This window comes from Microbacterium sp. CIAB417 (assembly GCF_022788845.1).
The window spans coordinates 1,135,980-1,190,910 of sequence record NZ_JAHZUT010000002.1 but is presented as its reverse complement, the minus strand read 5'-3'; the positions used below and the strand labels follow the sequence as shown (position 1 = coordinate 1,190,910).

Sequence of the window (54,931 nt, the reverse complement as noted above, 5' to 3'; positions counted from 1 at the left end):
CGGCACACCGCGCTTGACGAGCCATTCGGCCACATCCGTCGCGAGCGAGAATCCCTGAGGTGCGAGCTGCGCCATCCGGTCGGTGTCGAAACGCGCGGTGGCGACCATGCCGGCGAACGCCGGAAGCACGAGCTCGAGGGTGGCGACCGAGTCGAAGACCGGCTCCTTGTCCTCCTGCAGATCGCGGTTGTACGCCAAGGGCAGCGCCTTGAGGGTCGCGAGCAGACCCGAGAGGTTGCCGATAAGACGACCCGATTTGCCGCGCGCGAGCTCCGCGATGTCGGGGTTCTTCTTCTGCGGCATGATGCTCGAGCCCGTCGAGAAGCCGTCGTCGAGTCGCACGAAGGCGAACTCACGCGTGTTCCAGACGATGATCTCCTCTGCGAAGCGGGAGAGATCGACACCGATCATGGCCGCGATGAAGGCGAACTCGGCCACCACGTCGCGCGAGCTGGTGCCGTCGATCGAGTTCTCCGCCGGGCGGTCGAGCCCGAGGTGCTCCGCGACCAGCTGCGGGTCGAGGCCCAGCGTGGAGCCCGCGAGCGCACCGCCCCCGTACGGGGACACACGCGCGCGAACGCCCCAGTCCCGAAGCCGCTCGAGATCGCGCACGAGCGGCCAGGCGTGCGCCTGGAGATGGTGAGCGAGCAGCACGGGCTGGGCGTGTTGCAGGTGCGTGCGCCCGGGCATGGCCGCATCCGCGTGCGCCTCGGCCTGGGAGACGATCGCGTCGATCAGCCGGATGAGATCGCGGGCGATGACGGCGGCGTGATCGAGCAGGTACAGGCGCACGAGGGTGGCGATCTGGTCGTTGCGGCTGCGACCGGCGCGCAGCTTGCCGCCGAGCTCGGGGCCGACCTCGGCGATCAGGGCCTGCTCGAGGGCACCGTGGACGTCCTCATCGCCCTCGGCGGGCAGCAGTCGACCATCGGCAACGGCCGCGGCGAGCGCGTCCAGTCCCTCGTGCATGCGTCGCGCCTCGTCGGCGTCGAGGTACCCTGCAGCCGTCAAGGCCGCGGCATGCGCGTGCGAGCCGGCGAGGTCGTAGGGCGCGAGGACCCAGTCGAAGTGCGTGGATCGGCTGAGCGCTGCGAGCTCGGGCGAGGGGCCGGAAGCGAAGCGGCCTCCCCACAGGGAACCGCGATGAGTGGCGTCGTGGGGGGCGTCGTTCACCCGACCAGCCTACCGAGCACGCTCGTCGGCCGTGCGCACGCTGCGGCGCGCGACCGCGGCGAACAACCGTTCCAGGGGTCCCCGCCCCATCGTCAGCGCCCATGCGGTGCACCCGGCCACGACGGCGATCGTCAGCGGCCAGAACGGCTCGAGCTCGCGGAACTCCCCCAGCGCTCCGGTATCGCCGAGTGCGACCAGAGCCCACACTGCCCAGATGAGCAGCTGGGCCGTGTACGCCGTCAACGGCATGGCCCCCGTCGCGCGCAGCGGCAGCAGCACCCACGTCACTGGAGTGCGGGCGATCAGCAGGCATCCGCCCAGGACCGCGACCGCGGTCGCCGCGCCGCCGACCACCTCGGGCAGGCCGCCCGAGTGGGGGTACGTGCTCAGCGCGACGCTCCAGTAGTCGGACGAAGCGGCCGCGGGCTCGGCGAGGCCACCCGCTCCGTAGGCGAACAGTGCGGTCCCGAACCCCATCACGACGAGGATCGCCGCGATCCGCGCATCGCGCAGGTCGGTGCGCCCGAGCGCGAGACCGAGCACGAGGAATCCGATCCACAGCGGGAACGGGTACGCCCAGCCGATCACGAGCGCGATGCTCTCGCCCCCCGGGGTGTCCCAGAACGGCAGCAGCCCGAGCGCCGCCTGGATGAACGGCATGACCACCAGCAGCGCCGCCGCGACCGGGAACAGGGTCCCCGCGCCGAGTCGCAGGAGCGGCAGGGTGAGCAGGAACAGCACGGCGTAGGCGGGAAGGATCACATAGACGGGCACGCCCGTGAGGATCAGAAGGATGCCGAGTACCCAGATGAGTCCCGCGCGCACGAGCAGACGGCCGCGCGCCACGCGCAACCGCTCCCCCGACACGGGAGTCGTTCCACCCGTCGTCAGGGCGATCGAGACCCCCGCGAGGACGGCGAACAGGATCGACGATCGTCCGTTGACGATATCGAGCCACGTCTGCGGGCACGTCAGATCGAACGGCTCCTCGATCGTCAGCAGGTGGGCGGCGAGCATCCCGATGACGGCGAGACCGCGGGCGAGATCGATTCCGCCGAGCCGGTCAGCTCCGTTCAGCCGCGCCAGCGCCCGCCTCATCCCGCGGGTCCGATCAGCTCTGGCGCAGCAGCCAGACCAGCAGGGCCTTCTGGGCGTGCAGCCGGTTCTCGGCTTCGTCCCACACCACGCTCTGCGGTCCGTCGATCACGGCGGCGTCCACCTCGTAGCCGCGATCGGCGGGGAGGCAGTGGATGAAGATCGCGCCGGGATCGGCGAGTGCCATCGTCTCCTCGGTCACCTTGTAGGCGCCGAGGTCGCGAAGGCGGGCGAGCTTCTCCTCCTCCTTGCCCATCGACACCCAGGTGTCGGTCACGATGATGTCGGCACCGGCCGCGGCCTCCAGCGGGTCCGTGAGCAGAGTGAGCGATCCTCCGGTCTCCGCGGCGCGACGATCGGCGTCGGCGACGATGTCCTCGCGGGGCGCATAGGACTCCGGAGATGCGACGCGCACGTGCATCCCGGCGGTGACGCCCGCAAGCGCGTACGAGTGCGCCATGTTCGAGCGGCCGTCGCCGAAGAACGCGAGGGTCAGTCCCTTGAGCTCGCCCTTGTGCTCGCGGATCGTGAGCAGATCGGCGAGAAGCTGGCAGGGGTGGAAGTCGTCGCTCAGCGCATTCACGACGGGCACGCGGGTGCCGCGCGCCATCTCCTCGAGCCCCGCCTGTGCGTAGGTGCGCCAGACGATCGCCGCCACCTGGCGCTCGAGCACGCGCGCCGTGTCGGAGGGCGTCTCCTTGCCGCCGAGCTGGCTGTTGGCGGTCGAGATGATCAACGGCGACCCGCCCAGGTCGGCGATCCCGACGGCGAACGAGACCCGCGTGCGCGTGGAGGACTTGTCGAAGATCACCGCAACGGTCTGGGGACCGGCGAGCGGCTTCGCCGCCCAGCGGTCCGCCTTCAGCTCCAGAGCCAGATCGAGGATCTCCGCCTGCTCGGCGCTGGTCAGGTCGTCGTCGCGCAGCAGATGACGGGTCATGCGTGGGCCTCCGTGTCGGGCGATGCGCTCTCCAGCAGCAGCGCGTCGGCGACCGTTGCCAGCGCGGCGGAGAAGAGCCGGGTGAACTCGTCGATCTCGACATCGCCGATCGTGAGCGGCGGCGCGATACGGATCGTCTGATCATTGGGCGCGTTGACGACGAGCCCGTGCTGCTGGGCCGCGGCGACGACCGCCGGCGCGACGGGATGCGTAAGCGCCACACCGAGGAGCAGTCCCTGACCGCGCACGCCCTCGATGATGTCGGAGTCGATCCCGGCGATCGCCTCGCGCAGCTGCGCGCCGCGCACAGCCGCGGCCTCGACCAGGCCCGCGCGCTCGATCTCCTCGAGCACGGCGCCGGCGACGGCGGTGCCCAGGGCGTTTCCGCCGAAGGTGGAGCCGTGGGTCCCGGGGTAGAACAGGTCGCTCGCGGCACCGAAGGTGATCAACGCGCCGATCGGGAATCCGCCGCCGATGCCCTTGGCGACCGTGATCGCGTCGGGGGTGATGCCGGCGTGCTGGAAGCCGAACCACGCACCGGTGCGACCGGCGCCGGTCTGGATCTCGTCGACGATGAGCAGGGCACCGTGACGCTCGGTGATCTCCCGCGCGGCCTCGAGGTAGCCCTTCGGCAGCGGCAGGACGCCCGCCTCGCCCTTGATGGGCTCGACGAACAGGGCGGCCACGCGCTCGTCCATCGCCGCCTCCAGCGCCTCGATCGTCGAATCCAGGAACTCGACGCCGGGCACCATCGGCAGGAACGGCTCCTGCATGGCGGGCTTCCCCGTGAGCGCGAGGGTGCCCATCGTGCGGCCGTGGAACGCGCCGTTGAGCGCCAGGATGCGGGGACGATCCGTGCCGCCGTGGAGGCGAGCGAGCTTGAACGCCGCCTCATTGGCCTCGGCACCGGAGTTGCCGAAGTACACCCGTCCCGTCTCGCCCGCACCGGACAGGCGCTTCAGGCGCGCCGCGAGAGCGAGCTGCGGCGGCGTCGCGAAGTAGTTCGACACGTGCGCGAGACGCGCCGCCTGCGAGGCGACCGCGTCGACGAACACCGGGTGGGCGTGCCCGAGGGCATCGACGGCGATACCGGCGAGGAAGTCGAGATAGCGTCGGCCGTTCTCGTCCCAGAGGTACGCACCCTCACCGCGGACGAAGAGCGCCATACGGTCGCCGACGTTGCGGACGAGGTCACGTCCGGCGTCGTCCTGCCACGCGGTCACAGTCTGTTCGGCCATCACGCCACCACCTCGGTTCCGATGCCTTTCTGAGTGAAGAGTTCGACGAGCACCGAGTGCGGCACCCGACCGTCGATGATCGCCGCGGTCGGGACGCCGCCCGTGACCGCGTCGAGGCACGCCTGCATCTTCGGGATCATCCCCGACTCCAGGCGCGGGAGCATCTCGCGCAGCTCCGCCGCCGTCAGGTGCGAGACGAGGGAGTCACGGTTCGGCCAATCCGCATACAAGCCCGGCACGTCCGTCAGCACGACGAGCTTCACCGCGCCGAGAGCCACCGCGAGCGCCGCCGCGGCCGCATCCGCGTTCACGTTGAGCGAGTGCCCGACGTGGTCGAGATCGGGTGCGATCGAGGACACGACCGGGATGCGGCCCGCCTCGAGCTGGTCGATGATCGGCTGCGGGTCGACCGAGACGACATCGCCCACCCGACCGAGGTCGTGCTCGACGCCGTCGACGACGACACCGCGACGGCGCCCGCCGAACAGGCCCGCATCCTCACCGGAGAGTCCCGTCGCGACAGGTCCGTGCGCATTGATCTTGGCGACCAGCTGCGGGTTGATCTGTCCGGTCAGCACCATGCGCACGACCGTGATCGCCTCGGTCGAGGTGACGCGGTATCCGCCCTTGAACTCGCTCGGGATCGCGAGCCGGTCGAGCATGTTGGAGATCTGCGGGCCGCCGCCGTGCACGACGACGGGCTTGACGCCGACGTAGCGGAGGTAGGCGATGTCGGCGGCGAAGGCATCCTGCAGCTCGTCGGAGACCATCGCGTTGCCGCCGTACTTCACGACGACGATCTGCTCGCGGTAGCGCTTGAGCCACGGCAGAGACTCGATGAGCGTCTCCGCCTTGGCGCTCGCGGCCGCGGGGTCGGTGTCTTGCAGATCGATACCTGTCATGAGGAGTAGGCGCTGTTCTCGTGGACGTAGTCGTGCGTGAGGTCGTTGGTGCGGATCGTCGCCTCGACATCGCCGACCTTCAGGTCGACGACGAGGTCGGTCGCGCGCGGGGTCAGATCGACCTGCTCGCGGGGCGCGTCGGGGCCGCCGGCGGAGCAGACGCGGACGCCGTTCATCCAGACATCGACGTCGTAGGGGTCGAAGGCGGCCTGCGTGGTGCCGATGGCGGCCAGCACCCTTCCCCAGTTCGGATCGTTGCCGAAGATCGCCGCCTTGAACAGGTTGTTGCGGGCGATGGAGCGCCCCACTTCCACCGCGTCCTCCTCGGATGCGGCGTGCACGACGCGGATCGTGATGTCATGGCTCGCGCCCTCGGCGTCGCCCTGCAGCTGACGCGCCAGATCGTCGCACAGGGCCACGAGCCCCGCGCGGAAGGCTGCGGTGTCCGGCTCGACGCCGCTCGCCCCGCTGACCAGCAGACTCACCTGATCGTTGGTCGACATGCAGCCGTCGGAGTCGAGGCGGTCGAAGCTCACGTGGGTGGCGGCGCGCAGGTGCGCATCGGCGTCGGATGCGGTCAGCACCGCGTCCGTCGTGATGACCACGAGCATCGTGGCAAGACCCGGCGCGAGCATGCCCGCGCCCTTCGCGATGCCGCCGATCGTCCAGCCGTCGCCGGCGTACACGCTCGTCTTCGCGACGGAGTCGGTCGTCATGATCGCATGCGCCGCATCCAGACCGCCGTCGGCGGACAGCGCGGCGACACCGGCTTCGACGCCCTGCAGCACCTTCGCGCGGAACGTCTCGTCGCCCGTTCCGATCAGACCGGTCGAGCACACGAGGATGTCGCCGGGCGCGACACCGAGCAGCTCCGCCGCCCTCTCGGCGGTCTGGTGGGTGGTCTGGAACCCGAAGGATCCGGTGAAGCAGTTCGCGCCGCCGGAGTTGAGCACCACGGCCTCGACGATGCCGTCGGTGATCACCTGCTCCGACCACAGGATGGGGTTGGCCTTGGCCCGGTTGGAGGTGAAGACGGCGGCGCCGACCTTGAGCGGTCCGCGGTTGACGACCACGGCCACATCGGATTTGCCGGTCGACTTCAGGCCGACGGCGACACCGGCGGCCTCGAATCCTGCGGGGGCGGTGACGGTCACGGCGCGACTCCGTTCACGGTGAGCGCGCGGTGTTCGGGAAGACCGAGCGCGATGTTCATGGACTGCACGGCGGCGCCCGCCGTGCCCTTGACGAGATTGTCGACGGCGGCGACGACGACGACGCGGTTCGCCGCGCGGTCGATGGCGAGGCCGAGGAGCGCCGTGTTGGCACCGAGCACATCCGCAGTGCGCGGGAACGTGCCCTCCGGCAGCAGCTGCACGAAGGTCTCGTCTCCGTACGCCGCCTCCCAGGCATCCCGGATCTCCGTGTCGCTGACGCCGGGGGCGATGGGGGCGGTGGAGGTGGCCAGGATCCCGCGCGACATCGGGACGATGACGGGCGTGAACGAGATGCGCACGTCGCCCCGGGCGCCGGCGCCGACGAGCGCCTGCTGGATCTCCGGGATGTGGCGGTGCGTGCCGCCTACGGCATAGGGGTTCGCCGTGCCGAGGATCTCGCTCGCGAGCAGGTTCGGCTTGAGGCTCTTGCCGGCGCCGGAGGGACCGACGGCGAGGACGCTCACGATGTCGCCGGGATCGATGACGCCGGCCGCAACACCCGGAGCGAGGCTCAGCGAGACGGTGGACGCGTTGCATCCGGGAGCGGCGATCCGTGAGGCCCCGACGAGCCGCTCACGCTGCTTCACGCCGTCAACGAGCAGTTCCGGCACCCCGTAGGTCCACGGCTCGTGGAAGTCGCCGCCGTAGAAGGCCGCCCATGCGTCGGCGGAGGTGAGCCGGTGATCGGCCCCGGCGTCGATGACCAGCGGCACATCGGCGAGCGCGTCGGTGTACTGGCCGGACTGGCCGTGCGGCAGCGCGAGCACGACGATGTCGTGGCCGGCGAGCACGTCAGGAGTGGTCGGCTGGAGCTCGAGGTGCGCGAGCGAGCGCAGGTGCGGCTGCTGCGAGATCAGCGGCGTTCCGGCATTCGAATGCGCGGTGACCGTGCGGATCTCGACGTCGGGGTGCGCGGAGAGGATGCGGAGTATCTCGCCTCCTGCATAGCCGGACGCGCCGGATACGGCGACCGAATAGGGCATGGGTTCCACCTTAGAGTCTGGGAGCTGTGCGCTCGCGCGCACCGGCGGCATCGGCGACGCCCGCGCACCCGGACCGGTGCGGCACGCATCGCCTAGATTCGGCGGTCTCCCAGACGTCGGCGCACGACCACGCGCTGTGCGCTGTGGATGCGGGCCGAAGACATGCGCCGACGATAGCGGCGCGCGCACCGCATCCGCAAATCGGCTCGCGTCGGATGCACCCGCCAGACTGGGGCGATGCTGCAGACCATCGCCGTCTCCGGATACCGCTCGCTCCGCGACGTCGTCGTGCCGCTGGGCGGGCTGACGGTCGTCACCGGCGCGAACGGCACGGGTAAATCCAACCTCTACCGGGCGCTGCGGCTGCTCGCGGGCGCCGCCACCGGTGGCATGGTCGAGGCCGTCGCCCGGGAGGGCGGGCTGTCGTCGCTGCTGTGGGCGGGCCCCGAGCACGGCGGCGGCCAGGGCACCGTGCGGCGCAATCCCGTCGCCGTGCGGTTGGGCTTCGCCTCGGACGAGCTCGGGTATCTCGTGGATCTGGGGCTCCCACAGACCGACGGCCGGAGCCTCTTCTCGCGCGACCCGGAGATCAAGCGCGAGCAGGTGTTCGCCGGCGCGGTCGCGAAGCCCTCGACCCTGCTCATCGATCGCCGACGGAGCGCGACACGCGTGCGCGAGGATGCATGGATCGCGCTGGATCAGTCGCTGGCTCCGTTCGAGAGCATTCTCGTCGACCTCGCCGACGGCGACACCGGGCCGGAGCTGCTGGCGCTTCGGCGCACCCTGGCGGGCTGGCGCTTCTACGATCACTTCCGCGTCGATGCGGAGGCCCCCGCTCGTTCGCCGCAAGTGGGCACGCGCACCCGGGCCCTCTCCCACGGCGGGGAGAACGTCGCGGCCCTCTGGGCGAGCGTGCGCGAAGCGGGTGCCGGCGACGCCCTCGACGCGGAGGTCGGGCGCGCCTTCCCGGGGATGCGCGTGCAGATCGACGCGGAGGACGGACGATTGAGGATGCGGCTGAGCCAGCCCGGTCTGCTGCGCGCGCTCGACGTCGCGGAGGTCAGCGACGGCATCCTGCGCTATCTGCTGCTGTGCGCGGCGCTCCTGCCGGCAGAGCCGGGACCGCTCATCGTGCTCAACGAGCCGGAGGCGAGTCTGCACGATAGCCTCCTGGATCCCCTGGCACAGCTCATCGTTTCCGCGTCCCGGCGCACCCAGGTGATCGTGGTCACCCACGCGGCCGCGCTGGCTCGCCGACTCGAGGATGCCGGCGCCCTCGCGCATCGGCTGGCGCGCACCGGGGACGGCACGATCGTCGAGGGGCAGGGCTTCCTCGACGTGCCCGCGTGGAACTGGGGCAGCCGCTGAGCGGAGGCGGCACGGACCGGACGGACGGCGCTCAGTCGCGCAGGACGGCTCCGAACCGCTCGGCGGCGATCGCCACGCCCGCGAGCTTCGCGTCGGTCGCCTCCGCCGACGTCAGCGTGCGATCCTCGGCACGGAAGCGCAGCGCGAACGTCAGGCTCTTCGATCCCTGATCCACGCCCTGACCGCGGTAGTCGTCCACGAGCCGCGCCGACTCGAGGAGGGCACCGGCGCCGTCGACGAGCGCGGCGCGCACGTCCGCGGCCGCGACGTCGGCGGGGACCACGAGTGACACGTCCTGCGTCGCCGCGGGATACCCCGACAGCGATGCCGCGACGACGCGCGAACCGGCGATCTCGACGAGGAGGTCGAGGTCCAGTTCGGCGACCGTGATGCGACCCGGCAGATCGGCGGCCTCGGAGACGGCGGGCAGCAGCTCTCCCACGTAACCGACGGCGGTGCCTGCGACCGAGACGATGCCGGTGCGACCCGGATGCAGGGCAGCGCGCTGGCCCTGCGAGATCGTCACCTCCACACCGGCCGCGGCCGCGATCACGCGCACCGCGTCGAGCGCCTCCGTCAGGCCCGCGGCCTCCGCGGCGCGCCCCGGCTGCTTGGGAGCGACGGCTCCCGCCACGAGGACGGCCACGTGGCGGCGCTGCGGCGGGATCGAGCCGTCCAGCTGGGCGAGCGTCGCCGCATCCGGGCGCACCGCCAGCGGTGGGACGAACGAGGTGCCGTACGCGACACCCGGCTCTGGGAGGAAGACGGACCCGGCCTCGAACAGGCTCAGATCCACGAGTCCGCGGGAGACGTTGCGGTGCGCGACCTGGAGCAGGCCCGGCACCAGTGAGCGGCGCAGATACGCCGCCTGGGAGTCGAGCGCGTTGGCGAGTTTGATGCTCGGCACCGGCGTCCCGTCGGCGCTGCCGTGGAGGTCATTCTGCTCGCGCGCGACGAACGGGAAGGAGGGCGTCTCCACGTACCCGGCCGCGGCGAGCGCGTTAGAAACGCGGCGCCGACCCTGCTGGGCCGCGGTCCAACCGCGCCCCGAGGGGGCGACCGGCAGGACCGAGGGGATGCGGTCGTAGCCCTCGATGCGGGCGACCTCCTCCGCGAGCGTCCACGCGTCCGTCAGGTCGGGACGCCACGTGGGCGCATCGACGAACCATGCCGAGCCGGTGTCATGCACCGTGGCACCGATCAGCTCGAGTGCGGCGACGATCTGCGCGCGTGTGTAGTCGACGCCGATCAGACCCGGCACGAAGTCGTACTCGAGCGCGATCGCCTCTCGCTCCAGCTCCGCCCCGAGCGCGGCACCGGTCGCGTCGGCGGTGCCGCCGGCGTACTGCACCATGAGCTCGACCACACGCTGCGCGGCAGCGTAGGGCACCGCGGGGTCGACGCCGCGCTCGAAACGGCGTGACGCCTCCGACGGCAGCTTGTGGCGCCGGGCGGTGCGGGCGATCGAGACCTGGTCGAAGATCGCCGCCTCGATCAGGACATTCGTGGTGGCATCGCTCATCTCGGTGGCGGCGCCGCCCATGACGCCGGCGAGGCCGATGGGACCCGAGTCGTCGGTGATCAGCAGGTCCTCGGCATCGAGCGTGCGGACGGTCCCGTCGAGGGTCTCCAGCTTCTCCCCCGCCCGGGCCCGGCGGACGGTGATCCCGCCGGTCAGTTTGTCGAGGTCGTAGCCGTGGATCGGGTTGCCGAGTTCGAGCATGACGTAGTTCGTGATGTCGATCAGGATGCCGAGCGAGCGGATGCCGGCGAGCGTCAGCCGCGTGATCATCCACGGCGGGGTGGGGCGGGAGGCGTCGACGCCGCGCACGACGCGGGCGACGAACTCCGTGACGCCGGCACGCCCGCGGATCGGGTTCTCGTCGTTCACGGCGAGCGGGAAGCCCGTTCCCGGCTCGTCGATCGGCCGATCGGCGGGATCGCGGAACGCGGCACCGGTGGCGTGCGAGTACTCGCGCGCCGCGCCGCGGATCGACAGCGCGTAGCCGCGATCCGGGGTCACGTTGATGTCGACGGCGATGTCGTCCAGACCCAGCAACGCGATCGCATCGGTTCCGACGGGCGCGTCGATGCCGAGTTCAACGAGGCGGAGGATGCCCGAGTGCTCGCTGCCGAGCCCCAGTTCCTTCGCGGAGGCGATCATGCCGTCGGACACGTGACCGTAGGTCTTTCGCGCCGCGATCGGGAAGGGTCCGGGAAGAACCGCGCCGGGCAGGGTCACGACGACCTTGTCGCCCGGGAAGAAGTTGTGCGCCCCGCAGACGATGCCATGGATGTCGGCCCCGCCGTCGGCCGCCGTCTCGCCCTCGGGCGCGACCCGCACCTGGCACCAGCGGATCGTCTTGCCGTTGGACTGCGGCTCCTCCTCGAAGGAGAGCACCTCGCCCACGACGATCGGCCCCTGCAGCTCGAAGCGGTGGATGTCCTCCTCTTCGAAACCGACCCGCACGAAGGCGGCCAGGACGTCTTCGGGAGATGCCTGGGCGGGAACCTCGACGAACTCACGCAACCACGACAGCGGAACGCGCATCACACCACCATCCCGAACTGCTCGCTGAATCGCACATCACCCTCGGCCATGTCCCGCATGTCCTGCACGTCGCTGCGGAACATCAGGGTGCGTTCGATACCCATGCCGAAGGCGAACCCGGAGTACTCCTGCGGGTCGATGCCCGCGGCGCGCAGGACGTTGGGGTTAACCATGCCGCAGCCGCCCCACTCGATCCATCGGGCACCGCCCTTGAAGGTGGGGTGCCAGAGATCGAGCTCGGCGCTGGGCTCGGTGAACGGGAAGTAGTTGGCGCGGAAGCGCGTCTTCGCCTCCGGTCCGAACAGCTGGCGCGCGACGTGGTCGAGAGTGCCCTTCAGGTGCGCCATGGTGATGCCCTTGTCGATGACGAGTCCTTCGAACTGGCTGAAGACCGGGAGGTGTGTGGCGTCGAACTCGTCGGTGCGGTAGACCCGGCCGGGGCACACGACGTAGATCGGAAGCTCGCGCTCGAGCATCGAACGCACCTGCACGGGGCTCGTGTGGGTACGCATGACGAGGTGGCGATCGACGGGGTCGACGAAGAACGTGTCCTGCATCTGGCGCGCCGGGTGATCGACGTCGAAGTTGAGCGCGTCGAAGTTGAACCACTCGTGCTCGAGCTCCGGCCCTTCCGCGATCTCCCAGCCCATTCCGACGAAGATGTCGCCGATCTGCTCCTGCAGGAGGGTCAGCGGATGCCGCGCGCCGACGCGCGTGCGGACCGGGATCGCCGTGATGTCGACGCGCTCGGCTTCCAGGCGCGCCGCCGTCTCGGCCGTCTCGATCTCCGCCTCGCGGGCGGCGAGCGCCTGATTCACGCGGCCTCGGGCCTGACCGACGAGCTTGCCGAACTCGGCCTTGCGCTCGTTCGGGACGTCGCGCAGGCGGGCGTTGAGTCGCGCGAGCGGCGAGCCCTCTCCGGCGTGGGCACTGCGCGCGGCCTTCAGGGCGGCCGAGTCGGCAGCTGCCGCGATGGCGGCCAGGGCCTCGTCGACCGCGGCGCTCACCGCATCGGGCGTGATCTCGTTCTGGGGTGCGTCGGACACGGTGATCGAGTCTACCGGCGCGCTGGCGGCTCCGAAGCGGCGGCGAGATCCGCCCCGGCGGTGATGAGCGCGAGCGCCGCGGCGAAGGGGTCCGGTCGCCGGCTCGTCACGTCGTCTGGCGTGAGCGCGGCGGCGCGCGCGGCGACTCCGAAGGCGTCTGCGGCGGTGCGCTGCTGCTCATGGAAGGTGTACCCGACGACGAAGTGCGTGACGGCATCGGCCACGATCTGCGGCGCGTGCCCGGCATCCGGGTAGCGCTCGGCGAGCACGAGGTGCAGGGGCGAGTCCACGAGGCCGAGCGCAAGAGAGCTGGACACGACCTCGGCGCCGTCGCGGTGCGCGAGCAGCCGGTCGTGGAGGCGCTCCCCCAGCATCCGGGCCGCCTCACCCAGACCCCCTGCCGCGGTGAGCGCGGCATCAGCGGCTACGGGGGCGAGGATGCGGGCGCTGAGGGCGGCGAGCAGTTCCTGCTTGCTCTCGACGTGCCAGTACAGCGCGCTGGGCTGCACGCCGAGCTCGTCCGCGAGCCGACGCATCGACAGATCCGGCAGCCCCACGCGATCGAGCAACGCGAGGGCCGCATCCACGACATCCGTCTTCGAGCGACGAGGCGCGCGGGAGGAGTTTGAGCCGTCGGCCACCATGCGGGTACTGTACCTGAACAGTGTTCACATGAACGCCGTTCAGGAGGATCCATGACCGCGCTCGTCCCCTCGGTGCGCCGCCGGCTCGACGCCACCGACATCGCCAGAGCCGGCGTCTTCGCCGCCGTCATCGCCGCGCTCGGCGTACCCGGCGCGTTCACCGTCTTCGGCGCGGTGCCCATCACCGCCCAGACGCTCGGGGTCATGCTCGCCGGCGCGATCCTCGGCCCCACCGTCGGGGCGCTCTCGGTCACCGCGGTGCTGGCACTGGTCGCCGCCGGCCTCCCGCTCCTCGCGGGCGGGCGTGGGGGGATCGGGGTCTTCTTCGGGCCCACGGGCGGCTATCTGCTCGGGTGGCTGGTCGGGGTCGTGGTGATCGGTCTGATCGTGCACGCCGCCGGACGCCGGCCGGTCTGGTGGCGCACTTTCCTCGGCACCTTGGTGGGCGGCGTGCTCGTCGTCTACGCCGTCGGCATCCCGGTGCAAGCCCTCGTGCTGCGCATCGGGCTCGGCGAAGCGGCACTGTCGAGCCTCGCGTTCCTGCCGGGCGATCTCCTCAAGGTCGTCGCGACGACCCTGATCGTCGGCACTCTCGTGCGCGGGTATCCACGGGCCTTCCGGCGCCAGTGGCGCGCTCGCCCGACCGCCGCCGCGTGAGCACCCTCGTCGTTCCGGTCGAGGCGCGCGATGCGCTCGCGCGCATCGACCAGCTGAGACGGTCGGGGCGCGTTCCGCTGGTGCTCGATGACCGCTGGCCGCCGGAGGTGCGCGCCGGCGTCCTTTCGCTCCTCGCCCGCACGCGGCCGCCCGCCGGCACCCAGTGGGCGGCTCTCACCTCCGGCAGCTCGGCCGCTCCCCGTGTCGTGGTGCGCACGCACACATCCTGGGCGGACTCCTTCCCGGTCGTGGCTCGACTCCTGGGCACACTTCCCGGAGACGTCGTGCTGCTGCCCGCGCCGCCGAGCTCGTCCCTGACGCTCTTCTCCCTGGCCCACGCGCTGGCCGGCGGCCCCGCACCCGAACTCTCCACCCGCAGCTCCCGGGCGAGCCTGTTCCACGGCACCCCGACCCACTTCACCGCGGTGCTCGCCTCGGGCGGCGCACCGATGCTGCGCGCTGCGCTCGTCGGAGGGATGACGCTGCCCGCCGACGTCCGCACCGAAGCAGAGTCCCGCGGCATCCGCGTCGTGGAGTACTACGGGGCGGCCGAGCTGTCGTTCGTGGCCTTTGACGACGACGGGCACGGCCTGCGTCCGTTTCCCGGCGTCGAGATCGCGGTGCACGACGGCGTCATCTGGGCCCGCTCCGCGTACACCGCGATCGGGTACCTGGACGGGCCCGGTCCCCTGCGGCGCGATGGCGCGTGGGCCAGCGTCGGCGACCGCGGGAGGATGGAGGGCGACCGCCTGTACGTGGCGGGGCGGGGGGACGACGCCATCCAGACGGCAGGAGCGACCGTCATCCCGTCGGAGATCGAGCGAGTCCTGCGCACCTTGGACGGCGTCGCGGACGCCGTCGTCGTCGGCATGCCGGCGCCCGGTGTCGGCCGACTCGTGGCCGCCCTGATCGAACCCGTGCGTCCCGGCGCCGTTGACGCGACGACGCTCCGCGCGGCGGCACGCCGCCTGTTCGCGCCGGCCCACCGTCCGCGTCTGTGGTTCGCCGGTACGATTGCCCGCACCTCGTCCGGCAAGATCGCTCGCGCCGAGGTGGAGCGACGACTGGCGTCAGGAGAGGTGCCCCGTGTCTGACGTGCTGATCGTGTCGGCGCGCCGCTCCGCGCTGACGACACGGGGACGTGCGTTGGCGGGGGTGAGCGCCGACCGCCTGGCCGCACCCGTGCTGCGCGCCGCCGCCGACGACGCCGCGCGCGCGATCGGCGCACCGTTCGAGGTCGCAGATGTCATCCTCGGCAACTGTCGCGGTCCGGGCGGCAACACGGCCCGCCTCGCCGCATTGGCCGCCGGCTTGGGAGCGCAGACGCCCGGCGCGACGGTGGACCGGCAGTGCGGCAGTGGACTGGCCGCGGTCATCGAGGCCGCGCAGGCGATCGCTGCCGGCGACGAGCGCCCTCGGCTGGCGGGCGGGGTCGAGAGCGCGTCAACGGCCCCCGAACGACGCATCGACGGGATCCCCTTCGAGCGCGCGCCGTTCGCGCCCGCCGGCTGGCCCGACCCCGACATGATCGACGCCGCCGATGCCGTCGCCCGTCTCGACGGCATCGACCGTGAGCGTCAGGATGCGGCCGCCGCCCGCAGTCACCGACGCGCGACCGCCGCGCGGGAGTCGGGACGATTCGCGGCGGAGATCGTCCCGATCGACGGAGTGAGCACCGATGACGCCGTCGGGGGTGCGCTGGCGCTGCTCCCCCGCCTGAAGCCCCTGCGTGAGAACGGGACCGTGACGGCGGGCACGGCCACGCGCATCGGCGACGGGGCCGCCGCGGTCGCCCTCGTCAGCGCTCCCCGGCATGCACGCCTGCCGGGGCTGCTCGTCCGCGCGCACGCCGTCGTCGGCCTCGACCCGGCCTACCCCGGCCTCGGCGCGGCGCCGGCCATCGAGGCGGCGCTGGCCGCATCCGGTACAGCGCTCGCGGAGGTCGTGGCGTTCGAGATCGTCGAGGCGTTCGCGGCGCAGTCGCTCGCGGTGCTGGGCCGGCTGGGACTCGCCGATGACGACGCCAGGGTGTGCGCCGACGGCGGGGCGCTGGCGCTCGGGCATCCCTGGGGTGCGAGCGGCGCCGTCGCGCTCGTGCGGCTGTTCTCTCGGCTGGTGCGCGCCGGGCACCCGGCCGGGAGCATCGGTATCGCCGCCACATCCGTGGGCGGGGGCATGGGCATCGCGATGGTCGTCGAGGTGGTGAGGTGAACGCCATCCGCCTGGAGCGGCTCGGAGTACGACTCGGCGACGTCGATGTCCTCCGCGACCTCGATCTCGACCTCGATGCCCGCACGGTCGCCGTCGTCGGCGACAACGGATCCGGCAAGTCGACGCTCGCACGTGTGGTCGGCGGACTGGTCCCGCCGACCACCGGAGCCGCTGCCGTGCTGGGGCTCGACCCTGTTCGCCACGCCGCCGAGCTCCGTCGCCGCGTGGCGATCGTCTTCAGCAATCCCGACGCGCAGATCGTCATGCCGACCGTCGCCGAAGACGTCGCCTTCTCGCTGCGCGGCGAGAAGGCCGGCCGTGCCGAGCGGGCGGACCGGGTGGAGGGCGCGCTAGCCCGATTCGGGCTCTCCGACCTCGGCGACCGATCGGCACACGATCTCTCGGGAGGACAGAAGCAGCTCCTGGCACTGTGCGGCGCATTCGTCCGGGAACCGGAACTCGTCGTCGCCGACGAGCCCACCGCCTATCTCGACGGCCGCAACGCCCGGATCGTCGCCGACCATCTCCTCGCGGACACCGGGCATCGTCTGCTGCTCGTGACCCACGACCTCGCCCTCGCCGAGCGCTGCGAGGTGGCCGTGCACGTGTCCCAGGGCCGGGTGGTCGCCGTCGGACCGGCGCGGGACGTGGTGCGCTCGTACGCGACCGGCCTCGGATGCTGAGCCTGTACCGACCGGGCACCGGACCCTGGCATCGGATGCCGGCCGGTCGCAAGACGCTCCTGCTGCTCGTCCTCGTGCTCGTGGTCTCGCTCCTTCCCGCCACGTGGCTCTCGTGCGCGGTTTCCGCCGGACTCGGCCTGCTCTGCTACGCGGTCCCCGGGACGGGATGGGCGCAACTGGCGCGCCAGGTCTGGGCGCTTCGACTGCTCGTGGTGATGAGCTTCGTCGGGCAGGTGATCTTCCTCGGCGTGGAAGCGGCGACGATCGGCACGGTGCGCATCGTCGCCGCCGTCGTCCTGGCAGCTCTGCTCGCCCTCACGACCCCCGTGACAGCGCTGCTGGCGGTCTTCGAACGCGCACTGGCACCCCTGCGCCTCATCGGCCGGGACCCGAGTCGGGCCGCCCTCCTTCTGGTCGTGGCGTTCGGCTCCGTTCCCACCCTCATCCGCCTCGCGCGTCAGGTTCGTGAGGCGCAGCGCGCCCGAGGCGCGGGTCGCGGCATCCGCTTCTTCGTCGTGCCGTTCCTCGTCGTCGCCCTCAAACACGCCGACGAACTCGGCGAAGCGTTGACCGCGCGCGGCGTGCGCTGAGCTCAGAGGGCGCTCGAGTCGTACTTGCCCGCACCTCGCTGCGCCGCGATCACCTCCGTGTCGGTCGTCGCCCGCCCCAGTGCCCCTGCCTGCGGCCCCCGCCCCGCACGCTGCGAGGAACGCATCCGAACCTCGACCCACTTGGCGATGCCCGCGAGCACGAGACACAGGGCGATGTAGATCGCCGCCGCCACCATTCCCGCTTGCAGGATCGGTCGGTCGTACTGCGCCTGCGTGCCGATCAGCCGGGCGTAGTAGAGCAGCTCGTTGTACGTGATGATGTAGCCGAGCGCCGTGTCCTTCAGTGTGACGACGAGCTGCGCGACGATCACCGGGAGCATCGCCCGGACGGCCTGCGGGAGCAGGATGAGGCGCATCACGCCGGCCTTGCGCAGCCCCAGCGCGTATCCCGCCTCGCTCTGTCCGCGCGGCAGCGACTCGACGCCGGCGCGGATGACCTCGGCGAGCACGGAGCCGTTGTAGACGGCGAGCGCGATCACCACGGCCCAGTAGGCCTCGAGGCGCACGCCAACGACGGGAAGCCCGTAGTAGAGCAGCATCATGAGGATCAGCACGGGCACCGCGCGGAACAGCTCGATGATCGCCGTGGCCGGCCAGCGCACCCAGGCGTGATCGGACATGCGTCCCAGCGACAGGACGAATCCGAGGACGACGGAAGCCACGGCGGCGGCGGCGAATGCGGCGAGCGTGCGCCCGGTGGCCGCGAGGATCTGCTCCCACACGGTCGTGAAGGTGAAGATGTACCACTTCTCGGCGGAGAACTGGCCGGTCTCGATGAATCGATAGACGACGAAACCGCCGAGGCCGAGGATGACGAGCACGGTGATGACGCCGATGATCCGGTTGCGGATGATCGCACGACGACCGGGCAGATCGTACAGAACGGAGCTCATCGCGCCACCCTCCATCGGTTCTCGAGTCGTCGCTGGACGAATGAGAGCGCCAGCACCATCACCACGAAGATCGCCGCGACCCACAACAGCACCACGAGCGCGTTCTCGCCCCGCTCGCTGAGGTTCGCGCGGATGACGCCGAGTTCCGCGACCGAGAAGCCGGCGGCGATGGTCGTGTTCTTGAGCAGCGCGATGAGCACGCTCATCATGGGCGGCACCACCGAGCGGAACGCCTGCGGCATGACCACGAGCGTCATCACCTGCCCGAACGTGAGCCCGAGCGCCCGGGCGGCCTCCGCCTGACCGACCGGCACCGTGTTGATGCCGGAGCGCAGGACCTCGGCCACGTACGTGGCGGTGTAGATGCCGAGCGCCCAGATCGCGAGCACCGTGTAGCCGGGATTCGGCAGATCCAGCGCCGGGTATCCGAAGGCTAAGAAGAAGAAGATGACCGTGAGCGGGGTGTTGCGCACGATGTTCACGTACACCGTCCCGACGGCGCGCGCGATCGGCACCGGAGAGACGCGCATCGCGCCCACGAGCGTGCCCAGCACGAGCGCGATGGCCGCGCCCGCGAAGAAGAGCAGCAGCGTGTTGCGCAGTGCGACACCCCAGATGTCGAGGTTGTCGACGATCACGTTCATCTCGGAGGTCCTTACCGTGATCCGGTGAGGGCGGCCCCGCCGGGGAGACCGCCCTCACCTCAGGGTCTGTCAGCTGGCTGCGTCGACCGCGGGCTGCTCGACGGTGATCCCCGACGCGCCGAGGTTCTTGTCGAAGATCGCTTGCCAGATGTCGCCGCCGTCGGTGAACATCTCGTTGATGTGCTCGAGCAGGACGGTGTCGCCCTTCTCGAGGCCGACGCCGTAGCGCTCCTCGCTGAACGGCTCACCGACGACCTTGAGCTCGTCCGGGTACAGGGCCGCGTAGCCGATGAGGATGGCCTGGTCGGTGGTGACCGCATCCACTTGGCCGTTCAGCAGCGCCTCGACGCAGGCCGAGTAGACGTCGAACTCGGTCGTGGGCACGCCCGGGAAGTTCGCCTTGATGTTCTGGATGGGCGTGGAGCCGGTGGCCGAGCACACGTTGGTGTCGGGGCCGAGGTCCGCCTCACTGGCGATGTCGCTGTCGCTGGCGACGAGCAGACCCTGGCCCGTGATGAAGTAGGGGCCGGCGAAGTCGATCTGCTCCTTGCGCTTGTCGGTGATCGAGTAGGTGCCGACGTAGTAGTCGATGTCGCCGTTCACGATCGCCTGCTCGCGGTTCGCGGAGGCGATGGGCTGGAAGGTGATGTCCTCCTCGCCGTAGCCGAGGGATGCGGCGATCCAGCGGGCGATGTCGATGTCGAATCCGGTGCGCTCGTTGGTCGTGACGTCGAGGAAGCCGAGTCCCGGCTGGTCCTCCTTGACGCCGACGATCACTCCGCCGCGCTCGGTGATGCGGTCGAAGGTGGGGCTGCCCTCGAGCGAGACGTCGCTGGCGGTCTCGAACCAGACCGAGCTCTCGTCGGTTCCCTCCGAGCCGCCGGCGGTGCCGCCCGGGGCCGGTGACCCGCTGTTGCAGGCCGTGAGGCCGAGGGTCGCGACGGCCGCGAGTCCCAGAAGGGCGGTCAGTCGTGTGGTGCGCATTTCTCTCTCCTTGCTGTGGGGGGATTGGTGCGGGAAGAACGTGCGGGGGTCAGTGGGTGATGAGCTTCGAGAGGAAGTCCTTCGCTCTCTCGCTCTGGGGCGACGTGAAGAACGTGTCGGGCGCTGCCTCTTCGACGATGCGCCCATCGGCCATGAAGACGACGCGATCGGCGGCCTTGCGCGCGAAGCCCATCTCGTGGGTCACGACGATCATGGTCATGCCCGACTCGGCGAGCGAGGTCATGACGTCGAGGACCTCGTTGATCATCTCGGGGTCCAGGGCGCTGGTGGGCTCGTCGAAGAGCATGACCTTCGGCGTCATGGCCAGGGCACGGGCGATCGCGACGCGCTGCTGCTGTCCGCCGGAGAGCTGGGCGGGGAGCTTGTTGGCCTGGTGCGCGACGCCGACGCGCTCGAGAAGCGTCTTCGCCTCGCGCTCGGCATCCGCCTTCTTCATGCCCTTGACCTTGATCGGGCCGAGTGTGACGTTCTCGAGGATCGTGAGGTGCGAGAAGAGGTTGAACGACTGGAAGACCATGCCGACGTCGGCGCGGAGGGCGGCGAGCTGCTTGCCCTCGCTCGGCAGCTTCTCGCCGTCGATCGTGATGGTGCCGCTCGTGATCGTCTCGAGCCGGTTGATGGTGCGGCACAGCGTCGACTTGCCGGAACCGGACGGCCCGATCACCACGACGACCTCACCGCGGTTGACCGTCAGGTCGATATCGGTGAGGGCCTGGAAGTCGCCGTAGTGCTTCTGAACGTCGCTGAGGACGACCAACGGGTCGCCGCGACGCACGGTGATGTTCGAAGTCGGGGGCGCGGCATCCGAAGGCGTCATCTGGACAGACTATGAATCGCCCCAGCGCACGACGTGACCTCTTGACGGATCTCTCACCGACTTCTAACGTTCGCCCGGTCCGGGCGAAGCGTCAGCTGCGCTGTGCGAAGGCGGACTCGTAGAGGCACACGCTCGCGGCGGTTGCGAGGTTGAGGGACTCCGCGCTGCCGTAGATCGGCAGCCGCAGCGCCGCATCCGCGAGCTCGAGCGCCGAATCCTCCAGGCCCCGCGCCTCGTTGCCGAACAGCCACGCCGTCGGCTGGGCGAGCAGGCCCGCCGCGCGCGCGTCGAGGAGGTCCTCCCCCTTGACGTCCGCCGCGACGACGCGGAGCCCCGCGGTGCGGATGGCGCTGACGGCGGTCTCCAGCTCGCCGGCGCGGGCGAGCGCGATGTGGAAGAGGGAGCCTGTGGTCGCGCGGACCACCTTCGGGTTGTAGGGATCCACCGTGCGCCCGGTCAGCACGACCGCGTCGGCGCCCGCCGCGTCGGCCGCGCGGATGATGGTTCCGAGATTGCCGGGATCGCGCACCTCCTCGCAGATGGCGACGAGGCGAGGCCCGGCTGCCAGCACATCGCGCAGCGACGTGGGGAACTGACGGGCGACGGCGACGATCCCCTGCGGCGTGACGGTGTCCGCCATCGCCTCGAGCACCGGCTCGGCCGTGTACTCGATCTCGAGACCTGCCTCCGCCGCGGCATCTCGCAGGTCCTGGTGTCGCTCGAGGGCGGTCGGGGTCGCGAACAGCTCCACGATGCTCTCGGGTCGGAAGGCGAGGGCTTCGCGCACCGCCTGCGGGCCCTCGAGAAGGAACAGGCCCGTCTCGTCGCGGGCAGCCCGCTTGGCGAGTTTGGCGACGGCGCGAACGCGTGGGGATCGGGGATTCTCCAGCACGTTCCCAGTCTAGGGTGACGCGGGTACGCCGAAGGGGCGCCCTCCGTGAGGAGGACGCCCCTTCGGGGTGTTCTGATTACGCCGAGGCCTTGGCGGCGTTGACGTCGGACGGCAGAGCCGCCTTCGCCGTCGCCACGAGCGACGCGAACGTGGCGGGCTCGTTCACGGCGAGCTCGGCCAGGATGCGGCGGTCGACCTGCACACCCGCGAGGCCGAGGCCCTGGATGAAGCGGTTGTAGGTGATGCCGTTCTGGCGGGCAGCGGCGTTGATGCGCTGGATCCAGAGGCGGCGGAAGTCGCCCTTGCGCTTGCGGCGGTCACGGTACGCGTAGACCAGCGAGTGGGTGACCTGCTCCTTGGCCTTGCGGTACAGGCGCGAACGCTGACCGCGGTAACCGGAGGCGCGCTCGAGGATGACGCGACGCTTCTTGTGGGCGTTTACTGCCCGCTTGACTCTAGCCATTTCTTTCCCTTACTTACGTGCGTCGGCGATCAGAGACCGAGGAGCTTCTTGGCCTGCTTGGCGTCGCCCGGAGCCAGAACCTGCTCCTGGTTCAGACGACGGGTGCGACGGCTCGACTTGCCCTCGAGGTTGTGGCGCATGTTCGCCTGCTGCTTCATGAGCTTTCCGCTTCCGGTCAGCTTGAAGCGCTTCTTGGCACCCGAGTGGGTCTTCTGCTTCGGCATCTTCTCTTCCTTCGTTGTGACTCCCGCGTGGCGCGGGATCAGGTGTGTGGCCTTATTCGGCCGCGTCTGCGGTGGCAGGCTCCGGGGCATCCCCGGTGCGTGCCTGACGGGCGGCTTCCTTGTTCGCCGCGCGCTGAGCGTTCTGCTCCGCCTTCGCCTCGGACTTGTTCTTGTGCGGGGCGACCACCATGACCATGTTGCGTCCGTCGATCGTGGGGTTGGACTCCACGGTGCCGAACTCGGCGACGTCCTCTGCGAACTTGCGCAGCAGACGCACACCCTGCTCGGGACGCGACTGCTCGCGCCCGCGGAACAGGATCATCGCCTTGACCTTGTCGCCGGCCTGCAGGAAGCCCTCGGCGCGCTTGAGCTTGGTGATGTAGTCGTGAGCTTCGATCTTCAGGCGGAAACGCACCTCTTTGAGGACGGTGTTGGCCTGATTGCGACGCGCTTCCTTGGCCTTCTGCGCAGCCTCGTACTTGAACTTGCCGTAGTCCATGATCTTGACCACGGGGGGCTTCGAGTTCGGGGCCACCTCGACGAGATCGAGGTCGGCCTCCTGGGCCAGGCGCAGCGCCACCTCGATGCGGACGACGCCGACCTGCTCACCCGCGGGTCCGACGAGGCGGACCTCGGGAACGCGGATGCGGTCGTTGGTGCGGGGATCGCTGATGCGGAACTCCTCTGACGTAGCGGATGGGGCCACCGGGATGTCGACGACATTCCCGGGCGGAAGAAGACCACGCCACCCGGCACGACGCGAAGCGCCGGCTTTCTCGCACCCTGACTGCCCCCTCAGGAGGAGGCGGAGTGCAATGACCCGGTAGCCTGGAGCGGCAAGCGCGGGTGGGATGTGATCCTCTTTCGATCGGAGCAGACGCTCCGGTGCTCGCCCACTTTAGCAGAAAGAGCAACGTGGACTCGACTCCGTACGACCAGGCCGCCGACATCGACGCGCAGGCACGCGCCAACCAGGAGCGCTGGGAGCGTCAGGAGGCCGCGGCCACTGCCGCATCCCGTGACATCGCGGACGTGCCCGCGGTGGAGATCATCACCACCACTGCCGTGCACCTGCTCAGCGCCGCGGCCGTCAAGGTGGGCCTTGCCGACGACCCCGAGACGCAGACCGACCTCGACGAGGCGCGCAAGCTGATCAACGCCCTCGCGGGTCTCATCACGGCCGGAGCGCCGGAGATCAGCGACATGCACGCGCGGTCCCTGCGCGACGGACTGCGCTCGGTGCAGCTCGCGTTCCGCGAGGCGTCGGTGATCCCGGACCCGATTGGCAAGGGTCCGGGCGAGAAGTGGACGGGCCCGGTCACCTGAGCGGATGCGGTCGGCTCAGCGCGACCGGCGGAGCTTGACCGTCAACGAGTCGACGAGCACCGCGATGCGGTCATCGACCGACCACCGGCGGGCGAGGCGGGCCAGGACCGCGTCGAGCTGCTCCTTGTCGAGACCATCGACCAAGAGCAGTTCGACGATCAGCTCCGGACCGCGCAGGCGCGCATCGGGGTCGCCCGCGGCGACCGAAAGGTCGAGCACGGCGAGCTCGCCGCCGATGCTCTCCTGCAGCCCCGCGAAGACCTCGGGCGACACCGGGCTCGGCTCCCATGCGTGCCCCTGGCCGATCGCCCAGACGGCGGGCCGGCGCAGCACGAACTCCGTGGGAGAGCCCGGATCGATGACGATCAGATCGGTGTCGTCGTCGGCGGCCGCGAGTGCGGTGCGGACGCCGTCGGCAGGGACGGGCCTCGCCGACCGGTCCCACCGGGCCATGGTCTCCACGGAGCTGAACACCGGAAGGACGCGGCGTCCGTCGGGTCCGGCGACCGTGACGATCGACAGCTCCTGCGTCTTGTCCACACGCAGCCCGTTGGGAGCTGTGCCTTCCTCCCCCTTCTCGGCGATGAGGGGGATCAGCAGGCGCGCGTGGCGATAGGCGTCGACGACGGCGACGGCGTCGCCCTCGCCCGCGCGGAACGCGGTCAGCGCAGCGAGCAGCGTCGCATCCGCGGAGCCGTCGTCACCCGCGTGGGTGTTCGGCTGAAAACGGCGCCCCTCCCAGGGAACGCCCGCGGAGTCGTGTCCGCAGCTGGCGTCAGCGCCCTGCGACATCCAGCGCCTCGGCCAGCGTAAACGCGCCGGCGTAGAGGGCCTTGCCCACGATGGCGCCCTCGACGCCCAGCGGCACCAGCTCGCGAAGCGCGGCGATGTCGTCGAGGCTCGAGATCCCGCCCGAGGCGACGACCGGCTTGGGAGTGCGCGTCGTGACCTCGCGCAGCAGTTCCACGTTCGGACCGCGCAGCGTTCCGTCCTTGGTGACGTCCGTCACGACGTAGCGGCTGCAGCCCGCATCCTCCAGGCGGTCGAGCACGGCCCAGAGGTCGCCGCCCTCGCGGGTCCACCCGCGAGCGGCGAGGGTCGTGCCCCGCACGTCCAGGCCGACGGCGACGGCCTCGCCGTAGCGGCCGATGACGTCGGCCGCCCACTCGGGGTTCTCCAATGCCGCCGTGCCGAGGTTGATGCGCGCGGCGCCCGACTCGAGGGCGGCGTCGAGGCTCTCGTCGTCGCGGATCCCGCCCGACAGCTCGACCTGCACGCCCTTGACCTGCTTGATGACGCGACGCATCACGGCCGCATTGTTGCCGCGGCCGAACGCCGCGTCGAGGTCGACGAGATGGATCCACTGCGCGCCCTGCCGCGCCCACTCGACGGCGGCATCGACCGGGTCGCCGTAGCTGGTCTCGCTGCCGGCCTCGCCCTGGGTGAGGCGGACGGCCTTCCCGTCGGCGACATCGACCGCAGGCAGAAGGATGAGTTCAGGGGTGGACGCGAAATCGTTCATGGCTCCTCGTGCGCTCGCGCACCCGGCGGATCCCCGGCGTGCGGCACGAGGTAAGAGACTACTGGGGTCGCAGCGTGCTGATCCAATTGGAGAGCAGACGGATGCCCGCAGCACCCGACTTCTCGGGGTGGAACTGCGTCGCGCTGAGCGGCCCGTTCTCCACGGCGGCGAGGAACGGGGAGCCGTGCGTGCTCCACGTGAGCACCGGTTCGGCGAACGGCGCCTGCGGCGGCATCGTCCACTGCTGCGCTGCGAAGGAGTGGACGAAGTAGAAGCGCTCGTCCTCCAGCCCCGCGAAAAGGCGCGAGCCCGCCTCCGGCGAGACCGTGTTCCAGCCCATGTGCGGCAGCACGGGGGCGTTCAGCTCGGTGACCGTTCCGGGCCACTCCCCCAACCCGTCGGTCGCGTCCCCGCGTTCGACGCCGTGCTCGAAGAGCACCTGCATGCCGACGCAGATGCCCAGGACGGCACGTCCTCCGGCCAAGCGCCGGCCGATCAGCTCGTCGCCCTTGCTGGCCCGCAGGGCCTCGGCCACCGCTCGGAAGGCCCCCACACCCGGCACGAGCAGGCCGTCTGCATCCTGGATGAGGCCGCGGTCGGCAGTCAGGCGCGCGTCGGCGCCGGCAGCGGCCAGCGCCTTGACGGCGGAGTGGACATTGCCCGACCCGTAGTCCAGGACCGCGACGAGCGGAGCGTCGGTCACAGGGCGCCCTTCGTGCTGGGAATGCCGTCCACGAGCGGGTCGAGCGCCTTGGCCTGGCGGAAGGCGCGCGCGAACGCCTTGAACTCCGCCTCGGCGATGTGGTGCGGGTCGCGACCCCCGAGCACGCGGACGTGCACCGTGAGCGCGGCGTTGTAGGCGATCGCCTCGAACGCGTGTCGCACGAGGGACCCCGTGAAGTGGCCGCCGATCAGGTGGAAGGCGTAACCCTCGGGCTCACCGTCGTGGACGAGGTAGGGACGACCGCTGATGTCGACGACCGCCTGTGCCAGCGCCTCGTCCAGGGGCACGAGCGCGTCGCCGTAGCGCGCGATACCGCTCTTGTCCCCCAGCGCGGCACGGATGGCCTGACCGAGCACGATCGAGACATCCTCCACGGTGTGGTGCGCGTCGATGTGGGTATCACCCGTGGCCCGCACCGTCAGATCGGTGAGGGAGTGCTTGGCGAACGCCGTCAACAGGTGGTCGAAGAACGGAACGCTCGTCGAGATCGAGCTCTTCCCGGTGCCGTCGAGGTCGAGCGAGAGCTCGATCTGCGACTCGCTCGTGGCCCGGCTGAGCTCGGCAGTGCGGTGAGGGACGGGCTGCGCGGTCATGTCTGCGATTCTATCGAGGCCATGGCAGCCAGGAACGCGGTCGTCTCGGCCTCGGTTCCCGCGGTGACACGCAGGTGGCCGGGGATGCCGACGTCGCGGATGAGGACGCCGCGCTCGTAGAGCGCCTGCCACACCGCCGCGGGGTCGGTGACGCCGCCGAACAGCACGAAGTTGGTCCACGATTCGTGCGGGCGGTACCCCATCGCGGTCAGCTCGCGACTGATGCGATCGCGCTGGGCGACGATCTCGTCGACCATGCCGAGCATCGTGTCGGCGTGACGCAGCGCCGCCTCCGCCGCCGCCTGGGTCAGCGCGCTGAGGTGGTACGGCAGCCGCACCAGACGAAGAGCGTCGACGACGGCGGGATCGGCGGCGAGGTAGCCCACGCGCGCACCCGCGAAGGCGAACGCCTTGCTCATCGTGCGGGAGACGACGAGCCGCTCGCGCCCGGGCAGGAGAGAGGTCGCCGACACGGTGCCCCGCGGAGCGAACTCCTGATACGCCTCGTCCACGATGACGATGCCGCGGCTGGCGGCGTACACCGCCTCGATGACGTCGAGCGTCATCGGCGTGCCGGTGGGATTGTTCGGCGCGCAGAGGAAGATCACGTCCGGGTCCGCCTGACGCACCTGCTCCGCGGCGGATGAGGCACTCAGGCTGTAGTCGTCGGCACGTGTCCCGGCGACCCAGCTCGCCCCCGTCGCCCGGGTCAGCAGGGGATACATCGAGTACGTGGGGGTGAAGCCGAAGGCCGTGCGCCCCGGACCCGCGAACGCCTGCAGGACGTGCTGCAGCACCTCGTTGGATCCGTTCGCCGCCCAGATCTGCTCCGCCGTCAGCCCACCGCCCAGGTATCGGGCGAACGCCTCGCGCAAGTGCGTGAACTCGCGGTCGGGATAGCGGTTGACCTGTTCGAGAGCGGCACCGATCGACGCGAGGATGTCGGCCGCTACGCCAGCCGGGACGGGATGCGTGTTCTCGTTGACGTTCAACGCCACCGGAAGCGGCGCTTGGGGGGCACCGTAGGGCTTGAGCCCGCGCAGGTCGTCGCGGATCGGCAAATCATCGAGGCTGATGGTCACGCGGTCCATCGTAGAACCGCGCAGCGCCTCACTCGCCCGAGGTGTACTCCGCCGGGATCGCCAGACGCTGACCAGCGCTCACCTGCGCACCCGGCAGGGTGTTGAGCCGCATGATCGCGTCGACGACGTCACGCGGGTCGTCCTGCGGCGCGACCTCCTCCGCGATCGACCACAGCGACTCCCCGGCCATCACCGTCACCATCTCGAACGAGCCGGCGGCTGCGCCGGGCTCGCGGGAGGCGAGCGCGGATCCACCGCTAATCACACCGACGGCCACCGCCGCGACGACGGGCAGAGCGACGAGCCAGGCGAGCACCCGACGACCGCGCGCGGTCAGGCGCAGGCGGGTGGCGACGGGGGCGGCGAACTCGATCGTGCTCATGACGACTCCTTCAGGACGGGAAGAGATTCGTACCCGACCTTCCGGCCGGGAGAGCCGGGTACGAACTTCTCTTCCGAAGCTATCTTCGATTTACGGTACTGTCAAGCGATCGCACAACCGGCTGAGTTTCGAAGACGACACGCCCTGCCAAGGACTGGATCGCCGCCGATTCCCGCTACGGTTTGGCTGAGGACACCGAATCACCGACCTCCGACATTCGAACGGAGCAGACCCGACGGGAGCGCCGCATGGCCGCCAACCAGAAGCCGCAGACCCGCCGACGCAAGAGCCTCAGCGACAAGCAGCTCGCGATCCTCGAGGTCATCCAGCACTCGATCGCACGCCACGGTTACCCGCCGAGCATGCGCGAGATCGGAGACGCGGTCGGACTGAAGTCGCTCTCGAGCGTCACTCACCAGCTCAACCAGCTGGAGCTCTCCGGCTACCTGCGGCGCGACCCCGGCAAGACGCGCGCCATGGAGGTCCTGATCGACCTGCCGGGCACCGCCACGGAGAACCCGGCCGATGCGGCCCCCGCCGTGGGCGACGCCGCTCTGGTCCCTCTCGTGGGTCGGATCGCGGCAGGCGTGCCGATCACGGCCGACCAGCACGTCGAAGAGATCTTCCCGCTGCCTCGCCAGCTCGTGGGCAAGGGCGACCTGTTCATGCTGAAGGTATCGGGAGACTCGATGATCGACGCCGCGATCTGCGACGGCGATTGGGTCGTGGTGCGTTCGCAGTCGACGGCGGACAACGGCGACATCGTCGCCGCGATGCTCGACGGGGAGGCGACCGTGAAGACGTTCCGGCGCCGTGACGGACACGTGTGGCTGCTGCCGCGCAACACGGCCTTCGAGCCGATCCTCGGCGACGACGCCGTCGTCCTCGGAAAGGTCGTCGCGCTGATGCGCGCCGTCTGACCCCTTCGACTCCCCCTGCTTCCGCTGGGCTGTCGGCGGGCCGCCGCGTAGCGTGGAGACATGACCGCCTCCAGTTCTTACGGTTCCTGGCCGTCCCCCATCTCCGCCGCCGACGTCGCTGGCGCCGCGACCCGTTTCGACGGAGCGCGTTTCGTCGGCGACGAGATCTGGTGGGCCCAGTCGGTGCCGGACGAGGGCGGGCGGATGGCGGTTCGCCGCCGTCAGAGGGACGGGCGAACCGTCGACGTCCTCTCCGCGCCCTGGAGTGCACGCTCGCGCGTGCACGAGTACGGCGGCGGCGCGTGGTGCGCCACCGATGACGGCCGGCTGCTCTTCGTGGAGGGCAGCGACCAGCGCGTGTACGCGCTCGATGACGACGGCGCCCCGATGCCGCTCACACCCGGGGAGGACGACACGGCGTTCGGCGGCCTCGTGTGGGCCGCGGGGCGTCTGCTCGCAGTGCGAGAGCGCACGGCAGCCTCCGGAGGGGAACGAGCCATCGTGGAGATCGCGCTGGACGGCTCCGGTGCGCGCGTCGTCGCCGACGGTGACGACTTCGTCGCCCAGCCCGCGCTGTCCCCTGACGGTCGCCATCTCGCCTGGATCGGCTGGAATCACCCCGACCTGCCCTGGGACCGCACCCGCCTGCGCGTCGGGCGGCTGCGCGACGGCGTGGTCGTCGATGCGATGAGCGTGACGGACGGCGCGGCGTCGGCCCTCCAACCGGTGTGGAGCGGTTCCGACGAACTGCTGTACCTCGACGACGCGTCGGGCCGGTGGCAGGTGCAGCGCGTGCGCCCGGACACTGGCGAGCACAGCACCCTCACCCACGACGACGCCGACACCGGCGGCGCGCTGTGGACGCTCGGGATGCGGTGGTTCGCCCCGCTCGAGGACGGACGGATCGTCGCGGTACGCACCAACGGCGAGGACACTGTCGTGGTGATCGACCCCGCCGACGGCACGACCCGCTCCGTCGGCATCGACGGCGCGTCCCAGAGCTTCCTCGAGGACGCGCATGGCACGCGTTTCCTGATCACGACGGCTTCCGCGTCCGCCCCGCTCGGGCTCTGGCTCGTGGATGCGGACGGCGTCGCGGAGCCGGAGCGGCTGGCGGGCGACGACCTCTCCGCCCTCGAGCCGTGGTTGCCCGAGCCCGTCCGATTGAGCGCGGAGGGATCCCGCGGTCCCGTGCACGCCTACTTCTACCCGCCGACCCACCCGGAGCTACGCGGACCCGACGACGAGCTGGCTCCCTGCCTCGTGTGGGTACACGGCGGACCGACCGCCCATGTGGGGCCCGCCGCGTCCCGCAAGATCGCCTTCTTCACGAGCCGCGGCATCGGAGTGCTCGATGTCAACTACTCCGGATCGACCGGCTACGGGCGCGCCTACCGTGAGCGGCTGCGCGGCCAGTGGGGCGTCGCCGACGTGGACGACGTGATCGCGGCGGCCCGACACCTCGCCGCGGCCGGCCTCGCAGACCCGGACCGCCTCGCGATCGAGGGAGGGTCGGCCGGCGGCTGGACGGTGCTGTCGGCGCTGACGCGCGGCGACGTCTTCGCCGCGGGAATCTCCCGCTACGGCGTCGGCGACGCACGCGCGCTCGTGGCGGATACGCACGAGTTCGAGTCGCGCTATCTCGACGGGCTCATCGGTCCTCTGCCGGAGACGGAGGAGGTCTACGTCGAACGCTCGCCGTTGACGCATCCCGAACGCTTCCGGGTGCCGTTGCTGATCCTGCAGGGCACCGAGGACCGGGTCGTCCCGCCCGCGCAGGCCGAGGCCATCCGCGACGCGCTGCGCCACCACGGCGTCCCGCACGCCTACGTCCTGTACGAGGGCGAGGGACACGGGTTCCGACGCCGGGAGACGACCATCGACGCACTCACCTCGGAGCTCTCGTTCCTCGGCGAGGTGTTCGGCTTCGCCGAGGCCGCGCCCGAGCTTGCGCTCTCGATCGGCGCGTTGCGCGTCGCCGACGGTCCGGACGGGCGAGAGGTGTTCATCGACCACGAGAGTCACACCGAGCACGCGGATCGCGACCTCGGCGTCGTCGTGTCTCGCGAGCCCGTGCGGCCGCTGTTCGCCCGCCCCCGCACCTCGCAGTGGACCGAGACCCTCCGACGGGCGGGCTTCACCGCCACGGCGGACGATCCGGAGCTGTTCGTGCTCCTGCCCGCCCTCGACGGCGAGTGAGCGGGGCTCAGGCGAGGAAGTCCTCGAGCCTGCCGGCGAGCGCGGCGCCGACGCGAGCGTGCAGGGCTGTTCCCTCCGCCTCGTGCGTCTCCTCGTAGATCATCCCGTGCTCGTGCACGGCCGAGACCAGGTCGCCGCGATCGTACGGCAGCAGGACCCGCAGCTCGACCTCCGGCAACGGAAGCGCATCCTCGATGACCCGACGGAGCTCGTCGATGCCCTCGCCCGTGCGCGACGACACGAACACCGCTGAGGGCACGAGACCCCGCAGCAGGAGCCGCGCGTCGTCGTCGATGAGGTCGGCCTTGTTGAACACGACGATCTCACGCGTGTCGCGCGCCCCCACGTCGCCGATCACGTCGTGGACGGTGGCGAGCTGCGCGGCGGGGTCGGGGTGCGAGCCGTCGACGACGTGCACGATGACGTCGGCGTCGCCGACCTCTTCGAGCGTCGAACGGAACGCCTCGACCAGCTGGTGCGGGAGATTGCGGACGAACCCGACGGTGTCGGTCAGCGTGTAGATGCGCCCGTCGTCGGTCACCGAGCGTCGAACGGTGGCATCCAGGGTGGCGAACAGCGCGTTCTCCACCAGGACGCCCGCGCGTGTGAGGCGGTTCAGAAGGCTGGACTTGCCGGCGTTCGTGTACCCGGCGATCGCCACGGCGGGGATCGTGTTACGCTTGCGCTCGGCACGCTTGGCGTCACGGGCCGGGGCGAAGTCCCGGATCTGACGACGCAGCTGCGCCATCCGGGTGCGGATGCGGCGGCGGTCGAGCTCGATCTTCGTCTCACCGGGTCCGCGCGAGCCCATACCGGCACCGCCGGCGCCGACCTGACCGCCGGCCTGCCGGCTCATCGACTCACCCCAACCGCGCAGGCGCGGCAGGAGGTACTCGAGCTGCGCGAGCTCGACCTGCGCCTTGCCCTCGCGGCTCTTCGCGTGCTGGCTGAAGATGTCGAGGATCACCGTGGTGCGATCGATCACCTTGACCTTGACGACGTCTTCGAGCGCACGCCGCTGGCTGGCGGCGAGCTCGGTGTCCGCGATGACGGTGTCCGCGCCGACGGCCGCCACGATGTCGCGCAGCTCCTCCGCCTTGCCCCGACCGATGTACGTCGCGGGGTCGGGATGCGGTCGACGCTGCAGCACGCCGTCGAGGACGACGGCGCCCGCCGTCTCGGCGAGGGCTGCGAGTTCGCGCAGCGAGTTCTCGGCGTCCTCGGTCGCCCCCTGCGGGTGGACGCCCACGAGGACGACGTTCTCGAGCCGCAGCTGGCGGTACTCGACCTCCGTGACGTCCTCGAGCTCGGTCGACAGGCCTCCGACGCGGCGCAGCGCCTGGCGCTCCTCGCGGTCGAACTGATCGCCGTCGCCGAAGCCGTCGGCGACGGTCGCCGCATCCTGCAGCGCCTGCGCTCCGGCCACGGGGCCGCGCATCCGTGCGCGAGAGTCCGCTCGCGAGAGCACCCGGTCGACGTCGTCGAGCCGCTGCTCGTCGGTGGACGGGGGTGTTTCTGTCATCGTTTCCTTTCGGGGCGTCTCGCGCCCGCTCACTCTAGCCTCCCGCCTTCGGAGACTTACCGCTACGCTTCGTGTATGGGGAGTGACCACTACTTCACCGCGTCACCCGCCAGTCCCGAGAACCTCCGCACCATCCGTGTGACCGTGGCCGGTCGCGACATCGATGTGACGACGGCCGGCGGAGTGTTCAGCCCGGATCGACTGGATGCGGGCACCGCCGTGCTGCTGAGCAACACGCCGCCGCCTCCGGCCGGCGGCCACTTCCTCGACCTCGGATGCGGCTGGGGCCCGATCTCGCTCTCGCTGGCGCTTTCCTCCCCGCACGCCACGGTGTGGGCGGTCGATGTCAACCAGCGGGCGCTCGATCTCGTCCGCCGCAACGCGGAGAACCTCGGCCTCACCAATGTGAACGCTGTGACCCCCGACGATGTTCCCGACGACATCGCCTTCCGCACGATCCGCTCGAATCCTCCGATCCGTGTCGGCAAGAACGAACTGCACGGCATGCTCGAGCGCTGGATCCCGCGACTGGACGAACGATCCGACGCGTGGCTCGTGGTCGCACGCAACCTCGGCGCCGATTCGCTTCAGCGCTGGCTCGCCGCATCCTTCCCCGCGGGCTTCAGCGTGCACCGCACCGCGACGGCGCGCGGCTTCCGGGTGCTCAAGATCCGTCGCCACGGGACAGAGGTCACCGCTCCCATCCCGCTGCCCTGACGGTGATACGCTCGGCTCACAACGACTGATGGGCTGAGGGCGCAGTTCGGGCGGGGGATGCGCCGATCGGAGTTTCCGCATGCCCTCCCCCACTTCCGTCGGCATCCGCTCGTACCGTGCCCTGCCGCGCATCGCCGGCTGGGACTACCTGGTGGCCACGAGCCTCGGGCGTCTTCCCCTGTCGATGGTCCCGCTCGCCGTCCTGACGCTCGTGACCTCCGCCACAGGCTCGATCGCCGTCGGCGGCTTCGCAGCGGCCGCCGCCGCGATCGGCGAGGCCGTCGGCGCTCCCGCCTCCGGCGCGATCGCGGACCGCATCGGGCAGCGGCCCGTTCTGCTCGCCGGTGTGGTCGTGCACGTCGCGCTGCTCCTTCTCCTGACCTGGGGCGCCGGGCACGTGCCCGACGGCGGGGCGGTCGCTCTCGCCGCCGGAATCGGGCTGAGCCTGCCGCAGGTCGGCGCGTTCTCCCGCACCCGGTGGCTCTCCCTCGCACCGGACGATCTGCCGACCGCCTTCGCCTTCGAGGGCGTCATCGACGAGATCTCCTACATCTTCGGGCCCGCCATCGTGGGGCTGACCGCCGCCTTCGTGTCGCCGCAGGCGGCCACCCTGCTCGCGGGCGCGCTCGTGGTCGCTTTCGCGACGCAGTTCGCCGTGCACCGCACGCACCGAAGCGTCCCGCGCAGAAGGCAGGCGCCGCCGCGGACCACCGCCCCCGCGGGACGCCGGACGCTGCTGGTCACCGCGCTGGTCGGAATGCTGGCGATGGGCATGTTCTTCGGCGCGAGCCAGACCGGCCTCACCGCCTTCGCGGAGCGCATCGGCATCCCGGATGCGGGGGCACTGCTCTACGCGGTCATGGCGGTCGGCTCGGCCATCACCACCCTGTCGATGGTGCTCGTCCCCGAGCGCGTCGGCACCTGGACCCGCTGGAGCGTGGCCGCCTGCGGGATGGCCGTGGGCGCGTTGCTCATGCTTGTGGCCGACGACGTCGTGTGGATCGTCGGTGCCGGACTCATCGCAGGCGCCTTCCAAGGGCCGCTGCTGCTGACGATCTTCCGGGTCGTGGGCGACGCCGCGGACGAGGGGCGGGCCGGCATCCTGCTGACGCTCACGACGAGCGGCATCGTCCTCGGCATCGCGGCGGGATCCGCGCTTTCCGGGTTGCTCGCGCAGAACCTGGGTGCCGCCGCGGGCTTCGCGCCCGTGCTCACCGCCACGCTCGTGCTGCTCGTGATGGGCGTGGTGGGCGCCGCGACTGCCACGGGTCGAGCGCGCACCGCATCCCGCTAGGCCAGCGTGACCTCGCCGTGGAAGATCAGTGAGGCCGGCCCCGACAGCAGCACGTGCCCGTCGTGCATGCGCACGCCCAGCGTCCCGCCGGGCACGTCCACGACCCACGCCTCGGGCGCCGCGGGCCCTGCCCAGTGGCGCACCGCGAGAGCTGCGGCGGCGACGCCGGTCCCGCAACTGAGCGTCTCTCCGACGCCCCGCTCGAAGACCCGCATCCGGATCCCGCCCACGCCGCCCACGACGAGCGGATCGCTGGGAACGACGAACTCGATGTTCGCACCGGCGGGCGGCAGCGGATCGAGCAGGGGCTGGACGGTCAGATCGAGCGCTTCCAGCTCGGCCTCGGACGACAGCGCCACGACGACATGGGGATTGCCGACGTCCACCGGCTGACCCGGACGCGCGACATCCAGACCGCGGGCACGCACGAGCACGTCGTTCTCGTCGACGACCCACTCTCCCAGATCCACCTCGAAGCCGCGTTCGCTGCGCGTGAGCGTCTTGACCCCGGCGCGCGTGCCGATGCGCAGCGGCACGTCGAGAGACGCGAGGCCCTGGTCCTCGAGGAAACGCGCGAACACACGCGTGCCGTTGCCGCACATCTCGGCCTTCGACCCGTCGGCGTTGCGGTAGTCCATGAACCACTCGGCGCCGGCTGCAGCAGCGTCCGCCCCCTCGGCGATCCGAGCCGACCGCACGACACGAAGGAGCCCGTCCGCGCCGATACCGAATCGGCGATCGCAGAGCACCGCGATCTGGTCGTCGCTGAGATCGAGCTCTCCGTCGGGATCGGAGAGGATCACGAAGTCGTTCCCGGTTCCGTGGCCCTTGGTGAACGGGAGCGTGCGCGACATTCCGCCAGTCTACGGGCGGGGCGGGTGCGGTTCGTCGGCGATGAGGCGCTTCCCGGTCGCCCAGGTGTCGAACTCCTCGTATCCCAGGGCCTCGTAGAACCCGCGCGCACGGGAGTTCTCCGGCCGCACCATGAGCTGGATCTTCGGGCACCCCATCGCCGAGAGACGCTCCTCGGCCTCGCGCACGAGCCGACGACCGACTCCGCTGCCGCGGTGGGCGGGATCGACCGCGAGGTAGTACAGCCAGCCGCGGTGGCCGTCGTAGCCGGCCATGACCGAGCCGCAGACGCGTTCCTCGCTCGTCGCGACGAGGAACAGCTCCGGTTGCACGGCGAGCTTGCGCTCGATGTCGCGGTACGGATCATTCCATGGCCGGGTCAGCCCCGCCTCGTGCCACAGCGCGACGACCGGCTCAGTGTCGGCGACAGCGAAGGGCCGGATGCCGAGCGTGGTCACCCCTCGACGATATCCGCCGCCGCCGTGCCCGCGGTGACCCGACGGGCCGCCGTGTAACGGCGGAACCAGGAGACCTGGCGACGGGCGTACCGGCGGGTGAGCGCCTGCGTCTGCGCGATCGCCTCGTCGCGACTCAGCAGGCCGTCGAGCTCACCGATGGCCTGTGCGTATCCGATGGCCCGGCGCGCCGTGACGCCCGCGTCGAGCCCCCGTTCGCGCAGGCTGACGACCTCGCCGAGCAGGCCGTCGCGCCACATCCGCTCGACGCGCGCGTCCAGACGCGGTACGAGGACATCGCGCTCTTCATGCGCGACCAACAGCTGCGTCCGCGGGTGCCAGAGACGCGGATCTTCGGGCAGCGCGGCGCCGTGCGTCGTGGCGCCCTGCGCCAGGATCTCGAGCGCCCGTACGATCCGTCGACCGTTGTGCGGATCGACGCGTTCCGCGGTGACCGGGTCCATGCCGCGGAGGCGCTCGTACAGCACGCCGGGACCGACCTCGTCCAACTCCGCTTCCAGCGCCGCCCGCAGCGCTTGGTCGCGCGGAGGAAAGCGGAAGTCGTACGCGACCGCCGAGACGTACAGCCCGGAGCCTCCGACGAGGATCGCGTCAGCCCCGCGGGCGTTGATCGCCTCGATCACCTGCCGGGCGCGCGACTGATAGTCCGCCACAGCGGCTTCCTCGGTCACCTCGAGCACGTCGAAGAGGTGGTGCGGGATGCCGCGCCGCTCGGCGACGGGCAGCTTCGCCGTTCCGATGTCCATGCCGCGATACAGCTGCATGGCGTCCGCGTTGACGATCTCGGCCGCCCGGCCCCTGCCGCGGAGTTCCTCGGCCAGCGCGAGCGAGATCCCGGTCTTCCCCGTGCCGGTGGCCCCGGCCACGATCCACAACCGGGGCGCGGGCATCACTGGTCCCGACGAAGCGAGGGAAGACCCAGCGAGACCGCCTTCGGGCCGGAGCCTGCGGGGGCGGGCACACCGCAGGAATCGGCCTCGGCCCGATCCCACGCGTCGCCCGAACGCGTGCGCCGGATCGCGAGGGGGGCACCGTCCGGCGCATCGGCCAGGAGGTGGAAGGGCGCCGCGTGCGTCACCACGACCGAGACGACATCACCGGGACGTGGCGCCGGCGAGCCTTCGGGGACCTCGAAATGCACGAGCCGGTTGTCTTCGGCACGCCCGGTGAGCCGGCGCGTGGCCGCATCCTTCTTGCCCTCGCCGGCGGAGACGAGCACCTCGAGCCGGCGACCGACCTGCTTCTGGTTCTCCTCGAGGCTGATGCGCTCCTGGAGCGCGACGAGGCGCTCGTAGCGCTCCTGCACGATCTCCTTGGGCACCTGCTCCTCCATCGTCGCCGCGGGGGTGCCCTCGCGGATCGAGTACTGGAAGGTGAAGGCGCTCGCGAACCGCGCTTGTTCGACGACCCGCAGCGTCTCCTGGAAGTCCTCTTCGGTCTCGCCCGGGAAGCCGACGATGATGTCGGTGGAGATGGCGGCGTGCGGGATGCGCGCGCGCACCCGGTCGAGGATGCCGAGGAAGCGCTCCGAACGGTACGAACGGCGCATCGCCTTGAGGATGCGGTCGCTGCCGGACTGCAGCGGCATGTGCAGCTGCGGCATCACGGCGGGCGTCTCGGCCATCGCATCGATGACGTCGTCGGTGAAGGCGGCGGGATGAGGGCTCGTGAACCGGATCCGCTCGAGACCCTCGATCTCGCCGGCGGCGCGCAGGAGCTTGCCGAACGCCTGACGATCACCGAACTCCACCCCGTAGGAGTTCACGTTCTGGCCGAGCAGCGTGACCTCGATCGCGCCGTCCTCGACGAGCAGCCGGATCTCGCTGAGGATGTCGCCGGGGCGACGATCCTTCTCCTTGCCGCGCAGGCTCGGAACGATGCAGAACGTGCAGGTGTTGTTGCAGCCCACCGAGATCGAGACCCACCCGCTGTACACGCTGTCGCGCTTGGTCGGCAGCGTCGACGGGAAGACATCGAGGGACTCGAGGATCTCGAGCTCGGCCTCTTCGTTGTGTCGCGCGCGCTCGAGGAGCTTCGGCAGCGAGCCCATGTTGTGCGTGCCGAAGACGACATCGACCCACGGCGCCTTCTCCACGACCGTCTGCTTGTCCATCTGCGCCAGGCAACCGCCCACGGCGATCTGCATGCCGGCATGGGCGTTCTTGCGAGACTTCAGATGCCCGAGCGTGCCGTAGAGCTTTCCGGCCGCGTTGTCGCGCACGGCGCACGTGTTGATCACGACCACGTCGGCTTCGGCACCGGGCTCGACGGGGACGTACCCCGCCGACTCCAGCGACCCCGAGAGGCGCTCGGAGTCGTGCACGTTCATCTGGCAGCCGAAGGTGCGCACCTCATAGGTCCGCGCGCGGCCGTCTGCGTCGTGCGCGGCGGGCGAGGCGGCGATGAGGGTCGGAGCGCTCGAGGGGATCGTCATGATGGGAGCCATTCTACGTTCGCGCGATCGACCGGCACCGCAGCCGCGAGCGGCCTCCGCTCAGTCGAAGCGGGGACCGCGGACGGCAGGACGCCGGGCCTCCGCGAGAGCCTGTCGGGCCGCGGTCATCGCGACCGACGACGGATAGCCGCGGCGAGCGAGCTGACCGACGAGCCGACGCAGCGCGGCGTCGTCGTCGCGACCGCCGATCGACATCGCCTTGCGACGCGCGAACTCGAGGGCGCGCTCGGCGTCGTCATCGCCGAGCGCGTCCAGCGCGGCATCGGCCACATCGCGCGGCACGCCACGGCGGGCCATCGCCTGCGCGATCGCCACACGCCCCTCCCCCTTGCGGGACACGCCGACGTGCACCAGCTGTTCCGCCAACGCGGCATCGTCGAGGTACGACAGGCGGAGGAAGTCCGCCACGATCTCCTCGACGGCGTCGCGCGACAGGTCGCGCTGAGTCAGGAAGGTGCGGGCTTCACGTTCGGAGAGCGAGCGCGACCTGAGCTTGCGCAGCAGCGCGTCGGATGCCGCCTGCACCACCACCGCTTCATCCGCCTCGGAATCGACGTCGACCTCGTGCGCCGCACCGAGCATCTCGGCGTCCGGTGCGTCGTCGGGTGCGGGAGCGAAGAACGGGCGACGCACCCGCGGCACCGACTCCTCGCGAGAGCTCGCGGACGCGGCTGAGCGCTCCCCGAAGAGCGGGATCACCGGGGCGAGGCCGTCCGCCTCGCCCCGGTCCTCCTCGTGGATCATGCCGGACGTCGCTGAGCCAGCTCGTCTTCCACCGGCACCTCGACGACGGGGCCGATGCCGAGCTTCGTCTTGATCTTCTGCTCGATCTCCGCGGCGACATCGGCGTTGTTGCGCAGGAAGTTGCGGGCGTTCTCCTTGCCCTGCCCCAGCTGCTCGCCGTCGTAGGTGAACCAGGAGCCCGACTTCTTGACGATGCCCTGATCGACACCGAAGTCGATGAGGCTTCCCTCGCGGGAGATGCCGGTGCCGAAGAGGATGTCGAACTCTGCCTGCTTGAAGGGCGGCGCCATCTTGTTCTTGACGACCTTGACGCGCGTGCGGTTACCGACCGCCTCCGTGCCGTCCTTCAGCGTCTCGATGCGACGGATGTCGAGGCGGACCGACGCGTAGAACTTGAGCGCCTTTCCGCCCGCGGTCGTCTCCGGCGAACCGAAGAAGACACCGATCTTCTCGCGGAGCTGGTTGATGAAGATGGCGGTGGTCTTCGTCTGGTTCAGACCACCCGTCAGCTTGCGCAGCGCCTGCGACATGAGGCGCGCCTGGAGGCCGACATGGCTGTCACCCATCTCACCCTCGATCTCCGCCTTGGGCACGAGGGCCGCGACCGAGTCGATGACGACGAGGTCGATGGCACCGGAGCGCACCAGCATGTCGGCGATCTCGAGAGCCTGCTCTCCTGTGTCGGGCTGCGAGACCAGGAGCTGGTCGATGTCGACACCGAGCTTCTTGGCGTAGTCGGGGTCGAGTGCGTGCTCGGCGTCGATGAAGGCGGCGATTCCGCCCGCACGCTGCGCGTTGGCGATCGCATGCAGGGTCAGCGTGGTCTTACCGGAGGATTCCGGACCGTAGATCTCGATGATGCGTCCGCGCGGAAGACCACCGACGCCGAGGGCGACATCCAGCGCGATGGAACCGGTCGGGATGATTTCGACCGGGGCGCGGTCTTCGCTGCCCAGTCGCATGACCGAGCCCTTTCCGAACTGCCGGTCGATCAGGGCGAGTGCCGATTCGAGGGCTTTCTCGCGGTCTGCGGGTGAGGGCATGAGGGTTCCTTCTGCTCGATGTCGGTCGCCTGTAGGCTGCCGCTCCTCCCGGCACAGGGTCCGGCTTCGGCGGCAAGGCGTACGTGTCGTTGCGACATCTCCCACGGTAGGCAGGGCCTCCGACATCGCGTCGGAATGCTCCGCATCCGTGGACAGACATCCCTCGGACGCCGTCTGTGCAGAACACTACGCGTGTATCGAACGGATCTTCGACGACACGCCGACGTCATCGACGCGGTTCGAGCCGCCCGACTCCGTATCGCCGCGTCGGCGGAACATCCATCTCTGCGCACAGCGCGAGCCAGACGTCTCGCGTCGGCTCCCCCGCGGCCAATGCCTGAGCTGCCGTGCGGTCGCCGGCCCCGGCGAGCACCAGATCATCGACCAGATACGCGCCGCGCGAGCCGAACTCGTCTCGGACGGCGCGATCGAACTCGCTGCGGCGCATTCAGCGCAGCGAGAGTTCGGGAGAGGCCATCGCGACCAGCTCGTCCGGCACGACGTCCGGGAAGGAGTTGATGCCCTCCAGAACGGACAGCCGATCGGAGACCTCGCGCATGATCGTGGAGATGGGAACATCCAGTGCCTCGGCGACCGCGCCGAGGATCTCACTCGAGGCTTCCTTCTGTCCGCGCTCGACCTCGCTCAGATACCCGAGGGCCACACTCGCGCGGCTCGCGACCTGACGAAGGGTACGACCCTTCTGCTGACGGAGTTCACGAAGGACTTCGCCGATCTCATGACGTACCAGGATCATTTCGAGCCCTCCTTTTACCGAATCCGTCCTGCACCGGGTGCATAACGCTACAACAGTGCGTGCGGCCAATCTAATCCCGCGCCGCTGGGTGACGGATGAGAATCGCACAACGTAACCCAGTGGTAACCCGATCTGTTCCCTCAGAGAGCCTCGAGCACCATCCGGAGGGCACGACGGGCGGTGCGCTGGCGGATCTGTTCCCGGTCACCGTCGAGCTGCAGCAGTTCCACGCGGGTGCCCAGCGGGGTGGAGACGGCGACGAACACGGTTCCGACCGGCTGCCCGTCCGACGAGGTGGGTCCCGCGATCCCCGTGGTCGCGACACCGACATCCGCCGCGGCCCCGCCGACCGCGACCGCCTCGCGCACCCCTTCCGCCATCTGGCGTGCGACCTTGGCCTGTACCGGACCGCCCAACTCGAGCACGAGCGCGTCGACGCCGAGCAGGCTCTGCTTGAGTTCGGTGGCGTACGCAACGATCCCGCCGCGCACGACCTTCGATGCACCGGCGACCGCGACCAGCTGACTGCACACCTCGCCGCCGGTCAGTGACTCGGCGATGCCGATCGTCCAGCCCAGTTCGCCCAGACGCTGCACGATGTGCTCGGCGTCCGTGCGTCGCCCGCCGACGATCGAGGTCTGCTCGTCGAGCGCGCTGTCATCCATGAATCGCTCATCCGACATGGGCGCCTCCCGAACGGCGCGCGCGGCGCCCTCTCACCTCGCTGACCACGTAGTCGATTCCGCTCGCGATCGTGAGGATGACGGCGATCCACATGGTGATGGTGTTCACCACGTGGATCCACTCCCCCACGAGGGGCGCAAGCGGAGCGAGCGCCAGCGAGAGCGCCACGGCCTGAGCCACCGTCTTGAGCTTTCCCATCCAGGCCGCGGCGAGCACGTGGTCGCTCACGACCGCGAAGCGGTACACGGTGATGCCGACCTCGCGCACCAGCACCACGATGGTGACCCACCAGGGCAGCTCACCGAGAATCGACAGGCCCACGAAGGCGCACCCTGTGAGCGCCTTGTCCGCGATCGGATCCAGGAGCTTGCCGAGGTCGGTAACGATCTCGTAGCGCCGGGCCAGGTAGCCGTCGATGCCGTCCGTGGCGATCGCGACGATGAACAGCACAGTCGCCGCCCACCGCATCCCACCGCCCTCGCCGGCATCGGCCAGCAGGAGCCAGAGGAAGACCGGCGCGCACAGGATGCGCACGATCGTGATCGCGTTGGGAAGCTGTCGGGGAACCGCCACGATGCGAGCCTAGCGAGCCGGGAACGTTCAGTCGCGCCCGGTGAGGCTCCAGGCGTCCTCGGAGCCCTCGTCGCCGTCGACCACCTCGAGGCCGTCGAACTGTGCGTCCACGGCATCCGGTCCATACCGATCGTCGGCGGCCCCGCCTGCGGGCGGGTCCTCGCCGCGCAGGCGCGCGAGCACCCCGGGCAGCTGCTCGGGCGTCACCAGCACGTCTCGCGCCTTGGAACCCTCGGACGGACCCACGATCTCGCGCGACTCCATGAGATCCATGAGGCGTCCCGCCTTGGCGAAACCGACGCGCAGCTTGCGCTGCAGCATCGAGGTCGATCCGAACTGCGTCCCGACGACGAGCTCCGCCGCCGCGAGCAGCAGTTCGAGATCGTCGCCGATGTCGGCGTCGATCTCCTTCTTCTCGGTGACCGCCGCCACATCCGCCCGGTACTCGGGGCGGGCCTGGCCGGTGACGTGCTGCACGACCTTCTCGATCTCGGGCTCGCTGACCCAGGCGCCCTGCACGCGGATGGCCTTGGACGCGCCCATGGGAAGGAAGAGACCGTCTCCCTGACCGATGAGCCGGTCTGCGCCGGGCTGGTCGAGGATGACCCGGGAGTCGGTGACGCTGGTGACGGCGAAGGCGAGGCGCGAGGGCACGTTGGCCTTGATGAGGCCCGTGACGACATCGACGCTCGGACGCTGGGTCGCCAGCACCAGGTGGATGCCGCTCGCACGCGCCAGCTGCGTGATGCGCACGATGGAGTCCTCGACATCGCGCGGGGCGACCATCATGAGGTCGGCGAGCTCGTCGACGACGACGAGGAGGTACGGATAGGGCTTCAGCACGCGCTCGCTGCCGGGGGGCAACTGGATCTGCCCGGCGACGACCGCCTTGTTGAAGTCGTCGATGTGGCGGAACCCGAACGACGCAAGGTCGTCGTAGCGCATGTCCATTTCCTTCACGACCCACTGCAGCGCCTCTGCCGCCTTCTTGGGGTTCGTGATGATCGGCGTGATGAGGTGCGGGACTCCGGCGTAGGAGGTGAGCTCCACGCGTTTGGGGTCGATGAGCACCATCCGCACCTCGGACGGCTTCGAGCGCATGAGCAGGCTCGTGATCATCGAGTTGACGAAGCTCGACTTTCCGGAGCCGGTCGAGCCGGCCACCAGGAGGTGGGGCATCTTCGCGAGGTTGGCGACGACGAAGCCGCCGCCCACGTCCTTGCCCACACCGATCGTCATCGGATGCGTGGACTGCAGTGCGTTCTGTGAGCGCAGCACGTCGCCCAGCGTCACGATCTCGCGGTCGGTGTTGGGGATCTCGACGCCGATGGCGCTCTTGCCGGGGATCGGCGCGAGGATGCGCACCTCGTTGGAGGCGACGGCGTACGCGATGTTGTTGGTCAGCGCCGTGATGCGCTCGACCTTCACTCCCGGGCCGACCTCGACCTCGTACTGCGTGACGGTCGGCCCGCGGGAGAAGCCGGTGACCTTCGCGTCGACCTTGAACTGCTCGAACACGCCCATGATGGCGCGCACGACCGCGTCGTTTGCCTCCGAGCGTGTCTTGGGCGCAGACCCCGCCGCGAGGGCAGCGACCGACGGCAGAGAGTAGGAGGCCGCGGGAGGGACGCGGTCGCCGCTGCCGCCGAAGCCCTCGATGCCGTCGAGGGTGGGCTGCGGACCGGAATCCCCGTCGTCCTGGAGACCCGCAGCGGCGCGACTGTCCGCGACCGCTCGTTCCGCCGCGGCGATCACCGAAGGATCGATGACCTCGGTCAGGGCGTCCGGCGCGCCAGGCAGAGGCGGCGCGGGGCGCGCGGGCTCGAGTGCGTTGTCGAACCCGCCCGGCGGGGGCGTGTCGGTGAACAGCAGCTCGGTGAGATCCTGCGAGCCGGCGTCGTCGTCAGGGTCCTGCTCGCGTCCGGTCTTGTTGCGACGCCACCAGGGCATGGCCTCCGTCGCGTCGTCGTCGCCGGAGCTCGCCGCATCCTTCGCCCGATCGGGCTTCTCCACCGGCTCGTGCCGCTCGGCGCCGAACATCCAGGCATAGAGATCGCCGAGGCGGCGACCGATGCGGTTCGGGGGCGTGCGGGTGAGGATGAGCACGCTGAGCACGGCCAGGAGCGTCAGGACGATACCCGCTCCGACAGGCGTCAGCAGGAGCGCGAGGGGCTCCCCCGCCATCCAGCCGAAGAGCCCCCCCGCGGTGCTGAGCGCTGGCAGACCGGACGACGGCTGCGGGCGAGCACCCAGGACGTGACAGAACCCCGCGACCGTCAGGATGAACAGCGCGAACCCGATGCCGATGCGGCCGTTGTCGTGCACGGATGCGGGATGGCGGAACAGCCAGCCGGCGAGCAGAACCAGGAAGACCGGAAGGATGAAAGAGACCCGCCCGACGAGCCCGCCGATGGAGTACGCGCTGATGGCCGCCGACACCTCGGTGCCGATGAAGAACCACTCGATCACGGCGCCGGCGACGGCGAGCAGAACGAGCAGGAACGGGAACCCGTCACGACGCTGATCCTTTTCGAGCGTCTCGGGTCCGAACGTGCGGAACAGCCCACCCGTGAGGTGCGCGAGCCCCATCCAGGCGCGGACGGCGACCGAGGGCCGCTCATCCTCGCCCACATAACGCTTGGGAGCGGGTTCGGGTTTGCGCGCGCGCGACGAACCGCCCTTCGCGGGGGCGCGACGCGTCGAGGCGGTACTGCGGGCCATGGTCCCACGGTAGATCCGACCCGCGACAGCGGCCGGTAGCCACGCGGCGAAGCCCCTCAGCGCAGGCGACGCACCATGGTGTCGCGTCCCTGGGCGGGCGAGGTGACGGCGAACCCCTCGGAGCGGTAGAGGGTCGCGGCGAAATTGTCGCGCTCGACGCTGAGACTCAGGCGCGCGTAGCCCTCGGCGCGCGCCGCCGCCACCAACTGCTGCAACAGGGCACGTCCGACGCCGTGGGCGCGCCAGAGAGGGCGTACGCCGATCACGAGCTCGGGCACGCCGGTGCCGACGTACCCGAACCCCGGCTCGGTGCGCGGCAGCATCCGGTACCACGCGGCACCGATCGCCTCGTTCTCCGGGCTCACGGCGACCAAGCCCGTGTCGCCCGGACGCTTCCACCCCGAGATGTACCGGGCATGCTCGGGTGCCGCGAGGATCTCGTGCCGCGGGCGTGCGACGCCGGGCCGCCAGTTCGCGGCCTCGACCACCATGTCCGCGAGGAAGACACCGTCCGCCTGTTCGGCGGCACGGATCCGGAAGCGTGCGGGCATGCCCGGATCATAGCGACGAAGCGCTCAGGCCTCGATCACCAGCGGCACAATCATGGGGCGTCGGCGCAGACGCTGGTTGACCCAGCGGCCGATCGTGCGACGGACGACCTGCGACAGCGCGTGCGTGTCCCGCACGCCGGACCCCGCCGCCTCCGCGAGCGCCGCGGCGATCTTCGGCTTGACGTCCTCGAACACCGAGTCGTCCTCGGCGAAGCCGCGCGCGTGGATCTCCGGCCCGGTGATGATGCGGCCCGTCGAGGCGTCGACCACGACGATGACGGAGATGAAGCCCTCTTCGCCGAGGATGCGGCGATCCTTGAGGTCCGCATCCGTGATCTCGCCCACGGTCGAGCCGTCGACGTAGACGAAACCGATGTCGCGCTGCCCGACGACGCGGGCCTCGCCGTCCTTGAGGTCGATGACGGTGCCGTTCTCGGCCAGGATCGTGCGTTCGGCGGGGATGCCGGTGTCCTGTGCGAGCTTCGCGTTGGCCATCAGGTGCCGGTACTCGCCGTGCACCGGCAGCACGTTGCGCGGCTGCAGGATGTTGTAGCAGTACAGCAGCTCGCCCGCGGCGGCGTGACCGGAGACGTGCACCTTCGCGTTGCCCTTGTGCACGACGTTAGCGCCGAGCTTGGTCAACCCGTCGATCACGCGGTAGATCGCATTCTCGTTGCCGGGGATCTGGCTGGAGGCGAGGATCACGGTGTCGCCGGGGCCGGGCTCGATCTCGTGATCGAGGTTGGCCATCCGCGAGAGCACGGCCATGGGCTCGCCCTGCGAACCGGTCGACATGTAGACGATCCGGTCGTCGGGCAGATCCCGTGCCTTCTTGTAGTCGATCAGGACACCGTCGGGCACCTTGAGATAGCCGAGGTCCTGGGCGATCGTCATGTTTCGCACCATGCTGCGACCGAGGAAGGCGACCCGACGCCCGTGGGCGGCCGCGGCATCGATGACCTGCTGCACGCGGTGCACGTGACTCGAGAAGCTCGCCACGATCACGCGGCGGGGGGCGCGGCCGATGACCTGGTCGAGCACGGGCCCGATGGAGCGCTCCAGCGGGGTGAACCCGGGAACGTCGGCGTTGGTGGAGTCGACGAGGAAGAGGTCGATCCCCTCCTCGCCCAGGCGAGCGAAGGCGCGGAGGTCGGTGAGGCGGCCGTCGAGCGGCAGCTGGTCCATCTTGAAGTCACCCGTGGCCAGCGCCATTCCGGCGGGCGTGCGGATGGCGACGGCCAGGGCGTCGGGTATCGAGTGGTTCACCGCGACGAACTCGAGGTCGAACGGCCCCACCTGTTCGCGCTGACCCTCCGCGACCGTCAGCGTGTACGACTTGACCCGGTGTTCCTTGAGCTTCGCCTCTACGAGGGCGAGGGTCAGCCCCGATCCGATGAGGGGGATGTCGTTCTTGAGCTTCAGCAGGTACGGCACGGCGCCGATGTGGTCCTCGTGGCCGTGCGTGAGCACGATGCCGACGATGTCGTCGAGCCGGTCGCGCAGCGGCGCGAAGTCGGGGAGGATCAGGTCCACTCCCGGCTGGTGCTCCTCGGGGAAGAGCACGCCGCAGTCGACGACGAGGATCTTCCCGTCGTACTCGAAGATCGTCATGTTGCGACCGACCTCGCCGAGCCCGCCCAGGGGCGTGACGCGCAGCGTCCCCTGATCGAGTGCGGGCGGATCGTAGACAGTGTTGGCCATACGTACCTCTCCGGATGCGGCCTGCGCCGCATCCGTGTTTCCTGCCCGCTGATGTGAGGGAGCGGGCGATGGGGCTCGCCTCGTGGCGAGCAGTTGTCAGCGTGTGGTTCCGTGCACCTTGGGCAGGGCGCCGCCGGCGGCGGCGTTGCGGTCGGGACGGAAGTTGGAGAAATCGGCACCGGGGACGTCACGCACCAGGGCGAGCTCGTCCTCGATGATGGCGGCCTCCCACTCCTCCGGCCCGACGAGGGGCAGGCGGACGCGGGGGCTGGAGATGCGGCCGAGGCCGTGGAGGATGTACTTCGCGCTCACGGTGCCCGGCACGTGCGTCATGACGGCCCGAACGAGCGGCTCGAGACGCTTGTGCTCGGCGGTGGCCGTCGCGAGGTCGCCGCGGTTCACGGCGTCCACGATCGCGCGATACGGCGCGGCGGCGATGTTCGCCGTGACGCCGATGAGCCCCGACGCTCCGATCGCGAGGTGCGGCAGCACGTTCGCGTCGTCGCCCGAGAAGTACATCAGGTCGGTCTGGTTGAGCACCCGGCTCACCTCGCTGAAGTCGCCCTTCGCATCCTTGATCGCCAGGATGTTGGGGTGCTTGGCGAGACGCAGGATCGTCTCGTACTTGATCGGCACCCCGGTGCGGCCCGGGATGTCGTAGAGGATGACGGGCAGATCCGTCGCGTCTGCGACGAGGCGGAAGTGCGTGAGGATGCCAGCCTGGGTGGGCTTGTTGTAGTACGGCGTGACGATCATGATGCCGTCCGCGCCGGCTTTCTCGCTCGCCCGGTACAGCTCGATCGCATGCGCGGTCTCGTTGGAACCGCCGCCCGTGATGATCTTCGCCCGGCCGGACGCGACGCTCTTGCCCACCTCGACGAGACGGAGTTTCTCGGGGTCGGTGAGCGTCGAGGTCTCCCCCGTCGTACCGGTGACCACGATGCCGTCGGCACCGGCGGTGATGACGTCGTCGATGTGCTTCTCGACGGCGGGCCAGTCAACCTCGCCGTCGGCGGTCATGGGAGTGACCAGCGCGACGAGCACCTGTCCGAAGGGGTTGCCCGTGTGCGTCATGTTCCCAGGCTATCGGTTTCCGCCGCCGCGCCCCCACCGCGTTCGTCGCCGCCCCGCCTTCCGCGTACGGCGCGCGGATGCGGCGACATCTGCACGATCCGTGGGGCTGGAGTCACGTGGCGGGGCGTGTGGGGCCCCGGAAGATTCACCCGTCGTGCAGATGTCACCTCACTGAGGGGACGCGATCCGCATCCTGGACAACGTCGCCCTGATCGCGCGCTGCACACGCGGCCAGTCGTGCACGACGAGTGCATAGTCGAAGCGCAGGGTCTCGTACCCCTGCGCCGCGGCCTCCGCATCCCGCACCAGATCCTTGTGACGCAGGCTGACGCCATCGTGATTGAGGCGGCCGTCGACTTCGATGATGAGTCGCCCGTCGACCAGGAAGTCGACGACGCCGACACCGCGGATGAGGACCTGGCAGTCCAAGGCGATGCCGAGCAGCCGCAGACGCAACCTGAGCAGGGACTCGAGGCCACTGTCGGCGTCGGGACGCGCCAGATCGACGAGCCAGCGGAACCTTGCGGGAAGGCTCCTTCGCACCTGTGCCCGATCAGCCCGGTCGATCAGGCCCAGGCGCCAGGCCGATTCGAACGCCGCGAAGAAGCTCTCTGCGCCGAGACAGGCGGCCGACTGGACGAGCGCCTGCACAATCGACACGACGCCGAACGCGGAAGCACCCGCATCCCGATGCACGATGCACGCGCACGACGGATGCGGATGCGATCGGCCGTCGGGTCCGAGCCAGACGTGCAGGGTCGGGATCTCCTCCAGCACCCAGACGCCGTGCACGCGAAGCGCCGCAGCGCAGGCGAGCTCGCCGCCGTGCGCAGCGGCATCCCGGACATCGGGATGGGCGCCGAGCGCGTACACGCCCTTGCGCACGCGTTCGATGGCTCCGCGATCGGCGGCTCGAGCGAGGGCACTGCGAGGTGCGCCGAGCTGTGCGGCCCGGGCGATTCCCCCGAGAGTGCGCAGTCTGTCGGCGATCTTCGCGGCATCCATCCGCCCACCCTCACCCCGGTGCGCGGCGCGGGGCTGCTCACTTCCGCCGAGCCGGGATGACGCGCGGGCCGCACCTGCGTGGGGAGGCCCGGTCGCTCCCCCGCCACACTCCCCGACACTGCGACATCTGCACGATCCGTGGTGCTGGCGTCTACCCCTGGGACCTCTGGGGCGGCCGCCCGCCGATCCGCCGTACGGACGTCGCGTCAACGATGTCCTACCCCCGCGGCGACGGGTGCAGGGCGGATGCGGCCGTAAGGTGGCGGCATGGTCTGGCACACGTCCGCGAGCCGCGTCGTCTACGAGAACCGCTGGATCCGGGTGAGAGAGGACGATGTCACCGGCCCGGACGGCGAAGGGATCTACGGCGTCGTTGAGATGCAGCATCCGGCGGTGTTCATCGTGGCGCTGGACGACGACGACAACGTCTGCCTCGTGTCTGTGGAGCGCTATACGACCGGACCGTCGTGGGAGGTGCCGGCGGGCGGCAGCGACGGCGAGGATCTGCTGCGGGCCGCCCAGCGCGAGTTCGCCGAGGAGACGGGCCTGGTCGCGGCGGAGTGGGAGCACCTCGGGACCATGAACGCGCTCAACGGGATCGCCGTGGCGCCCGAGCATGTGTTCCTCGCCCGCGGCCTCTCCCCGGCCCCCGACGATGCCCTCGCGCAGGCGGAGGAGGGCATCGACGATGTCGTGCGCGTTCCGTTCGCCGAGACCCTCGCGATGGTGTTGGACGGCCGCATCAGCGATGGCGAGACCATCGCTGCACTCGCGTACGCCGGTATCCGCCTCGGCCGCTTCGCCTGACTCAGCGGCCGCGACGACCGAGCTTCGATGCGAGCCGGTCGGGGGCGATGCTCGCCAGTGCGGCGAGCGCCCGGTAGCGCAGAGTCGGCACCGACACGGCCTTGCCTCGTGCCGCATCGCGCAGCGACGGCGTGACCACGTCCGCGGGGTTCAGCCACATCCAGCCGGCGATTCCCTCCTCACCGCGGGCGAGACCGAGCCGCTCGTGGAAGTTCGTGTGCGTGTATCCCGGGCACACCGCCGTCACCGTCACACCGCGCGGCGCGTAGGTCGCGTCGGCCCAGCGACTGAACGACACGAGCCACAGCTTCGAGGCGCCGTACGTGGAGCGCGGGATGAACGCGGCGATCGAGGCGACGTTCAGGATGCGGCCGCTGCCGCGCGCGAGCATCGGACCGAGAGCGGCGTGCATGAGCCGCATCGGCACCTCCACATGCACGGCGAGATGACGCACCTCGTCCTCGATGTCGTTGCGATCGAAGTCGAGCGGGAGGCCGAACCCCGCGTTGTTGACGAGGATCTCGATCGGCCGCCCGGCATCCGTCAGCCGATCGATGACCGACTGGCGCGCCCTCGCATCCAGCAGGTCCGCGACGAGGACCTCGGCCCCGACACCGGATGCGGCACGCACCTCGCGGGCGACCGACTCCAGCGCCCGGGCGTCGCGCCCCACCAGCACGAGGTCGGCGCCGCGCGCGGCGAGCTGACGCGCGTACTCGGCGCCGAGTCCGGAGCTGGCACCGGTGATGAGAGCCGTCTTCGCCATGCGCCGAGCCTACGCGTCGGTGTCTATCGTGAAGCCATGGTGGACGTGCTGCTCTGGGAGTGGGAATGGGAGTGCTGCGGCGAGCCGTTCGCGGTGGGCGACCGCGTCGAGTTCGGTGTGGTCGTGGCGGACGACGCCGTGCGCGAGCTGTGCGCGCCCGCGGCGGAGCCCGAGTTCGTCGAGACCCACCACGAGCGGGAGCCCGAGCTCGGCATCTTGGGCGTCGTGCGCTCCGTGTCGGCACTCACCGTCGCTCATCGGATGCTGCGCGTTCCGCGGCAGCCACCGGCGCCGGAGATCACGCGCTTCTCGTCGCCGGACGCGGAATGGGCGATCGAGGTGCGACCGGCCCCATACGTGCTGACCTCGCAGCAGCTCACCGGCACCGCAAGCTCGGAGCCGCTCGGCGGTGTCAGCCGCGCTGTCGAGGACGACGCGGTCGAGGATGACGCCGTCGGGGACGACGACGCCGAGCCGGCGGCTCGCGAGCCGGATCCGGCCGACGGCGAGATCCGCCGCCATCGGATCGGCTACCTCGTCAGGATCGACGAGGAGTGATCAGGGCGCGACGCGCCCGTTCGCGTTGAAGGCGGCGTGCGTGAGCGGCATGAGCTCGGTCCAGAACGCCTCCATCTTCTCCGCGCACATCTCGATCTCGCGTTGCGGGAACGACGGGAAGTGGGTGCCTTCCACTTTCGTGCGCAGCGACAGGAAGTTCATGAGCGCGCGGGCGTTCATGGTGACGTACATCGACGAGTAGATGTTCAGCGGCAGTACGATGCGCGCCACCTCGCGGGCGACACCCGCTTCCAGCATCCGCTGGTACGCCTCGAACGCCTGGATGCTGGCGGCGCGGGTGGCCTCGTCGACCAGCTCGAACTGCTCCTCGGTGCCGGCGAGGAACTCGTACGCCCCGGGCTTGCCCACCTGGATGAGGTTGCGCTCGCGCGCGGGCACGTAGAACACGGGACGCAGCTCGCGGTATCGGCCCGACTCCTCGTTGTAGGAGGCCATCCGGTGACGCATGAACTCGCGGAAGACGAAGATGGGCGCCTGCACGTAGAACGTCATGGAGTTGTGCTCGAACGGCGAGCCGTGGCGGTCGCGCATGAGGTAGTTGATGAGTCCGCGATCGCGCGCGGTCGCCTGGTCACCGGATGCGGCGGATTCGAGCGTCTGCTCCCCCTGCGTCGACACGCGCGCGGCGAAGAGCACGTCGGAGTCGGAGGCACTGGAACGGACGAGCTCGACCGTCACGTCGCTGCGGAACTGGATCTCGGCACGGGACGCGTCACTCACCCCCTCAGCGTATCCCGGCGCTGTGTTACGTACGTGCGTCATCTTCGATGGATTCGATGCCCTCGCATGCACGCAGGTCTAGCCTGGGATGTCGTGGACCCCCTCATCGCCGTCGCCGTGCTGGCCGCGCTCCTCGCAGCGACTGTCGGCCTCGGTCTCGCCCTGCGCTGGCGTCAGAACCGGCCGCGACGGGTGGATCCCGACGAGGTCGTGGATCCGGCACGTCTTGGCGCCCCCGCCCTCGGCGAGGTGGCGACCCTGCTGCAGTTCAGCACCGAGTTCTGCGCGCGCTGCCCCGGCGTGCACCGCACGCTCTCCGACATCGCCGCCGATCGCGAGGGCGTCGTGCACCTCGACGTCGATCTGACCAACCGCACCGACATCGCCCAGCACTTCCGCGTCCTGCAGACGCCCACGACGCTGATCCTCGACCACCGGGGCACCGTGCGCACCCGGTTCGGCGGAACACCCCGCCGGGACGTGGTGGAGCTGGAACTGGCCCGCGTGACCGAGGAGTCGACCCGTGTCTGATCGCTCACCCGCCCGCATCGATGTGCGCGGGCCCCGCTTCGCCGCCTCCGTCACCGCCGTGCTCCTTCTGATCGCGGTGCTCCTCGGCCTCACCGGGCGTGGAGTCGATCCGTCCGCTCAGGCGATCGGATGGTTCGCCTACCAGCCGCTGGCCGAAGGAGCATTCACCTCTGCGCCCCTAGGAGCGGTGCTGGCTTACCGTGTCACCGACCCGGGCTTCATCCTGCTGGCCGTGATCGCGGCGCTCTTCCTGTGGGGCGTGGTGTCGCCGCGTACCGCACCGTGGGGCGTGCTGTACCGCAGACTCGTGCAGCCGCGACTTCAGCCGGCGACCGAGTTCGAGGATCCGCGGCCGCCGCGCTTCGCTCAGGGCGTGGGCCTGTTCGTCACTGTCGTCGGTCTGGTACTGTACCTCGCCGGCGTACCGTGGGCGCTGCCGATCGCTGCGGCGGCCGCGTTCGTCGCCGCCTTCCTGAACGCCGTGTTCGGCCTGTGCCTCGGATGCCAGCTGTACCTGCTCCTCGCCCGCGCGGGCATCATCCGCACCGCTCGTCCGGCCTGAGCCCGCACGACTGTCAAGGCCAAAGCCCACATAAAGATCCGGTCGATACGCTGAGGCCCAAGGGCCGAGACGCGGCCGGAGGGAGACGACGATGAGTGTCACCAGCGAAGCCAGCACCAGCTGGAAGGGAAGCCTCGCAGAGGGGTCGGGCGAGGTCGCCCTCGAGTCCTCCAACCAGGGCCCTCTGGCCGTCAACTGGAAGGCGCGCAGCGAGGGCTCGACCTCGGTCACGACGCCGGAGGAACTGCTGGCCGCGGCGCACTCGTCGTGCTTCAGCATGGCGCTCTCCCACGCGCTGACCGAGAACGGCACACCTCCCGAGAGCATCGAGACGACCGCATCCGTCACGTTCGTCCCGGGCACCGGGATCAGCGGCAGCCACCTCAACGTCAACGCGACCGTACCGGGCCTGTCGGCCGAGGATTTCGCACGTATCGCCGGCGAGGCGAAGACCGGCTGCCCGGTCTCGCAGGCCCTCTCGGGCATCGAGATCACGCTCGAGGCAACGCTTGCCTGATCCGCGCCACGTCGTCATCGGGGGCGCATCCGGGCTCATCGGCAGGGCTCTGGTGGCGTCGCTGCGCGCCGACGGCGTGCGGGTGACGACACTCGTACGCCGCCCGGCGCAAAGCCCGGACGAGGTTTCCTGGCTGCAGGATTCCGAGCCCCTGGACCCGGGCGCACTCGAGGGCGCGGATGCGGTGGTGTCGCTCAGCGGCGCGAGCGTGGGCCGGTTCCCGTGGACGCGTTCCTACAAGAGCACGTTGCTGTGGTCGCGCCTCACGCCGACACGCACGCTCACCCGAGCGCTGCGCGCGCTCGGAGCGGATGCTCCCGCGTTCGTCTCCGCCTCCGCCGTGGGCTATTACGGATCGGCTCCGGGCGTGCGCCAGGACGAGAGCTCCGGTCCGGGTGGCGGCTTCCTGTCGCGGCTCACCGTCGATTGGGAGCAGGCCGCGCGCGAAGCCGGCGACCAGACCCGCGTGACGCTGCTGCGCACGGCCCCTGTGGTGCACGAGCAGGGCGTGCTCAAGCCTCTCCTGCTGCTCACCAAGCTCGGACTGTCCGGTCCGATCGGTCGCGGCACCCAAGCGTGGCCGTGGATCTCGCTGGACGACGAGGTGGGGGCGATCCGCCACATCCTCGCCGAGGAGATCACGGGACCGGTCAACCTGACGGGACCGACTCGCGCGACCGCCAACGATCTCGGCTTCGCGCTCGCGCGACGCATGAACCGGCCCTACGTTCTCCGCGCCCCGGAGTGGGCGGTGCGCGCGGCGCTCGGTGCGGACGCCACCGAGGCGCTGCTCACAAACGACGTCGACCTCGTTCCGGGGGTTCTGACCTCCACTGGCTACCGCTTCACGCATCCCACGGTGGAGGATGCGGTCGCCGCGGCGGTTCCCGCCGCCTGACGCTCAGCCGCGGTCGCGCCGCTCCAACCGGATGGCGGTGCGCACCGCGGCGCGAGCGCGCCGTCTGTCGCCCGACCCGTCGTAGGCGAGTCCGAGTCGGTACCAGGCGCGCCAGTCGTCCGGGGCCTCCTCGACGTCGTGGCGGTATGCGGGGAACACCGCATCCGCCTCATCGCGCAGCACGCGCCCGCTGGGCCGGGTCTCCAGCGCCTCGGTGGGCAGCGCGCCTTCGGCTTCCAGCCGGCGCCCGAGCGCCTGCGCCCGCACGCCGAACCACAGCTCCCGCCCGACAGCCCACACGGCGATGACCGGCAGCACGAGCAGGGCGACACCCGCCGCGACGCCCAGTGGCATGCCGCTGATCAGGAGCAGCCAGGCGC

At 70.3% G+C, this 54,931-nt stretch carries 60 protein-coding genes (2 of these 60 only partly in view); 17 read left to right on the top strand and 43 right to left on the bottom strand.

Features of this window, described 5'->3' with window-relative positions; translation table 11 throughout:
* The 7 genes in view from argH to argC are tightly spaced (at most 13 nt apart) and all read right to left on the bottom strand, a layout consistent with a single transcriptional unit that may run on beyond the window.
* On the bottom strand, positions 1-1,173 hold the 5' portion of the coding sequence (argH, locus tag KYX17_RS12240) for an argininosuccinate lyase (protein ID WP_243227246.1). Its footprint begins 258 nt before the window's first position; the window shows 1,173 of its 1,431 coding nt (coding positions 1-1,173); it begins with the start codon at positions 1,171-1,173; its stop codon lies beyond the left edge, outside the window.
* Between the two features lie 9 nt (positions 1,174-1,182).
* On the bottom strand, positions 1,183-2,271 hold the full coding sequence (locus KYX17_RS12235; protein WP_243227245.1) for a heparan-alpha-glucosaminide N-acetyltransferase domain-containing protein: 1,089 nt from the start codon (positions 2,269-2,271) through the stop codon (positions 1,183-1,185).
* Between the two features lie 13 nt (positions 2,272-2,284).
* Positions 2,285-3,208, bottom strand: coding sequence for an ornithine carbamoyltransferase (argF, locus tag KYX17_RS12230; RefSeq protein ID WP_243227244.1), 924 nt, complete (start codon positions 3,206-3,208; stop codon positions 2,285-2,287).
* Positions 3,205-4,446 (bottom strand): acetylornithine transaminase, encoded by a 1,242-nt coding sequence (locus KYX17_RS12225; protein ID WP_243227243.1) that lies wholly within the window; start codon positions 4,444-4,446, stop codon positions 3,205-3,207. The genes argF and KYX17_RS12225 overlap by 4 nt, the downstream gene beginning before the upstream one ends.
* Positions 4,446-5,348 (bottom strand): acetylglutamate kinase, encoded by a 903-nt coding sequence (argB, locus tag KYX17_RS12220; RefSeq protein ID WP_243227242.1) that lies wholly within the window; start codon positions 5,346-5,348, stop codon positions 4,446-4,448. The genes KYX17_RS12225 and argB overlap by 1 nt, the downstream gene beginning before the upstream one ends.
* The gene (argJ, locus tag KYX17_RS12215; protein ID WP_243227241.1) at positions 5,345-6,502 is read right to left on the bottom strand and encodes a bifunctional glutamate N-acetyltransferase/amino-acid acetyltransferase ArgJ; all 1,158 of its coding nucleotides are present in this window, start codon (positions 6,500-6,502) and stop codon (positions 5,345-5,347) included. The genes argB and argJ overlap by 4 nt, the downstream gene beginning before the upstream one ends.
* The gene (gene argC, locus KYX17_RS12210) at positions 6,499-7,545 is read right to left on the bottom strand and encodes an N-acetyl-gamma-glutamyl-phosphate reductase (protein ID WP_243227240.1); all 1,047 of its coding nucleotides are present in this window, start codon (positions 7,543-7,545) and stop codon (positions 6,499-6,501) included. Before argC ends, argJ begins: the two co-directional genes overlap by 4 nt.
* Before the next feature lie 237 nt (positions 7,546-7,782).
* On the opposite strand from argC, the gene KYX17_RS12205 reads away from it, so the two are divergent.
* Complete coding sequence (locus KYX17_RS12205; protein ID WP_243227239.1) at positions 7,783-8,913, top strand: AAA family ATPase; 1,131 nt, start codon at positions 7,783-7,785, stop codon at positions 8,911-8,913.
* 31 nt (positions 8,914-8,944) lie between these two features.
* Here KYX17_RS12205 and pheT read toward each other — a convergent pair whose 3' ends face one another.
* Genes pheT through KYX17_RS12190 form a run of 3 tightly spaced genes read right to left on the bottom strand, consistent with a single transcriptional unit; the run spans position 8,945 to position 13,154 of the window.
* A complete protein-coding gene (gene pheT, locus KYX17_RS12200) occupies positions 8,945-11,464 on the bottom strand; it encodes a phenylalanine--tRNA ligase subunit beta (RefSeq protein WP_243227238.1) in 2,520 nt (839 codons plus the stop codon).
* Positions 11,464-12,510, bottom strand: a complete 1,047-nt coding sequence (pheS, locus tag KYX17_RS12195; RefSeq protein WP_243227237.1) for a phenylalanine--tRNA ligase subunit alpha — start codon at positions 12,508-12,510, stop codon at positions 11,464-11,466. The genes pheT and pheS overlap by 1 nt, the downstream gene beginning before the upstream one ends.
* Positions 12,511-12,521: 11 nt before the next feature.
* Positions 12,522-13,154, bottom strand: coding sequence for a TetR family transcriptional regulator (locus tag KYX17_RS12190; protein ID WP_243227236.1), 633 nt, complete (start codon positions 13,152-13,154; stop codon positions 12,522-12,524).
* Positions 13,155-13,205: 51 nt separating this feature from the next.
* Here KYX17_RS12190 and KYX17_RS12185 point away from each other — a divergent pair, with 51 nt between their 5' ends.
* Genes KYX17_RS12185 through KYX17_RS12165 form a run of 5 tightly spaced genes read left to right on the top strand, consistent with a single transcriptional unit; the run spans position 13,206 to position 17,295 of the window.
* Complete coding sequence (locus KYX17_RS12185; protein ID WP_243227235.1) at positions 13,206-13,811, top strand: biotin transporter BioY; 606 nt, start codon at positions 13,206-13,208, stop codon at positions 13,809-13,811.
* The gene (locus KYX17_RS12180; protein WP_243227234.1) at positions 13,808-14,905 is read left to right on the top strand and encodes a class I adenylate-forming enzyme family protein; all 1,098 of its coding nucleotides are present in this window, start codon (positions 13,808-13,810) and stop codon (positions 14,903-14,905) included. The genes KYX17_RS12185 and KYX17_RS12180 overlap by 4 nt, the downstream gene beginning before the upstream one ends.
* Positions 14,898-16,022, top strand: a complete 1,125-nt coding sequence (locus KYX17_RS12175; RefSeq protein ID WP_243227233.1) for a thiolase family protein — start codon at positions 14,898-14,900, stop codon at positions 16,020-16,022. The genes KYX17_RS12180 and KYX17_RS12175 overlap by 8 nt, the downstream gene beginning before the upstream one ends.
* Positions 16,019-16,705 carry an energy-coupling factor ABC transporter ATP-binding protein gene (locus tag KYX17_RS12170; RefSeq protein ID WP_243227232.1) on the top strand — a complete coding sequence of 229 codons (687 nt, stop codon included), beginning with the start codon at positions 16,019-16,021 and terminating at the stop codon, positions 16,703-16,705. Before KYX17_RS12175 ends, KYX17_RS12170 begins: the two co-directional genes overlap by 4 nt.
* Positions 16,699-17,295, top strand: coding sequence for an energy-coupling factor transporter transmembrane protein EcfT (locus tag KYX17_RS12165; protein WP_243227231.1), 597 nt, complete (start codon positions 16,699-16,701; stop codon positions 17,293-17,295). The genes KYX17_RS12170 and KYX17_RS12165 overlap by 7 nt, the downstream gene beginning before the upstream one ends.
* 2 nt (positions 17,296-17,297) lie before the next feature.
* On the opposite strand, the gene KYX17_RS12160 is transcribed toward KYX17_RS12165, so the two are convergent.
* From KYX17_RS12160 to infC, 8 genes are all read right to left on the bottom strand, one after another.
* The gene (locus tag KYX17_RS12160; RefSeq protein ID WP_243227230.1) at positions 17,298-18,209 is read right to left on the bottom strand and encodes an amino acid ABC transporter permease; all 912 of its coding nucleotides are present in this window, start codon (positions 18,207-18,209) and stop codon (positions 17,298-17,300) included.
* Positions 18,206-18,853: an amino acid ABC transporter permease gene (locus tag KYX17_RS12155; RefSeq protein ID WP_243227229.1), complete on the bottom strand. Its 648-nt coding sequence runs from the start codon at positions 18,851-18,853 to the stop codon at positions 18,206-18,208. Before KYX17_RS12155 ends, KYX17_RS12160 begins: the two co-directional genes overlap by 4 nt.
* Positions 18,854-18,922: 69 nt before the next feature.
* Entirely contained in the window at positions 18,923-19,837 is a 915-nt protein-coding gene (locus tag KYX17_RS12150; protein ID WP_243227228.1) for a glutamate ABC transporter substrate-binding protein, read from the bottom strand.
* Positions 19,838-19,886: 49 nt separating this feature from the next.
* A complete protein-coding gene (locus KYX17_RS12145; RefSeq protein ID WP_374208942.1) occupies positions 19,887-20,675 on the bottom strand; it encodes an amino acid ABC transporter ATP-binding protein in 789 nt (262 codons plus the stop codon).
* Between the two features lie 91 nt (positions 20,676-20,766).
* Positions 20,767-21,567, bottom strand: a complete 801-nt coding sequence (locus KYX17_RS12140; protein ID WP_243227227.1) for an RNA methyltransferase — start codon at positions 21,565-21,567, stop codon at positions 20,767-20,769.
* A gap of 76 nt (positions 21,568-21,643) precedes the next feature.
* Complete coding sequence (rplT, locus tag KYX17_RS12135; RefSeq protein ID WP_243227226.1) at positions 21,644-22,030, bottom strand: 50S ribosomal protein L20; 387 nt, start codon at positions 22,028-22,030, stop codon at positions 21,644-21,646.
* Positions 22,031-22,059: 29 nt separating this feature from the next.
* A complete protein-coding gene (gene rpmI / locus KYX17_RS12130) occupies positions 22,060-22,254 on the bottom strand; it encodes a 50S ribosomal protein L35 (RefSeq protein ID WP_243227225.1) in 195 nt (64 codons plus the stop codon).
* 52 nt (positions 22,255-22,306) lie between these two features.
* Complete coding sequence (gene infC, locus KYX17_RS12125; protein ID WP_243227224.1) at positions 22,307-22,960, bottom strand: translation initiation factor IF-3; 654 nt, start codon at positions 22,958-22,960, stop codon at positions 22,307-22,309.
* A 242-nt stretch (positions 22,961-23,202) separates the two neighbouring features.
* Between infC and KYX17_RS12120 the strand changes: the two genes are divergently transcribed.
* Complete coding sequence (locus KYX17_RS12120; RefSeq protein ID WP_243227302.1) at positions 23,203-23,580, top strand: DUF1844 domain-containing protein; 378 nt, start codon at positions 23,203-23,205, stop codon at positions 23,578-23,580.
* A gap of 15 nt (positions 23,581-23,595) precedes the next feature.
* On the opposite strand, the gene KYX17_RS12115 is transcribed toward KYX17_RS12120, so the two are convergent.
* The 6 genes from KYX17_RS12115 to KYX17_RS12090 are packed head-to-tail and all read right to left on the bottom strand — an operon-like array spanning position 23,596 to position 27,883.
* The gene (locus KYX17_RS12115) at positions 23,596-24,372 is read right to left on the bottom strand and encodes an SseB family protein (protein ID WP_243227223.1); all 777 of its coding nucleotides are present in this window, start codon (positions 24,370-24,372) and stop codon (positions 23,596-23,598) included.
* Positions 24,356-25,102: a bifunctional 1-(5-phosphoribosyl)-5-((5-phosphoribosylamino)methylideneamino)imidazole-4-carboxamide isomerase/phosphoribosylanthranilate isomerase PriA gene (gene priA, locus KYX17_RS12110; RefSeq protein ID WP_243227222.1), complete on the bottom strand. Its 747-nt coding sequence runs from the start codon at positions 25,100-25,102 to the stop codon at positions 24,356-24,358. Before priA ends, KYX17_RS12115 begins: the two co-directional genes overlap by 17 nt.
* Positions 25,103-25,160: 58 nt before the next feature.
* Positions 25,161-25,805 carry an imidazole glycerol phosphate synthase subunit HisH gene (gene hisH / locus KYX17_RS12105; RefSeq protein WP_243227221.1) on the bottom strand — a complete coding sequence of 215 codons (645 nt, stop codon included), beginning with the start codon at positions 25,803-25,805 and terminating at the stop codon, positions 25,161-25,163.
* Positions 25,802-26,419: an imidazoleglycerol-phosphate dehydratase HisB gene (gene hisB / locus KYX17_RS12100; RefSeq protein WP_243227220.1), complete on the bottom strand. Its 618-nt coding sequence runs from the start codon at positions 26,417-26,419 to the stop codon at positions 25,802-25,804. The genes hisH and hisB overlap by 4 nt, the downstream gene beginning before the upstream one ends.
* Complete coding sequence (locus KYX17_RS12095; RefSeq protein ID WP_243227219.1) at positions 26,416-27,510, bottom strand: histidinol-phosphate transaminase; 1,095 nt, start codon at positions 27,508-27,510, stop codon at positions 26,416-26,418. The genes hisB and KYX17_RS12095 overlap by 4 nt, the downstream gene beginning before the upstream one ends.
* 19 nt (positions 27,511-27,529) lie before the next feature.
* A complete protein-coding gene (locus KYX17_RS12090) occupies positions 27,530-27,883 on the bottom strand; it encodes a LysM peptidoglycan-binding domain-containing protein (RefSeq protein WP_243227218.1) in 354 nt (117 codons plus the stop codon).
* Positions 27,884-28,131: 248 nt separating this feature from the next.
* On the opposite strand from KYX17_RS12090, the gene lexA reads away from it, so the two are divergent.
* Together lexA and KYX17_RS12080 are read left to right on the top strand one after the other, a co-directional pair.
* The gene (gene lexA / locus KYX17_RS12085) at positions 28,132-28,803 is read left to right on the top strand and encodes a transcriptional repressor LexA (RefSeq protein WP_243227217.1); all 672 of its coding nucleotides are present in this window, start codon (positions 28,132-28,134) and stop codon (positions 28,801-28,803) included.
* A gap of 60 nt (positions 28,804-28,863) precedes the next feature.
* On the top strand, positions 28,864-31,002 hold the full coding sequence (locus KYX17_RS12080) for a prolyl oligopeptidase family serine peptidase (protein WP_243227216.1): 2,139 nt from the start codon (positions 28,864-28,866) through the stop codon (positions 31,000-31,002).
* 7 nt (positions 31,003-31,009) lie between these two features.
* On the opposite strand, the gene hflX is transcribed toward KYX17_RS12080, so the two are convergent.
* On the bottom strand, positions 31,010-32,524 hold the full coding sequence (gene hflX, locus KYX17_RS12075) for a GTPase HflX (RefSeq protein ID WP_243227215.1): 1,515 nt from the start codon (positions 32,522-32,524) through the stop codon (positions 31,010-31,012).
* A 75-nt stretch (positions 32,525-32,599) separates the two neighbouring features.
* On the opposite strand from hflX, the gene KYX17_RS12070 reads away from it, so the two are divergent.
* On the top strand, positions 32,600-33,241 hold the full coding sequence (locus KYX17_RS12070; RefSeq protein ID WP_243227214.1) for a class I SAM-dependent methyltransferase: 642 nt from the start codon (positions 32,600-32,602) through the stop codon (positions 33,239-33,241).
* Between the two features lie 79 nt (positions 33,242-33,320).
* Positions 33,321-34,535, top strand: a complete 1,215-nt coding sequence (locus KYX17_RS12065; RefSeq protein WP_243227213.1) for an MFS transporter — start codon at positions 33,321-33,323, stop codon at positions 34,533-34,535.
* Here the strand turns inward: KYX17_RS12065 and dapF are convergent.
* The 15 genes from dapF to KYX17_RS11990 form a co-directional block, all read right to left on the bottom strand.
* On the bottom strand, positions 34,532-35,389 hold the full coding sequence (dapF, locus tag KYX17_RS12060) for a diaminopimelate epimerase (protein ID WP_243227212.1): 858 nt from the start codon (positions 35,387-35,389) through the stop codon (positions 34,532-34,534). The two genes, KYX17_RS12065 and dapF, sit on opposite strands and share 4 nt — an antisense overlap.
* A gap of 9 nt (positions 35,390-35,398) precedes the next feature.
* Entirely contained in the window at positions 35,399-35,845 is a 447-nt protein-coding gene (locus tag KYX17_RS12055) for a GNAT family acetyltransferase (RefSeq protein ID WP_243227211.1), read from the bottom strand.
* On the bottom strand, positions 35,842-36,753 hold the full coding sequence (gene miaA, locus KYX17_RS12050) for a tRNA (adenosine(37)-N6)-dimethylallyltransferase MiaA (protein WP_243227210.1): 912 nt from the start codon (positions 36,751-36,753) through the stop codon (positions 35,842-35,844). The genes KYX17_RS12055 and miaA overlap by 4 nt, the downstream gene beginning before the upstream one ends.
* A complete protein-coding gene (gene miaB / locus KYX17_RS12045) occupies positions 36,753-38,297 on the bottom strand; it encodes a tRNA (N6-isopentenyl adenosine(37)-C2)-methylthiotransferase MiaB (protein ID WP_243227209.1) in 1,545 nt (514 codons plus the stop codon). Before miaB ends, miaA begins: the two co-directional genes overlap by 1 nt.
* Before the next feature lie 60 nt (positions 38,298-38,357).
* A complete protein-coding gene (locus tag KYX17_RS12040; RefSeq protein WP_243227208.1) occupies positions 38,358-39,062 on the bottom strand; it encodes a regulatory protein RecX in 705 nt (234 codons plus the stop codon).
* Positions 39,059-40,105, bottom strand: a complete 1,047-nt coding sequence (gene recA, locus KYX17_RS12035; protein WP_243227207.1) for a recombinase RecA — start codon at positions 40,103-40,105, stop codon at positions 39,059-39,061. Before recA ends, KYX17_RS12040 begins: the two co-directional genes overlap by 4 nt.
* Before the next feature lie 226 nt (positions 40,106-40,331).
* Positions 40,332-40,553: a DUF3046 domain-containing protein gene (locus tag KYX17_RS12030; protein WP_243227206.1), complete on the bottom strand. Its 222-nt coding sequence runs from the start codon at positions 40,551-40,553 to the stop codon at positions 40,332-40,334.
* Positions 40,554-40,862: a helix-turn-helix domain-containing protein gene (locus KYX17_RS12025; RefSeq protein ID WP_137416575.1), complete on the bottom strand. Its 309-nt coding sequence runs from the start codon at positions 40,860-40,862 to the stop codon at positions 40,554-40,556.
* Positions 40,863-41,002: 140 nt separating this feature from the next.
* Entirely contained in the window at positions 41,003-41,527 is a 525-nt protein-coding gene (locus KYX17_RS12020) for a CinA family protein (RefSeq protein ID WP_243227205.1), read from the bottom strand.
* Positions 41,528-41,534: 7 nt separating this feature from the next.
* Positions 41,535-42,119 (bottom strand): CDP-diacylglycerol--glycerol-3-phosphate 3-phosphatidyltransferase, encoded by a 585-nt coding sequence (gene pgsA, locus KYX17_RS12015; protein WP_243227204.1) that lies wholly within the window; start codon positions 42,117-42,119, stop codon positions 41,535-41,537.
* A 27-nt stretch (positions 42,120-42,146) separates the two neighbouring features.
* Positions 42,147-44,840, bottom strand: coding sequence for a DNA translocase FtsK (locus KYX17_RS12010; RefSeq protein WP_243227203.1), 2,694 nt, complete (start codon positions 44,838-44,840; stop codon positions 42,147-42,149).
* A 56-nt stretch (positions 44,841-44,896) separates the two neighbouring features.
* Positions 44,897-45,391: a GNAT family N-acetyltransferase gene (locus tag KYX17_RS12005; protein WP_243227202.1), complete on the bottom strand. Its 495-nt coding sequence runs from the start codon at positions 45,389-45,391 to the stop codon at positions 44,897-44,899.
* A 24-nt stretch (positions 45,392-45,415) separates the two neighbouring features.
* On the bottom strand, positions 45,416-47,092 hold the full coding sequence (locus KYX17_RS12000; RefSeq protein WP_243227201.1) for a ribonuclease J: 1,677 nt from the start codon (positions 47,090-47,092) through the stop codon (positions 45,416-45,418).
* 96 nt (positions 47,093-47,188) lie between these two features.
* Complete coding sequence (dapA, locus tag KYX17_RS11995; RefSeq protein WP_243227200.1) at positions 47,189-48,166, bottom strand: 4-hydroxy-tetrahydrodipicolinate synthase; 978 nt, start codon at positions 48,164-48,166, stop codon at positions 47,189-47,191.
* Between the two features lie 168 nt (positions 48,167-48,334).
* Positions 48,335-49,171, bottom strand: coding sequence for a type IV toxin-antitoxin system AbiEi family antitoxin domain-containing protein (locus KYX17_RS11990; RefSeq protein WP_243227199.1), 837 nt, complete (start codon positions 49,169-49,171; stop codon positions 48,335-48,337).
* Positions 49,172-49,438: 267 nt separating this feature from the next.
* On the opposite strand from KYX17_RS11990, the gene KYX17_RS11985 reads away from it, so the two are divergent.
* Positions 49,439-49,978, top strand: coding sequence for an NUDIX hydrolase (locus tag KYX17_RS11985; RefSeq protein ID WP_243227198.1), 540 nt, complete (start codon positions 49,439-49,441; stop codon positions 49,976-49,978).
* A 1-nt stretch (position 49,979) separates the two neighbouring features.
* Here KYX17_RS11985 and KYX17_RS11980 read toward each other — a convergent pair whose 3' ends face one another.
* On the bottom strand, positions 49,980-50,744 hold the full coding sequence (locus tag KYX17_RS11980; protein WP_243227197.1) for an SDR family oxidoreductase: 765 nt from the start codon (positions 50,742-50,744) through the stop codon (positions 49,980-49,982).
* A 36-nt stretch (positions 50,745-50,780) separates the two neighbouring features.
* Between KYX17_RS11980 and KYX17_RS11975 the strand changes: the two genes are divergently transcribed.
* A complete protein-coding gene (locus KYX17_RS11975; protein ID WP_243227196.1) occupies positions 50,781-51,302 on the top strand; it encodes a DUF6578 domain-containing protein in 522 nt (173 codons plus the stop codon).
* Here KYX17_RS11975 and thyX read toward each other — a convergent pair whose 3' ends face one another.
* Positions 51,303-52,043, bottom strand: coding sequence for an FAD-dependent thymidylate synthase (gene thyX, locus KYX17_RS11970; protein ID WP_243227195.1), 741 nt, complete (start codon positions 52,041-52,043; stop codon positions 51,303-51,305).
* A 93-nt stretch (positions 52,044-52,136) separates the two neighbouring features.
* On the opposite strand from thyX, the gene KYX17_RS11965 reads away from it, so the two are divergent.
* From KYX17_RS11965 to KYX17_RS11950, 4 genes are all read left to right on the top strand, one after another.
* Positions 52,137-52,574, top strand: coding sequence for a thioredoxin family protein (locus KYX17_RS11965; RefSeq protein WP_243227194.1), 438 nt, complete (start codon positions 52,137-52,139; stop codon positions 52,572-52,574).
* Positions 52,567-53,136, top strand: a complete 570-nt coding sequence (locus KYX17_RS11960) for a DUF4395 domain-containing protein (RefSeq protein ID WP_243227193.1) — start codon at positions 52,567-52,569, stop codon at positions 53,134-53,136. The genes KYX17_RS11965 and KYX17_RS11960 overlap by 8 nt, the downstream gene beginning before the upstream one ends.
* A 91-nt stretch (positions 53,137-53,227) precedes the next feature.
* Positions 53,228-53,653, top strand: coding sequence for an OsmC family peroxiredoxin (locus tag KYX17_RS11955; protein ID WP_243227192.1), 426 nt, complete (start codon positions 53,228-53,230; stop codon positions 53,651-53,653).
* Positions 53,646-54,551, top strand: a complete 906-nt coding sequence (locus tag KYX17_RS11950) for a TIGR01777 family oxidoreductase (protein WP_243227191.1) — start codon at positions 53,646-53,648, stop codon at positions 54,549-54,551. The genes KYX17_RS11955 and KYX17_RS11950 overlap by 8 nt, the downstream gene beginning before the upstream one ends.
* Before the next feature lie 3 nt (positions 54,552-54,554).
* Here the strand turns inward: KYX17_RS11950 and KYX17_RS11945 are convergent, their stop codons facing one another.
* On the bottom strand, positions 54,555-54,931 hold the 3' portion of the coding sequence (locus KYX17_RS11945; RefSeq protein WP_243227190.1) for a hypothetical protein. It continues 70 nt past the right edge of the window; the window shows 377 of its 447 coding nt (coding positions 71-447); its start codon lies off the right edge, out of view; it ends in the stop codon at positions 54,555-54,557.

What these genes read in the sequence shown, in the direction of transcription:
- KYX17_RS12005 (WP_243227202.1), bottom strand. Translation starts at nt 45,391, where the DNA reads ATGCCCGCACGCTTCCGGATCCGTGCCGCCGAACAGGCGGACGGTGTC.
- KYX17_RS11955 (WP_243227192.1), top strand. Translation starts at nt 53,228, where the DNA reads ATGAGTGTCACCAGCGAAGCCAGCACCAGCTGGAAGGGAAGCCTCGCA.
- KYX17_RS12185 (WP_243227235.1), top strand. Translation starts at nt 13,206, where the DNA reads ATGACCGCGCTCGTCCCCTCGGTGCGCCGCCGGCTCGACGCCACCGAC.
- dapF (WP_243227212.1), bottom strand. Translation starts at nt 35,389, where the DNA reads ATGTCGCGCACGCTCCCGTTCACCAAGGGCCACGGAACCGGGAACGAC.
- KYX17_RS12160 (WP_243227230.1), bottom strand. Translation starts at nt 18,209, where the DNA reads ATGAGCTCCGTTCTGTACGATCTGCCCGGTCGTCGTGCGATCATCCGC.
- KYX17_RS12115 (WP_243227223.1), bottom strand. Translation starts at nt 24,372, where the DNA reads ATGTCGCAGGGCGCTGACGCCAGCTGCGGACACGACTCCGCGGGCGTT.
- KYX17_RS12030 (WP_243227206.1), bottom strand. Translation starts at nt 40,553, where the DNA reads ATGCGCCGCAGCGAGTTCGATCGCGCCGTCCGAGACGAGTTCGGCTCG.
- miaB (WP_243227209.1), bottom strand. Translation starts at nt 38,297, where the DNA reads ATGACGATCCCCTCGAGCGCTCCGACCCTCATCGCCGCCTCGCCCGCC.
- KYX17_RS12225 (WP_243227243.1), bottom strand. Translation starts at nt 4,446, where the DNA reads ATGGCCGAACAGACTGTGACCGCGTGGCAGGACGACGCCGGACGTGAC.
- KYX17_RS12010 (WP_243227203.1), bottom strand. Translation starts at nt 44,840, where the DNA reads ATGGCCCGCAGTACCGCCTCGACGCGTCGCGCCCCCGCGAAGGGCGGT.
- KYX17_RS12205 (WP_243227239.1), top strand. Translation starts at nt 7,783, where the DNA reads ATGCTGCAGACCATCGCCGTCTCCGGATACCGCTCGCTCCGCGACGTC.
- KYX17_RS12090 (WP_243227218.1), bottom strand. Translation starts at nt 27,883, where the DNA reads ATGAGCACGATCGAGTTCGCCGCCCCCGTCGCCACCCGCCTGCGCCTG.
- rplT (WP_243227226.1), bottom strand. Translation starts at nt 22,030, where the DNA reads ATGGCTAGAGTCAAGCGGGCAGTAAACGCCCACAAGAAGCGTCGCGTC.
- KYX17_RS12020 (WP_243227205.1), bottom strand. Translation starts at nt 41,527, where the DNA reads ATGGATGACAGCGCGCTCGACGAGCAGACCTCGATCGTCGGCGGGCGA.
- lexA (WP_243227217.1), top strand. Translation starts at nt 28,132, where the DNA reads ATGGCCGCCAACCAGAAGCCGCAGACCCGCCGACGCAAGAGCCTCAGC.
- argB (WP_243227242.1), bottom strand. Translation starts at nt 5,348, where the DNA reads ATGACAGGTATCGATCTGCAAGACACCGACCCCGCGGCCGCGAGCGCC.
- KYX17_RS12080 (WP_243227216.1), top strand. Translation starts at nt 28,864, where the DNA reads ATGACCGCCTCCAGTTCTTACGGTTCCTGGCCGTCCCCCATCTCCGCC.
- miaA (WP_243227210.1), bottom strand. Translation starts at nt 36,753, where the DNA reads ATGCCCGCGCCCCGGTTGTGGATCGTGGCCGGGGCCACCGGCACGGGG.
- KYX17_RS12000 (WP_243227201.1), bottom strand. Translation starts at nt 47,092, where the DNA reads ATGGCCAACACTGTCTACGATCCGCCCGCACTCGATCAGGGGACGCTG.
- KYX17_RS12095 (WP_243227219.1), bottom strand. Translation starts at nt 27,510, where the DNA reads ATGGACCGCGTGACCATCAGCCTCGATGATTTGCCGATCCGCGACGAC.
- KYX17_RS11990 (WP_243227199.1), bottom strand. Translation starts at nt 49,171, where the DNA reads ATGGATGCCGCGAAGATCGCCGACAGACTGCGCACTCTCGGGGGAATC.
- priA (WP_243227222.1), bottom strand. Translation starts at nt 25,102, where the DNA reads ATGAACGATTTCGCGTCCACCCCTGAACTCATCCTTCTGCCTGCGGTC.
- pheT (WP_243227238.1), bottom strand. Translation starts at nt 11,464, where the DNA reads ATGCGCGTTCCGCTGTCGTGGTTGCGTGAGTTCGTCGAGGTTCCCGCC.
- KYX17_RS11975 (WP_243227196.1), top strand. Translation starts at nt 50,781, where the DNA reads ATGGTGGACGTGCTGCTCTGGGAGTGGGAATGGGAGTGCTGCGGCGAG.
- argF (WP_243227244.1), bottom strand. Translation starts at nt 3,208, where the DNA reads ATGACCCGTCATCTGCTGCGCGACGACGACCTGACCAGCGCCGAGCAG.
- hisB (WP_243227220.1), bottom strand. Translation starts at nt 26,419, where the DNA reads ATGACCGCGCAGCCCGTCCCTCACCGCACTGCCGAGCTCAGCCGGGCC.
- KYX17_RS12040 (WP_243227208.1), bottom strand. Translation starts at nt 39,062, where the DNA reads ATGATCCACGAGGAGGACCGGGGCGAGGCGGACGGCCTCGCCCCGGTG.
- hflX (WP_243227215.1), bottom strand. Translation starts at nt 32,524, where the DNA reads ATGACAGAAACACCCCCGTCCACCGACGAGCAGCGGCTCGACGACGTC.
- KYX17_RS12155 (WP_243227229.1), bottom strand. Translation starts at nt 18,853, where the DNA reads ATGAACGTGATCGTCGACAACCTCGACATCTGGGGTGTCGCACTGCGC.
- KYX17_RS12145 (WP_374208942.1), bottom strand. Translation starts at nt 20,675, where the DNA reads ATGACGCCTTCGGATGCCGCGCCCCCGACTTCGAACATCACCGTGCGT.
- KYX17_RS11985 (WP_243227198.1), top strand. Translation starts at nt 49,439, where the DNA reads ATGGTCTGGCACACGTCCGCGAGCCGCGTCGTCTACGAGAACCGCTGG.
- rpmI (WP_243227225.1), bottom strand. Translation starts at nt 22,254, where the DNA reads ATGCCGAAGCAGAAGACCCACTCGGGTGCCAAGAAGCGCTTCAAGCTG.
- KYX17_RS11980 (WP_243227197.1), bottom strand. Translation starts at nt 50,744, where the DNA reads ATGGCGAAGACGGCTCTCATCACCGGTGCCAGCTCCGGACTCGGCGCC.
- KYX17_RS12165 (WP_243227231.1), top strand. Translation starts at nt 16,699, where the DNA reads ATGCTGAGCCTGTACCGACCGGGCACCGGACCCTGGCATCGGATGCCG.
- KYX17_RS12190 (WP_243227236.1), bottom strand. Translation starts at nt 13,154, where the DNA reads ATGGTGGCCGACGGCTCAAACTCCTCCCGCGCGCCTCGTCGCTCGAAG.
- KYX17_RS12150 (WP_243227228.1), bottom strand. Translation starts at nt 19,837, where the DNA reads ATGCGCACCACACGACTGACCGCCCTTCTGGGACTCGCGGCCGTCGCG.
- argC (WP_243227240.1), bottom strand. Translation starts at nt 7,545, where the DNA reads ATGCCCTATTCGGTCGCCGTATCCGGCGCGTCCGGCTATGCAGGAGGC.
- recA (WP_243227207.1), bottom strand. Translation starts at nt 40,105, where the DNA reads ATGCCCTCACCCGCAGACCGCGAGAAAGCCCTCGAATCGGCACTCGCC.
- KYX17_RS12235 (WP_243227245.1), bottom strand. Translation starts at nt 2,271, where the DNA reads ATGAGGCGGGCGCTGGCGCGGCTGAACGGAGCTGACCGGCTCGGCGGA.
- KYX17_RS12065 (WP_243227213.1), top strand. Translation starts at nt 33,321, where the DNA reads ATGCCCTCCCCCACTTCCGTCGGCATCCGCTCGTACCGTGCCCTGCCG.
- KYX17_RS12025 (WP_137416575.1), bottom strand. Translation starts at nt 40,862, where the DNA reads ATGATCCTGGTACGTCATGAGATCGGCGAAGTCCTTCGTGAACTCCGT.
- KYX17_RS12070 (WP_243227214.1), top strand. Translation starts at nt 32,600, where the DNA reads ATGGGGAGTGACCACTACTTCACCGCGTCACCCGCCAGTCCCGAGAAC.
- dapA (WP_243227200.1), bottom strand. Translation starts at nt 48,166, where the DNA reads ATGACGCACACGGGCAACCCCTTCGGACAGGTGCTCGTCGCGCTGGTC.